Source organism: Mycobacterium ahvazicum (genome assembly GCF_900176255.2).
Classification (GTDB): domain Bacteria; phylum Actinomycetota; class Actinomycetes; order Mycobacteriales; family Mycobacteriaceae; genus Mycobacterium; species Mycobacterium ahvazicum.
In genome coordinates, this window is the sequence record NZ_FXEG02000006.1 from 57,672 (window position 1) to 113,365 (window position 55,694).

At 66.3% G+C, this 55,694-nt stretch carries 52 protein-coding genes, 3 tRNA genes and 3 pseudogenes (2 of these 58 cut by a window edge); 27 read left to right on the forward strand and 31 right to left on the reverse strand.

Annotation, left to right across the window (positions count from 1 at the left end):
- From gyrA to MAAFP003_RS27375, 5 genes are all read left to right on the forward strand, one after another.
- Positions 1-1,100, forward strand: partial view of a DNA gyrase subunit A gene (gene gyrA / locus MAAFP003_RS27355; RefSeq protein ID WP_096290706.1) — the end only. Its footprint begins 1,420 nt before the window's first position; the window shows 1,100 of its 2,520 coding nt (coding positions 1,421-2,520); its start codon lies off the left edge, out of view; it ends in the stop codon at positions 1,098-1,100.
- A gap of 124 nt (positions 1,101-1,224) precedes the next feature.
- Positions 1,225-2,100 (forward strand): DUF3566 domain-containing protein, encoded by an 876-nt coding sequence (locus tag MAAFP003_RS27360; protein WP_096290707.1) that lies wholly within the window; start codon positions 1,225-1,227, stop codon positions 2,098-2,100.
- A gap of 61 nt (positions 2,101-2,161) precedes the next feature.
- Positions 2,162-2,235 (forward strand) — tRNA-Ile (locus tag MAAFP003_RS27365).
- 136 nt (positions 2,236-2,371) lie between these two features.
- Positions 2,372-2,444: transfer RNA gene (locus tag MAAFP003_RS27370), tRNA-Ala, on the forward strand.
- 274 nt (positions 2,445-2,718) lie between these two features.
- Positions 2,719-3,033 carry a CDGP domain-containing protein gene (locus MAAFP003_RS27375; RefSeq protein ID WP_133160895.1) on the forward strand — a complete coding sequence of 105 codons (315 nt, stop codon included), beginning with the start codon at positions 2,719-2,721 and terminating at the stop codon, positions 3,031-3,033.
- Between the two features lie 8 nt (positions 3,034-3,041).
- Here the strand turns inward: MAAFP003_RS27375 and MAAFP003_RS27380 are convergent, their stop codons facing one another.
- Entirely contained in the window at positions 3,042-3,254 is a 213-nt protein-coding gene (locus MAAFP003_RS27380; protein ID WP_096290709.1) for an excalibur calcium-binding domain-containing protein, read from the reverse strand.
- A gap of 432 nt (positions 3,255-3,686) precedes the next feature.
- A complete protein-coding gene (gene cwsA, locus MAAFP003_RS27385; RefSeq protein ID WP_096290710.1) occupies positions 3,687-4,124 on the reverse strand; it encodes a cell wall synthesis protein CwsA in 438 nt (145 codons plus the stop codon).
- A gap of 139 nt (positions 4,125-4,263) precedes the next feature.
- Between cwsA and MAAFP003_RS27390 the strand changes: the two genes are divergently transcribed.
- Positions 4,264-4,812 (forward strand): peptidylprolyl isomerase, encoded by a 549-nt coding sequence (locus MAAFP003_RS27390; protein WP_096290711.1) that lies wholly within the window; start codon positions 4,264-4,266, stop codon positions 4,810-4,812.
- Between the two features lie 11 nt (positions 4,813-4,823).
- Here the strand turns inward: MAAFP003_RS27390 and MAAFP003_RS27395 are convergent, their stop codons facing one another.
- Both MAAFP003_RS27395 and crgA read right to left on the reverse strand, forming a co-directional pair.
- On the reverse strand, positions 4,824-5,258 hold the full coding sequence (locus MAAFP003_RS27395; protein ID WP_096290712.1) for a PH domain-containing protein: 435 nt from the start codon (positions 5,256-5,258) through the stop codon (positions 4,824-4,826).
- Between the two features lie 155 nt (positions 5,259-5,413).
- Positions 5,414-5,695, reverse strand: coding sequence for a cell division protein CrgA (gene crgA / locus MAAFP003_RS27400; protein ID WP_096290713.1), 282 nt, complete (start codon positions 5,693-5,695; stop codon positions 5,414-5,416).
- Positions 5,696-5,813: 118 nt separating this feature from the next.
- Between crgA and MAAFP003_RS27405 the strand changes: the two genes are divergently transcribed.
- Positions 5,814-6,557 (forward strand): DUF881 domain-containing protein, encoded by a 744-nt coding sequence (locus MAAFP003_RS27405; RefSeq protein WP_096290714.1) that lies wholly within the window; start codon positions 5,814-5,816, stop codon positions 6,555-6,557.
- Positions 6,558-6,599: 42 nt separating this feature from the next.
- Entirely contained in the window at positions 6,600-7,298 is a 699-nt protein-coding gene (locus MAAFP003_RS27410) for an aminodeoxychorismate/anthranilate synthase component II (RefSeq protein ID WP_096290715.1), read from the forward strand.
- Here MAAFP003_RS27410 and pknB read toward each other — a convergent pair.
- The 7 genes and pseudogenes from pknB to MAAFP003_RS27445 all read right to left on the reverse strand — a co-directional run bounded on the left by pknB (position 7,276) and on the right by MAAFP003_RS27445 (position 17,192).
- A complete protein-coding gene (gene pknB, locus MAAFP003_RS27415; protein WP_096290716.1) occupies positions 7,276-9,156 on the reverse strand; it encodes a Stk1 family PASTA domain-containing Ser/Thr kinase in 1,881 nt (626 codons plus the stop codon). The genes MAAFP003_RS27410 and pknB overlap by 23 nt on opposite strands.
- Positions 9,153-10,466 carry a serine/threonine-protein kinase gene (locus MAAFP003_RS27420; RefSeq protein ID WP_096290717.1) on the reverse strand — a complete coding sequence of 438 codons (1,314 nt, stop codon included), beginning with the start codon at positions 10,464-10,466 and terminating at the stop codon, positions 9,153-9,155. Before MAAFP003_RS27420 ends, pknB begins: the two co-directional genes overlap by 4 nt.
- A 73-nt stretch (positions 10,467-10,539) precedes the next feature.
- Complete coding sequence (gene pbpA, locus MAAFP003_RS27425) at positions 10,540-12,018, reverse strand: D,D-transpeptidase PbpA (protein ID WP_096290718.1); 1,479 nt, start codon at positions 12,016-12,018, stop codon at positions 10,540-10,542.
- Positions 12,015-13,424, reverse strand: coding sequence for an FtsW/RodA/SpoVE family cell cycle protein (locus MAAFP003_RS27430; RefSeq protein WP_096290719.1), 1,410 nt, complete (start codon positions 13,422-13,424; stop codon positions 12,015-12,017). The genes pbpA and MAAFP003_RS27430 overlap by 4 nt, the downstream gene beginning before the upstream one ends.
- A gap of 177 nt (positions 13,425-13,601) precedes the next feature.
- Positions 13,602-14,946 (reverse strand): annotated as a pseudogene (locus MAAFP003_RS30190) (PP2C family protein-serine/threonine phosphatase); the annotation flags it as partial.
- Positions 14,943-15,410 (reverse strand): FHA domain-containing protein FhaB/FipA, encoded by a 468-nt coding sequence (locus MAAFP003_RS27440; RefSeq protein ID WP_025738168.1) that lies wholly within the window; start codon positions 15,408-15,410, stop codon positions 14,943-14,945. The gene MAAFP003_RS27440 and the pseudogene MAAFP003_RS30190, both read right to left, overlap by 4 nt.
- Before the next feature lie 108 nt (positions 15,411-15,518).
- Positions 15,519-17,192: a DUF3662 and FHA domain-containing protein gene (locus MAAFP003_RS27445; RefSeq protein ID WP_096290721.1), complete on the reverse strand. Its 1,674-nt coding sequence runs from the start codon at positions 17,190-17,192 to the stop codon at positions 15,519-15,521.
- A 254-nt stretch (positions 17,193-17,446) separates the two neighbouring features.
- Between MAAFP003_RS27445 and MAAFP003_RS27450 the strand changes: the two genes are divergently transcribed.
- Positions 17,447-17,532 (forward strand) — tRNA-Leu (locus tag MAAFP003_RS27450).
- 52 nt (positions 17,533-17,584) lie between these two features.
- Here MAAFP003_RS27450 and MAAFP003_RS27455 read toward each other — a convergent pair.
- The gene (locus MAAFP003_RS27455) at positions 17,585-18,784 is read right to left on the reverse strand and encodes an IS481 family transposase (protein ID WP_096290566.1); all 1,200 of its coding nucleotides are present in this window, start codon (positions 18,782-18,784) and stop codon (positions 17,585-17,587) included.
- Between the two features lie 286 nt (positions 18,785-19,070).
- Here MAAFP003_RS27455 and MAAFP003_RS27460 point away from each other — a divergent pair, with 286 nt between their 5' ends.
- Both MAAFP003_RS27460 and MAAFP003_RS27465 read left to right on the forward strand, forming a co-directional pair.
- Positions 19,071-20,135, forward strand: coding sequence for a hypothetical protein (locus tag MAAFP003_RS27460; RefSeq protein WP_096290722.1), 1,065 nt, complete (start codon positions 19,071-19,073; stop codon positions 20,133-20,135).
- A 44-nt stretch (positions 20,136-20,179) separates the two neighbouring features.
- Positions 20,180-21,073, forward strand: a complete 894-nt coding sequence (locus MAAFP003_RS27465; protein WP_096290723.1) for an SCO6745 family protein — start codon at positions 20,180-20,182, stop codon at positions 21,071-21,073.
- Between the two features lie 2 nt (positions 21,074-21,075).
- Here MAAFP003_RS27465 and MAAFP003_RS27470 read toward each other — a convergent pair whose 3' ends face one another.
- The 5 genes from MAAFP003_RS27470 to MAAFP003_RS27490 form a co-directional block, all read right to left on the reverse strand.
- Positions 21,076-22,434 (reverse strand): PPE family protein, SVP subgroup, encoded by a 1,359-nt coding sequence (locus MAAFP003_RS27470; RefSeq protein WP_096290724.1) that lies wholly within the window; start codon positions 22,432-22,434, stop codon positions 21,076-21,078.
- A gap of 345 nt (positions 22,435-22,779) precedes the next feature.
- Positions 22,780-23,124 (reverse strand): GNAT family N-acetyltransferase, encoded by a 345-nt coding sequence (locus MAAFP003_RS27475; RefSeq protein ID WP_096290725.1) that lies wholly within the window; start codon positions 23,122-23,124, stop codon positions 22,780-22,782.
- Positions 23,121-24,101 (reverse strand): pirin family protein, encoded by a 981-nt coding sequence (locus MAAFP003_RS27480; RefSeq protein ID WP_096290726.1) that lies wholly within the window; start codon positions 24,099-24,101, stop codon positions 23,121-23,123. Before MAAFP003_RS27480 ends, MAAFP003_RS27475 begins: the two co-directional genes overlap by 4 nt.
- A 53-nt stretch (positions 24,102-24,154) precedes the next feature.
- Positions 24,155-25,537 (reverse strand): acyl-CoA dehydrogenase family protein, encoded by a 1,383-nt coding sequence (locus MAAFP003_RS27485; RefSeq protein ID WP_096290727.1) that lies wholly within the window; start codon positions 25,535-25,537, stop codon positions 24,155-24,157.
- Between the two features lie 86 nt (positions 25,538-25,623).
- Positions 25,624-26,040 (reverse strand): WhiB family transcriptional regulator, encoded by a 417-nt coding sequence (locus MAAFP003_RS27490; protein WP_096290728.1) that lies wholly within the window; start codon positions 26,038-26,040, stop codon positions 25,624-25,626.
- 146 nt (positions 26,041-26,186) lie between these two features.
- Here MAAFP003_RS27490 and MAAFP003_RS27495 point away from each other — a divergent pair, with 146 nt between their 5' ends.
- The 6 genes from MAAFP003_RS27495 (at position 26,187) to MAAFP003_RS27520 (ending at position 30,349) form a co-directional block, all read left to right on the forward strand.
- Positions 26,187-26,975 (forward strand): helix-turn-helix domain-containing protein, encoded by a 789-nt coding sequence (locus MAAFP003_RS27495; protein ID WP_096290729.1) that lies wholly within the window; start codon positions 26,187-26,189, stop codon positions 26,973-26,975.
- Positions 26,972-27,778: a C40 family peptidase gene (locus MAAFP003_RS27500; protein WP_096290730.1), complete on the forward strand. Its 807-nt coding sequence runs from the start codon at positions 26,972-26,974 to the stop codon at positions 27,776-27,778. Before MAAFP003_RS27495 ends, MAAFP003_RS27500 begins: the two co-directional genes overlap by 4 nt.
- Before the next feature lie 15 nt (positions 27,779-27,793).
- Complete coding sequence (locus tag MAAFP003_RS27505) at positions 27,794-28,156, forward strand: DUF4226 domain-containing protein (protein ID WP_096290731.1); 363 nt, start codon at positions 27,794-27,796, stop codon at positions 28,154-28,156.
- A 127-nt stretch (positions 28,157-28,283) separates the two neighbouring features.
- Positions 28,284-29,678: a DUF4226 domain-containing protein gene (locus tag MAAFP003_RS27510; protein WP_096290732.1), complete on the forward strand. Its 1,395-nt coding sequence runs from the start codon at positions 28,284-28,286 to the stop codon at positions 29,676-29,678.
- A 45-nt stretch (positions 29,679-29,723) separates the two neighbouring features.
- Entirely contained in the window at positions 29,724-30,041 is a 318-nt protein-coding gene (locus MAAFP003_RS27515; RefSeq protein WP_096290733.1) for an ESX-1 secretion-associated protein, read from the forward strand.
- Positions 30,038-30,349: a DUF2694 family protein gene (locus tag MAAFP003_RS27520; protein ID WP_096290734.1), complete on the forward strand. Its 312-nt coding sequence runs from the start codon at positions 30,038-30,040 to the stop codon at positions 30,347-30,349. Before MAAFP003_RS27515 ends, MAAFP003_RS27520 begins: the two co-directional genes overlap by 4 nt.
- Positions 30,350-30,359: 10 nt before the next feature.
- Here MAAFP003_RS27520 and MAAFP003_RS29325 read toward each other — a convergent pair whose 3' ends face one another.
- On the reverse strand, positions 30,360-30,503 hold the full coding sequence (locus MAAFP003_RS29325) for a hypothetical protein (protein WP_165796518.1): 144 nt from the start codon (positions 30,501-30,503) through the stop codon (positions 30,360-30,362).
- An 82-nt stretch (positions 30,504-30,585) separates the two neighbouring features.
- On the opposite strand from MAAFP003_RS29325, the pseudogene MAAFP003_RS30045 reads away from it, so the two are divergent.
- From MAAFP003_RS30045 to MAAFP003_RS27555, 8 genes and pseudogenes are all read left to right on the forward strand, one after another.
- A pseudogene (locus MAAFP003_RS30045) lies at positions 30,586-30,919 on the forward strand (hypothetical protein); the annotation flags it as partial.
- An 11-nt stretch (positions 30,920-30,930) separates the two neighbouring features.
- Positions 30,931-32,298, forward strand: a complete 1,368-nt coding sequence (locus tag MAAFP003_RS27525; RefSeq protein ID WP_341477121.1) for a DUF5631 domain-containing protein — start codon at positions 30,931-30,933, stop codon at positions 32,296-32,298.
- Positions 32,299-32,441: 143 nt separating this feature from the next.
- Positions 32,442-32,738, forward strand: coding sequence for a hypothetical protein (locus MAAFP003_RS27530; protein WP_133160896.1), 297 nt, complete (start codon positions 32,442-32,444; stop codon positions 32,736-32,738).
- A gap of 194 nt (positions 32,739-32,932) precedes the next feature.
- The gene (locus tag MAAFP003_RS27535; RefSeq protein WP_096290737.1) at positions 32,933-33,262 is read left to right on the forward strand and encodes a DUF2710 family protein; all 330 of its coding nucleotides are present in this window, start codon (positions 32,933-32,935) and stop codon (positions 33,260-33,262) included.
- Positions 33,263-33,313: 51 nt separating this feature from the next.
- The gene (eccB, locus tag MAAFP003_RS27540; RefSeq protein ID WP_096291458.1) at positions 33,314-34,810 is read left to right on the forward strand and encodes a type VII secretion protein EccB; all 1,497 of its coding nucleotides are present in this window, start codon (positions 33,314-33,316) and stop codon (positions 34,808-34,810) included.
- 6 nt (positions 34,811-34,816) lie between these two features.
- Positions 34,817-38,896 (forward strand): type VII secretion protein EccCa, encoded by a 4,080-nt coding sequence (gene eccCa, locus MAAFP003_RS27545; RefSeq protein WP_096290738.1) that lies wholly within the window; start codon positions 34,817-34,819, stop codon positions 38,894-38,896.
- A 184-nt stretch (positions 38,897-39,080) separates the two neighbouring features.
- The gene (locus tag MAAFP003_RS27550) at positions 39,081-39,386 is read left to right on the forward strand and encodes a PE family protein (protein WP_243394241.1); all 306 of its coding nucleotides are present in this window, start codon (positions 39,081-39,083) and stop codon (positions 39,384-39,386) included.
- Positions 39,387-39,395: 9 nt separating this feature from the next.
- Entirely contained in the window at positions 39,396-40,604 is a 1,209-nt protein-coding gene (locus MAAFP003_RS27555; RefSeq protein ID WP_096290739.1) for a PPE domain-containing protein, read from the forward strand.
- Positions 40,605-40,902: 298 nt separating this feature from the next.
- On the opposite strand, the gene mbp1 is transcribed toward MAAFP003_RS27555, so the two are convergent.
- The 3 genes from mbp1 to MAAFP003_RS27570 all read right to left on the reverse strand — a co-directional run bounded on the left by mbp1 (position 40,903) and on the right by MAAFP003_RS27570 (position 43,422).
- The gene (mbp1, locus tag MAAFP003_RS27560; RefSeq protein ID WP_096290740.1) at positions 40,903-41,133 is read right to left on the reverse strand and encodes a microaggregate-binding protein 1; all 231 of its coding nucleotides are present in this window, start codon (positions 41,131-41,133) and stop codon (positions 40,903-40,905) included.
- A 168-nt stretch (positions 41,134-41,301) separates the two neighbouring features.
- Positions 41,302-42,075, reverse strand: a complete 774-nt coding sequence (locus MAAFP003_RS27565) for a TIGR03084 family metal-binding protein (RefSeq protein ID WP_096290741.1) — start codon at positions 42,073-42,075, stop codon at positions 41,302-41,304.
- A 9-nt stretch (positions 42,076-42,084) separates the two neighbouring features.
- Positions 42,085-43,422, reverse strand: a complete 1,338-nt coding sequence (locus MAAFP003_RS27570) for an MFS transporter (RefSeq protein ID WP_243394242.1) — start codon at positions 43,420-43,422, stop codon at positions 42,085-42,087.
- Positions 43,423-43,513: 91 nt separating this feature from the next.
- Here MAAFP003_RS27570 and MAAFP003_RS27575 point away from each other — a divergent pair, with 91 nt between their 5' ends.
- Positions 43,514-44,119: a YqgE/AlgH family protein gene (locus tag MAAFP003_RS27575; protein ID WP_423790960.1), complete on the forward strand. Its 606-nt coding sequence runs from the start codon at positions 43,514-43,516 to the stop codon at positions 44,117-44,119.
- Here the strand turns inward: MAAFP003_RS27575 and MAAFP003_RS27580 are convergent.
- The 3 genes and pseudogenes from MAAFP003_RS27580 to MAAFP003_RS27590 all read right to left on the reverse strand — a co-directional run bounded on the left by MAAFP003_RS27580 (position 44,116) and on the right by MAAFP003_RS27590 (position 46,694).
- Positions 44,116-45,120: a bile acid:sodium symporter family protein gene (locus tag MAAFP003_RS27580; protein WP_096290742.1), complete on the reverse strand. Its 1,005-nt coding sequence runs from the start codon at positions 45,118-45,120 to the stop codon at positions 44,116-44,118. The genes MAAFP003_RS27575 and MAAFP003_RS27580 overlap by 4 nt on opposite strands.
- A 25-nt stretch (positions 45,121-45,145) precedes the next feature.
- Entirely contained in the window at positions 45,146-45,487 is a 342-nt protein-coding gene (locus MAAFP003_RS27585) for a hypothetical protein (protein WP_096290743.1), read from the reverse strand.
- 68 nt (positions 45,488-45,555) lie between these two features.
- A pseudogene (locus MAAFP003_RS27590) lies at positions 45,556-46,694 on the reverse strand (LpqN/LpqT family lipoprotein).
- A 187-nt stretch (positions 46,695-46,881) separates the two neighbouring features.
- Between MAAFP003_RS27590 and leuS the strand changes: the two are divergent.
- Positions 46,882-49,800 carry a leucine--tRNA ligase gene (leuS, locus tag MAAFP003_RS27595; protein ID WP_096290744.1) on the forward strand — a complete coding sequence of 973 codons (2,919 nt, stop codon included), beginning with the start codon at positions 46,882-46,884 and terminating at the stop codon, positions 49,798-49,800.
- Between the two features lie 6 nt (positions 49,801-49,806).
- On the opposite strand, the gene MAAFP003_RS27600 is transcribed toward leuS, so the two are convergent.
- From MAAFP003_RS27600 to MAAFP003_RS27630, 7 genes are all read right to left on the reverse strand, one after another.
- Positions 49,807-50,478, reverse strand: coding sequence for an SDR family oxidoreductase (locus MAAFP003_RS27600; RefSeq protein WP_096290745.1), 672 nt, complete (start codon positions 50,476-50,478; stop codon positions 49,807-49,809).
- A gap of 48 nt (positions 50,479-50,526) precedes the next feature.
- The gene (locus tag MAAFP003_RS27605; RefSeq protein WP_096290746.1) at positions 50,527-51,033 is read right to left on the reverse strand and encodes a MarR family winged helix-turn-helix transcriptional regulator; all 507 of its coding nucleotides are present in this window, start codon (positions 51,031-51,033) and stop codon (positions 50,527-50,529) included.
- A gap of 64 nt (positions 51,034-51,097) precedes the next feature.
- Positions 51,098-51,847, reverse strand: coding sequence for an amino acid ABC transporter ATP-binding protein (locus MAAFP003_RS27610; RefSeq protein ID WP_096290747.1), 750 nt, complete (start codon positions 51,845-51,847; stop codon positions 51,098-51,100).
- Positions 51,844-53,652: an ABC transporter substrate-binding protein/permease gene (locus MAAFP003_RS27615; RefSeq protein ID WP_096291462.1), complete on the reverse strand. Its 1,809-nt coding sequence runs from the start codon at positions 53,650-53,652 to the stop codon at positions 51,844-51,846. The genes MAAFP003_RS27610 and MAAFP003_RS27615 overlap by 4 nt, the downstream gene beginning before the upstream one ends.
- 49 nt (positions 53,653-53,701) lie before the next feature.
- Positions 53,702-54,442 (reverse strand): GntR family transcriptional regulator, encoded by a 741-nt coding sequence (locus MAAFP003_RS27620; protein WP_096290748.1) that lies wholly within the window; start codon positions 54,440-54,442, stop codon positions 53,702-53,704.
- Positions 54,443-54,555: 113 nt separating this feature from the next.
- Positions 54,556-55,362, reverse strand: coding sequence for an LLM class F420-dependent oxidoreductase (locus MAAFP003_RS27625; RefSeq protein ID WP_096290749.1), 807 nt, complete (start codon positions 55,360-55,362; stop codon positions 54,556-54,558).
- A gap of 26 nt (positions 55,363-55,388) precedes the next feature.
- A protein-coding gene (locus MAAFP003_RS27630) for an alpha/beta fold hydrolase (RefSeq protein WP_096291463.1) crosses the window boundary here: on the reverse strand, positions 55,389-55,694 show its final stretch. Its footprint extends 609 nt past the window's final position; the window shows 306 of its 915 coding nt (coding positions 610-915); the start codon falls outside the window, past its right edge — the gene reads right to left on this strand; the stop codon is at positions 55,389-55,391.

Consider the following 55,694-nt stretch of genomic DNA (forward strand, 5'->3'; position numbering starts at 1 on the left):
AGCGCCAGCGCGCCATCGTGCGCGACGAGCTCGCCGAGATCGTCGAGAAGCACGGCGACGACCGTCGCACCCGGATCGTGGCGGCCGACGGCGACGTCAACGACGAGGACCTGATCGCCCGCGAGGACGTCGTCGTCACCATCACCGAGACCGGCTACGCCAAGCGCACGAAGACCGACCTGTACCGCAGCCAGAAGCGCGGTGGCAAGGGTGTGCAGGGTGCCGGGCTCAAGCAGGATGACATCGTCGCGCACTTCTTCGTGTCGTCGACGCACGACTGGATCCTGTTCTTCACCACACAGGGGCGGGTGTATCGCGCCAAGGCCTACGAGCTGCCCGAGGCCTCGCGGACCGCGCGCGGTCAGCACGTCGCCAATCTGCTGGCCTTCCAGCCCGAGGAGCGCATCGCGCAGGTCATCCAGATCCGCAGCTACGAGGATGCGCCGTACCTGGTGCTGGCCACCCGTAACGGGCTGGTCAAGAAGTCCAAGCTGACCGACTTCGACTCCAACCGGTCGGGTGGCATCGTCGCCGTCAACCTGCGCGACGGCGACGAACTGGTCGGGGCCGTGCTGTGCTCGGCCGAGGAAGACCTGCTGCTGGTCTCGGCGCTGGGTCAGTCGATCCGCTTCTCGGCCACCGACGAGGCGCTGCGGCCGATGGGCCGCGCCACCTCCGGCGTGCAGGGCATGCGGTTCAACGAGGAAGACTATCTGCTGTCGCTCAACGTGATTCGCGAGGACACCTATCTGCTGGTGGCCACGTCCGGGGGTTACGCCAAGCGCACCGCGATCGAGGAGTACCCGGTGCAGGGGCGTGGCGGCAAGGGAGTCCTGACGGTCCAGTACGACGTCCGGCGTGGCAGGCTGGTGGGGGCGTTGATCGTCGATGACGACAGCGAGTTGTACGCGATCACTTCGGGCGGCGGTGTCATCCGCACCACGGCGCGCCAGGTCCGCAAGGCCGGACGGCAGACCAAGGGCGTGCGGTTGATGAACCTGGGTGAGGACAACACGCTGCTGGCCATCGCCCGCAACGCCGAGGAAAGCGCGGAGGACGACATCGAGGAAGTCGACGGCGCCGGGGAGTCGGAGAGCTAGTTCGGGTCCGGCAGTCCCCTGCCAAAGGACTGCCGCCGGGCGCGGGCAATTAGACTCAGCCCGACCAGAGACAATGCGCGGGCCACCGACCGGGCGGCCCAGGCAGCGGAGGTAAGGAGTCGGGGTGACCTCACCGAGCGAGCCGGGTGCCCCCAAGAAGGGCGACAGCCAAAACGGGGACGTCTCGGGCGAGCGTGCCGGTGCGCACTCGCGCGGGACGCCCGCCCCGGCGGGTCGTGCCCCAGAGGGCGGGGATTCCCCGCCGTGGCAGCGCGGGGCGGCCCGGGCCGCCAATCCTGGGAATCGTCCGGGCGAACCGGCGACGGAGTCGCGGCCGCAGGGCCCGCCGGCGGGTGTCGACGCCCGCGTCAACCGCTTCATCTCCGGCGGCAACGCCGCGGGGCAAGCGCCGTCGCGGCGGGACGACTTCGAAGCGCCGAACCGTGGTGACGGGCCGGCCCACGAGGCGTACGCCAGCGAATTGCCGGACCTGTCCGGCGGTATTCCTCGCGGATCCCAGCGCAGCACGCCGGAGCGCAGTTCGGAGCCATCGCAACCGGCCGGCTCGGGGCGATCGACGAGTACGGAATCGCGAGAGAATCGGGACAACCTGATTCAGGTGTCGCGGCGCCGCGGGGGCCCGGTCCGGGCCAGCATGCAGATCCGCCGGATCGATCCATGGAGCACGTTGAAGGTGTCCCTGATGCTTTCGGTGGCGCTGTTCTTCGTGTGGATGATCGCCGTCGCGTTCCTCTACCTTGTGCTCGGCGGCATGGGCGTGTGGGCCAAACTCAACAGCAACGTCGGTGACTTGCTGAACAACACCAGCGGCAGCAGCGGCGAGCTGGTCTCGAGCGGGACGATCTTCGGCGGCGCCGTGCTGATCGGCTTGGTCAACATCGTGTTGTTGACGGCGATGGCCACGATCGGCGCGTTCGTCTACAACTTGACGACCGACCTGATCGGGGGCGTCGAAGTGACGTTGGCGGACCGGGATTAGTGCGGGTTTTGGGGTGGGGCGACGATTGCGGTAATCTCGTCGCTCGGCCGTACGCGTGTACGGGCCTATAGCTCAGGCGGTTAGAGCGCTTCGCTGATAACGAAGAGGTCGGAGGTTCGAGTCCTCCTAGGCCCACAACCATGTGCCCGTCAAGACGTTGTGTGAGACTTGCATTGCCGCTGGCACTGATTGCCTTGGTGTCGGCGGTGATGTGGTCGCGCCGCGGGGTCGAGGTCTGGCACGTGGCAGTTGATCCCACACCCATTGGCGAGGGGCCTTAGCTCAGTTGGTAGAGCACTGCCTTTGCAAGGCAGGTGTCAGGGGTTCGATTCCCCTAGGCTCCACAAATTCAAATTGTCTTTGGCCGGCAGTCGTGTTCCGCGCGGGTGCCAGAAATTGAAATAGCGTCTGGCTAGCAGCTGAACGACTGTCGTTGCGCTCTGTTGTGGTCGCGGGGTGGGGCCCGGAATTCTGCACGCGGTAGCGAATTGCCGACTCCCCCATGCACGTTGGCCTCTTCTACCGGTACGTGGCCGGGCCGCATTCATTTGCTACGGCCAGGTAAACACACCCGTCCGGCTAAGTCATTAGAACAGTATTAGCTGTATCGTGCGGCTCATGATGAAATCAGCGCGCGTCGCCGGAACCGCGGCGCTGGGAGCGGCACTAACAGTCAGTGGAATTGGAATTGGCATCGCAATGGCTCCGCCCGCGTCGGCGGGCTGCCAGGGCACCCTGATCCCGGGAGAGTCCTACTGCGATAAGCCGATAGGTCCGAACGGGATCTTCGAGCGGTGTCATCAGGCCCCCAGCTACCCGGTCTTCGGCGGTCGGGGCGTGATCGAGGACGTCACGCCGCCGCCCGAGTGCTACCCGGTTGACCCGGCACAGCCGGTGCCGCTGGGGCAGCCGCCGAACCACATCGACGACTAGGGACCCAGTCACCTAGTGCGATTCTCAGGCATCCCGTCGTTGCCCCGGTCTAGCCACTGGCCGTAGGCGGGATCGCCACGCGGGATGTTGTAACGGCCGTCTTTCGCCGCCGCCTTGCAGTTGGCGTACGGCGGGTCTGCCCGCGCGGCCGGTGGGGTCATCAGAGCGGCACCAAGCGCAGCGGCCAGCACGGCCGGAGTGGCCACCAAGCGATTCCCCATCGGCGCACCACCGTCGTCTTCGGCAGTTGTGAGCTTAGGGCGAGAACTACTGCGGCGAAGCGAAATTCGGCAACTCGAATGGCCCGAATTCCGCAGGCGCACAGGCGATCCGGACAACACCGGGCGACACCGCATCGATGCGGTGCCGCCCGGTGCCGGCAAGGCTCTTGCTAGGCCGCCACGGCCGCATTCGGCCCTGTGGTGCCCGCGACTGTGGAACCGCATCCGGCAACGGCCAGGGCGGCGACAGACAGAACCGCGGCGACAACAAGCTTGGTGCGAAGACGAGACATATTAACGACTCCGTTCATATCGGCCCCCTGCGCGAAACGGTAAATCTGACAACGGCGGTTTGCCAGATAGCCCGTCGCAACGGATGGCGAACGGAGACAGTGGAATTGGTGAATAATCGCCGGTGTGGGCGCGCCCAGGCTACGGGCGCGGCTGCACGTCCACACTCGGCGGCCGCGGCGACGGCTCGGGGTTGTCGCGACGGGTTGAGCGTCGCACGATGCTGAATGCGGCCGCGCCACCGGCCAGCACCACGACCGCGACGCCCGCGATCAGCAACGGCCGCTTGCCCCGCCGGCGTTGGGATTTGCGTGCGTCCTGCAGTGCCTGCGGCAGGTTCGAAACCACCTCCTGCGCGGCGGCCAGCTCCTGGGCGAGGGTTTCCTGCGCCGCGGCGATGTCGCGAGCCAGCTGGCCCTCACGGTAGCGGCGGTGCAGCTCCGATGCCGTCGACTGCACGGAGTGGGCCCCCAAACCGATGGCACCGCGTGCGACGTCCACCGGTCCTATCGCCGAGTAAGCCAGGCCCCGGGACAGTCGCTGCCGAGGGGTCAGCTGGGATTCCGCCTTCGCGTTCATCTGCCGCCTTTCCGTGCCGGGTCGTGGAACCTACAGACTGCCACCATGAAAACACCGGCGCTCCTATTGCCGCGTGCCGGCGGGATTTTCGGTGTCCTGCTGCGTCGAGCGACACCCGGTGCGGGCGGGTCTGCGGGGAGTGGCAGACTCTGGTGTCGTGACCAACAGCCCGTATCAGACTGCCACTGCCACACTGCACACCAACCGCGGCGACATCAAGATCGCCCTGTTTGGAAACCACGCCCCCAAGACCGTCGCCAACTTCGTTGGCCTGGCGCAGGGCACCAAGGAGTACTCGACCCAAAACGCGTCGGGCAGTCCTTCCGGTCCGTTCTACGATGGCGCAGTCTTTCACAGAGTGATCCAGGGCTTCATGATCCAGGGCGGCGATCCGACCGGGACCGGCCGCGGCGGCCCGGGCTACCAGTTCGCTGACGAGTTCCACCCCGAGCTGCAGTTCGACAAGCCCTACCTGCTGGCGATGGCCAACGCAGGCCCGGGCACCAACGGCTCGCAGTTCTTCATCACCGTCGGGCAGACTCCGCACCTGAACCGGCGCCATACCATCTTCGGCGAGGTGACCGAGCCCGAGTCGCAGAAGGTGGTCGATGCGATCGCAACGACGGCGACCGACGGCAACGACCGTCCGACCGAACCGGTCGTCATCGAGTCGATCACGATCTCCTAGACCGCTTCTGGCTATGCCGGCCGGGCACCGTTCCGGCCGGCATAGCCGGCGTCGGTAAGTGCATCGAGCACGTCCAGCGGCTCGGTGCCGAGGTCCCAACGGGAGAACAGCACCAGGCTGTCGTCGGCCGTTTCTACTTCGAGGAACCGCACCTTGCGCCCCATGCGGCGGAACTCGGTGATCCGGATGATCTTGATGTCGGAGTGCTGCAATACCTGCGTTCGGAACCATCCCCGAATCACCAAACCGGCAGGGGTAATTGCCAGCTTCGGGCGCGCGCGCCACGTCGCGCCCGCAAACAACAGCAGACCCACCCCGGCAATCCCCACGATGACGCGGCCCGGCGGGTCTGTGACCACGGTCACACTGGCGATAGCCATGAACAACCCGCCGAGGCCACAACCAGCGACTCCCGCCGCGCTCGGCTGCCATCGTGTTTGCTGCATGTCGTGCTTAACCCCTCCCACCACTGCCGATGCAGTTATCCACATCAGCTATCAACAGTGGGGATAAATCACACGCGTGTGATTGGGTGGTCACAAGGTTGCTGGCTCAGCCCTGGATCGGCCCCGAGATGAATTCATCCGACATTTGATCTTGGTTAGTGCCAGCGCATCGTGAGCAACAAACCGGTGATCATGAAAGCGAACGCGATCGCGTAGTTCCACGGGCCGAGATGCGCCATCCAGTTGAGGGCGGTCGGTGCCTGGCTTCCGACGGCCGCCAACTGGAACACCATCAGCCAAACCAAACCGATCAGCATCAGACCCACGAACAGCGTGACGAACCACACGCTGGACGGTCCGACCTTCACTTTCACCGGCGTCCGGCTGACCGCGCTGACGGTGAAGTCGTTCTTTTTGCGGACCTTGGACTTGGGCATGATTACCTCGGGATCACGGTGAGCGGGACGGGGTGCAACGATAGCGGTTGTAGCTACACGCAGGACTTGGCTATGAGATTAACCCACCTGGCCCCCCGACCAGGAAATTGGAGACTCGATGATGCCGACCGGCCGGTCGCCATGGCGCTTCGGTGTTCCGTTGGTTTGCCTGCTGGCCGGACTGCTACTGGCGGCCACCCATGGGGTGTCCGGGGGTGCCGAGATTCGCCGCAGCGACGCACCCCGGCTGGTCGATCTGGTGCGCGAGACCCAGTCCTCGGTGAATCGCCTCAAGGCCGAACGCGACGAACTGGAAAGCAAGATCGAATCGACGCATCTGCGGTCATCCGATGCCGCTCTGGCGGCCATGCTGCGCCGCTCGGCCGAGCTGGCAGCCGAGGCGGATATGACCCCGGTGCACGGGCCCGGCCTAGTGGTGACGCTCGATGACGCCCAGCGCGACGCCAACGGCCGCTTCCCGCGCGATGCCTCCCCCGACGACCTGGTGGTGCACCAGCAAGACATCCAGGCCGTGCTCAACGCGCTGTGGAGCGCCGGTGCGGAAGCGATCCAGATGCAGGATCAGCGGCTCATCGCGTCGTCGGTGCCGCGCTGCGTGGGCAACACGCTGCTGCTCAACGGCCGCACCTACAGCCCGCCCTACACGGTCACCGCGATCGGCAACGCGGCGGCCATGCAGGCGGCCCTGGCCGCCGCTCCCCTGGTGATCCTCTACAAGCAGTACGTCGTGCGGTTCGGGCTCGGCTACCACGAGGACGTCAAGCCCGACGTGCAGATCGCCGGCCACACCGAACCGGTCCGGACGCATTTCGCGCAGCCGGCCGGTCCGGTCGGCTACTGAGGGCCCACTGACCAGTGGTCGGCAGGGCGGTAACCTGACACGATGCGCATCCTGGTTGTCGACAACTACGACAGCTTCGTGTTCAACCTCGTGCAGTACCTGGGGCAACTCGGAGTCGAGGCTGACGTGTGGCGCAACGACGACGCCAGGCTCTCCGACCCCGCGGGTGGCTATGCCGCCATCGCCGCGCAGTTCGACGGTGTGCTGCTCAGCCCCGGGCCCGGCACCCCGGAACGTGCGGGCGCCTCGATCGACCTGGTGCGCGCGTGTGCCGCGGCGGCCACCCCGCTACTCGGCGTCTGCCTCGGGCACCAGGCCATCGGCGTCGCGTTCGGCGCCACCGTCGACCGCGCGCCCGAACTGCTGCACGGCAAGACCAGCAGTGTTCACCACACCAACGCCGGTGTGCTGCAAGGACTTCCGGATCCTTTTACCGCGACCCGCTACCACTCGCTGACGATCCTGCCCGAATCGCTGCCGCCGGTCCTCGAGGTCACGGCCCACACCCGCAGCGGTGTCATCATGGCGGTGCGCCATACCGAGCTGCCGATTCACGGTGTGCAGTTCCATCCGGAGTCGATCCTCACCGAGGGCGGTCACCGGATGCTGGCGAACTGGCTGGCCGATTGCGGATGGTCGCGCGACGACACCCTGATCCGCCGGCTGGAGAACGAGGTTCGGTCCGCGGTGCGGCCGTTTTTCCCGGCCGAACCGGCGGCTACTGACCGAACTTCAGCGTGATGATGCCGTCCCGGTTGACCCCGGCGCCGGCGGGCGGGTTCTGATACACCACCTTGTGGGACTGGGAGCCGCCGGCGTCGACGTCGGCGCCCTTGTCCAGGACCCCGGTCCAGCCCAGCGCGCGTAGCCGCGGTTCGGCATCCGTCCAGAACATGCCGGTCAGGTCGGGCATCAGGAATTGGTTGCCCTTGGACACCTGCAGCTCGATGATCGAGTCCACCGGAACCGTCTGCCCCTTGGGCGGATTGGTCCCGATCACCTCGCCGGCGGGCCGCGGGCTGTCCACCGGTGTCTGGGTGAGCTTGGTGAAGCCGTAGACCGTGAGGTTCTTCTGCGCGATGTCGACCGTCTGGCCCGCGACGTCGGGCACCTGCTTGGTCTCGGGTCCGGAGCCCACGATCACGGTGATCACGTTGGTGATCGCCGACGTCTGGTTGGCCGGCGGGTTGGTGCCGATCACCTTGCCCAGCAAGTCCGGGGTCGACGGCGAGTTCGCCTGTTTGAACTTGGTGAACCCGGCGGCCTTCAGTTTGCTGACCGCGTCGGAGTAACTCATCGAGGACACGTCGGGAACTTCGCGCTGTTCGGGTCCGGTCGAGACGTTGATCGTGATCTCGTCGCCGGCCGCCACCGACGCGTTGGCGCCGGGGTCGGTGCTGATGACATGGTCGGGCGGGATCGACGAGTCGGGCTTCTGCAGCGTGCGGGTCTTGAAGCCGCGATTCTGCAGGGCCGCAACGGCATCGGCGGACACCTGGCCTCGCATGTCGGGCACCTGCACGTCGCGGGTCGAGCCGCCGAACGTGTTGAACCCGATGACGACGACAATCGTGAGCACCGCCAGCACGGCGACCGCGACGACCCAGCGACCGATCGGACCGCCCATCCGATCCGGGTCGGTCTCGGTGAGCCGTTGGCGAGGCAGCGGGTCGCTGCGCGGACCCCCGTGGCCGGGTCCGGTCGAGGCCATCAGCGAGGTCCGCTCGGCGTCGGTGAATACCTTGGGTGCCTCGGGTGTCTCACCGTTGTGCACCCGGACGAGGTCGGCGCGCATCTCCGCCGCGGTCTGATACCGGTTGTCCGGGTTCTTGGCCAACGCCTTGAGCACGACGGCGTCGAGGTCGGGGGAAATGCCGGCGTGCCGTTTCGACGGCGGCACCGGATCTTCCCGAACATGTTGGTAGGCAACCGCAACCGGTGAGTCACCGGTGAAAGGTGGCTCCCCCGTGAGGATTTCGTAAAGCACGCAACCCAGCGAGTAAACATCGGAACGGGCGTCGACGGAATCGCCACGCGCCTGCTCGGGCGAGAGGTACTGCGCGGTACCGATTACGGCCGCGGTCTGAGTGACGCTGTTGCCGCTGTCGGCGATGGCCCGCGCGATGCCGAAGTCCATCACCTTGACCGCGTTGGTCGTGCTGATCATGATGTTCGCCGGCTTGACGTCGCGGTGGATGATGCCGTTCTGGTGGCTGAAGTTCAGGGCCTGGCACGCGTCGGCGATGATCTCGATCGCGCGCCGTGGCGGCAGGGGCCCGTCATTGTGCACGATGTCGCGCAGCGTGACGCCGTCGACGTATTCCATGACGATGTAGGGCAGCGGGCCCGCGGGCGTCTCAGCCTCGCCGGTGTCGTAGACGGCGACGATCGCCGGGTGGTTGAGTGCCGCGGCGTTTTGCGCCTCGCGACGGAAGCGCAAGTAGAAGCTCGGATCGCGGGCCAGATCGGCACGCAGCACCTTCACCGCGACGTCGCGGTGCAGGCGGACGTCGCGGGCTAGGTGAACCTCCGACATACCGCCGAAACCGAGGATGTCGCCCAGTTCGTAACGGTCGGACAGGTGTTGCGGGGTGGTCATTGCGTTGTCTCGTGTCGGGCCGTCGACCGGCTGGGCGTTGAGGGGGTAGCCCAGCTCAGTTCGGGTGGCCTGCTGTGGAATCCAGAATTACTTATCGCGCCGCGATCCGTCCAATCCAGCCGCAAACTCGGGCCGGAACCGCTGGGGGTCTTGCTCGCCGGCGGCGTACCGGTGTCGGTGACCGTCGGGGGCGGAGGCTGTTGCTGGGTGTCGCCACGGGAATTGATGACGATCAGCACCGCGATGATGATGGCGAGCGCGCCCAGCACCCCGGCGGCCCACAGCAGCGCGCGCTGACCCGACGAAAAGGTGCGACGGGCCGGCGGTGGACGACGACTGCTCGTGGCCGGCCGCGACCGGGTGGGCGCACCGCCTCGCGCACTGGGTGCGGCAGTCGTCCGGGTCTGCGGGCTGGACGGTATGGCCGCCGGCGAGGCCCGTCCGGGCGGCGGTGACTGGCTCGGCCGTGGCGGACGGCGCCCGGCGCGGACCGCGGCCACGGCGTCGGCGAAGGGACCGCCGCTGCGATAGCGCATGCCGGGGTTCTTCACCAGCGTGATCTCGATGAGTTCGCGCACGTTTGGCGGAAGCTCGGGCGGCAGCGGCGGCGGAGGCTCCTTGATGTGCTTCATCGCGACCGTCAGGGCGCCGTCACCGGTGAACGGCCTCTTCCCCGAAACCACTTCGTAGCCAACAACTCCCAGGGAATACACGTCACTCGAGGGGGTGGCGTCATGGCCCAGTGCCTGTTCGGGCGCGATGTATTGAGCAGTGCCCATCACCATGCCGGTCTGGGTGACCGGCGCGGCGTCGACGGCCTTGGCGATACCGAAGTCGGTGATCTTCACCTGGCCGGTCGGAGTGATCAGGATGTTGCCGGGTTTGACGTCGCGGTGTACCAGCCCGGCGGCGTGCGCGATCTGCAGCGCACGGCCCGTCTGCTCGAGCATGTCCAGTGCGTGCCGCAGCGACAGCCGGCCGGTGCGCTTGAGCACCGAGTTCAGCGGCTCCCCGTTGACCAGCTCCATCACCAGATAGGCGGTGCGGCCCTCGCCGTCCATCTGGCTTTCCCCGTAGTCGTGCACGGCGGCGATACCCGGGTGATTGAGCATCGCGGTGGTGCGCGCCTCGGCGCGGAACCGCTCGATGAACTCGGGGTCCTGAGAGAACTCCGCCTTGAGGACCTTGACCGCCACGCGCCGGCCCAGCCGGCTGTCGACCGCCTCCCAGACCTGGCCCATGCCGCCGGTCGCGATGAGGCGCTGCAGCCGGTACCTGCCCGACAGCGTCACTCCAACTCGGGGGCTCATGTCTTGCCTCCCGCACGCTCCGGTCCTCGCGCGTTCCGTGCTGCGATCCGCACGTGTGCTCGCCTGCGGAAGGTCATGGCCCCCCCTGCAATGCGGCCTGGATGACAGCCCGTCCGATCGGCGCCGCGAGCGCACCGCCGGTCGCCGAGAGGCGGTCTGCACCGTTTTCCACCAGCACGGCCACGGCAACCTTCGGTGCCTGCGCGGGCGCGAACGCGATGTACCACGCGTGCGGCGGAGTGTTGCGCGGGTCAGCGCCATGCTCTGCGGTACCGGTCTTGGATGCGATCTGCACGCCGGGAATGGCCCCTTTCTGCTGTGCAGCCTTCTCGGCACCGACCATGAGCTCTGTCAGCTTAGCGGCGATCTGCGGCGACACCGCGCGACGCTGCTGATAGGGCGCAGTCGTGCTGATGTTGGCCAAGTCCGGTCCCTTGAGGCTCTCGACCAGGTAAGGCTGCATCGTCACGCCGTCGTTCGCGATGGTCGCGGCGATCTCCGCGTTCTGCAGCGGAGTCAGTGCCACGTCCTTCTGCCCGATGCTAGACATTCCGAGAGCGGCGGCATCCGCGATTATCCCAACCGTCGATTCCGCCACCTGAAGCGGAATGACGCTCGGGCTGCTGTCCAGGCCGAACGAATGCGCCATGCTGCGCAGCGCCTCGGACCCGGTCAGGATGCCCAGCTGGACAAATGCGGTGTTGCACGACTTGGCGAACGCCTCGCTCAACGACACGGTCGGTTGGTCGCCACACGGCGTGCCACCGTAGTTCTCCAGCGTCGCGGTGCTGTTGGGCAGCGGGATCGTCGGCGCCGCCGTCAGCTGCTCGTCATCCTTGGCACCGGCCTGCAGTGCCGCCGCGGTGGTGATCACCTTGAAGGTCGACCCGGGTGGGTAGGTCTCCGCGATCGCCCGGTTGGTGAGCGGGTTGTCCGGATCGTCGCGCAGCCGCTGCCATGCCTGTGCCTGCACCTCGGCGTCGTGCGACGCCAGCAGGTTGGGGTCATACGACGGCGAGGACACCATGGCCAGGATCTTGCCGGTAGACGGCTCCAGGGCCACCACCGCTCCCTTGCACGGCGGGCCGCCGCAACCCTGCTGCATCCCGTCCCAGGCCGCCTGCTGCATCCGCGGGTTGATCGTGGTGTCGACATTGCCGCCGCGGGGATCGCGGCCGGTGAAGAAGTCGGCCAGGCGGCGCCCGAACAGCCGCTCGTCGGAACCGTTGAGCAGCGAGTCCTCGGCCCGCTCCAGGCCGGAGCTGGAATAGCGCAGCGAATAGAAGCCGGTGATCGGCGCGTATACCGCGGGGTTGGGGTAGACCCGCAGGAAACGGTACCGGCTGTCGGTGGCCACCGAGTAGGCCAGCAGCTGGCCGCCCGCGATGATCTGGCCGCGCTGACGCGAGTACTCGTCGAGCAGGACCCGCTGATTGCGTGGGTCGGCCCGCAACCCGTCAGCGGCGAACACCTGCGTCATGGTCGCGTTGAGAAGAAGGAGCACGATCAACGCCATCACGGTCATCGAGATCCGGCGGAGAGAGGTGTTCATACCTTCTGGATCACCTCGGTGCCGGCCGCCGCGATCGGCGACGTGTCGCGCGTGCGGGATCGCAACGGGTGTCGGGCGCTGTGTGAAATCCGCGCCAGGATGGCCAACAGCACGTAGTTGGCCAGCAGCGAGGATCCGCCGTACGACATCCACGGCGTCGTCAGCCCGGTCAGCGGAATGAGCTGTGTGACGCCGCCGACGACGATGAACAGTTGGATCGCCAGCGTCGATGCCAGACCCGCGGCCAACAGCTTGCCGAAGCTGTCGCGGGTCGCGATCGCCGTGCGCATGCCCCGAACGATCACGATGGTGTACAGCATCAAGATGCTGGCCAGCCCGACCAGTCCGAGCTCTTCACCGAAGGCGGCGATGATGAAATCGGTGGATGCGGCCGGCACCGTGTCGGGCTGCCCGTTGCCCAGACCGGTGCCGAAGATGCCCCCGGTAGCAAAGCTGAAAAGTGACTGCACGATCTGGTAGCCGCTGCCGTCGGGGTCAGAGAACGGGTCCCACCACATCTGCACGCGTGTCCGTACGTGCGCGAAAATGAAATACGCCACAACGCTTCCCGCGGCGAACAGCACCAAGCCGATGATCACCCAGCTGAAGCGCTGGGTGGCCAAGTAGACCACCACCAGAAACGACGCGTACAGCAGTAGCGAAGTGCCGAGGTCTTTCTCGAAGACCATCACACCAATCGAGGTCACCCACGCCGCCAATAGCGGCGCGAGGTCCCGCGGGCGCGGCAGGGTCATTCCCATCAGGTGCTTGCCGACGCTGGTGAACAGGCCGCGCTTGGCGACCAGCACCGCGGAGAAGAAGATCAGCAGCAGAATCTTGGAGAACTCGGCAGGCTGAATCGAGAAGCCGGGCAAGCGAATCCAGATCTTGGCGCCGTTCTGCTCGGACAGCGAGGCGGGCAGCAGGGCGGGGATCGCCAAGAAGACCAGACCCGTGAGCCCAAAGATGTAACCGTAGCGCGCGAGCTGCCGGTGGTCTTTGAGGAACGTGACGACAAGCGCGAACGCGGCAACGCTGACCAGTGTCCACAGCATCTGCTGGGTTGCGCTCGGGTGATGACGACCGCTGAGCTCGTTGCCGACCAGGTCGAGCCGGTGGATCATCACCAAGCCAAGTCCGTTGAGCAGCGCCACAATTGGTAGCAGCAGCGGGTCGGTGTAGGGGGCGAAGCGCCTAATGGCCAGGTGCGCGCCGCCGAACAAAGCCAGGAAGGCCAGCCCGTAGCTGACCACACCCCAGCGCAGGCCGCGCTCCTGGTTGGCGTCGACGATCAGCAGCGCGGCGACGGTGATCACCGCGGCGAAGCACAACAGCAGGAACTCAGAGTTGCGCCGAGTCCGCAACGGCGGCGTCACCGTGACCGGCGGTTGGACCTGTGTGGTCATGCAGCCGCCCGGCAGTCGATGCCCGGCTGAGGTGGGGGTGGCGGGAGCGTAGTCACCGCCGGGGGAGCTGTCTCTTATTTACATCTCCGAGCCCACGAGACGCTACGCTCTCTCGGATGCCGTCTTTCGCTTGAAGCACAGGGGGTATCGCCGGCAGCGTCAGATGTGTATAAGGGACGGGCACGGGGGCGCTCGGCGGTGTCGTCCCGCTGGTCGCCGGGCTCGGCGACCCGGGTGGTGACGTCGCGCGCGGCGGCGGGCAGGGCGGCAGGAGGTTGTTGGCCGACAATTCCTTCAGCTGCGATTCGGCCTCATCGAGCGTCCCGGCCGGCAGCCCGGCCAACACTTGCGCGCGTGCGGCGGGGCGCAGATCCTGCAACTGCATGAGCCGGCAGTCGGGATGGCCACCGGATTGACTGAAACTGATGATCGACAGGTCGTTGCGTGCGTTCAGACAGCCCACCAAATACGGTTCGTGCAGGGACATGCCCAGCAGCGAGCCTTGAATCCCCTTCATGATCGAGACCGCGCCGTCGTTTTCGGCGACGTAGTAGTTGCTCCGGATGATGGCCCGCCCGATGGCCAGGCCGGTGAGTGCCAGCAGAACCACCAGCGTCACGACGATCACCATCCGACGCCACGCAAAGCGCGGCCGGGGCGCCGGCTCCTCTTGCGGCACAACGCGTTTGGCAGCCTCTTTGCGGGGACCGATCGCGGAAGCCCGGCCCGCCGAGGTGTTGGGCAGCGTCAGCTGGTCTTCCTCACCGGATACCGCACCGGCAAGAATCGGCTGGGTCTGGCCGTAGTCGTAGTCGACGACATCCGCGACCACCACCGTCACGTTGTCCGGACCGCCGCCACGAAGCGCCAATTCGATGAGGCGGTAAGCACTTTCGGCGACGTCGGGAATCTGCAGCGCCTCGTGGATGGTCTCGTCGCTGACCGGATCGGACAGCCCGTCGGAACATAGCAGGTAGCGGTCACCGGCGCGGGCCTCGCGCATCGTCAAGGTGGGCTCGACCTCGTGGCCGGTCAGCGCGCGCATGATCAGCGATCGCTGCGGGTGGCTGTGCGCCTCTTCCTTGGTGATCCGCCCTTCGTCGACCAAGGTCTGGACGAAGGTGTCGTCCTTGGTGATCTGGGTCAGTTCGCCGTCGCGGAGCATGTAGCCGCGCGAGTCTCCGATGTGCACCAGCCCAAGCCGGTTGCCCGCGAACAGGATTGCGGTCAGCGTGGTGCCCATCCCTTCGAGGTCGGGCTCCATCTCTACCTGTGCGGCGATGGCTGAATTGCCGGCGCGCACCGCCGCATCGAGCTTGGCGAGCAGGTCGCCACCCGGCTCGTCATCGTCCAGGTGAGCCAACGCGGCGATCACCAACTGGGACGCGACCTCGCCGGCCGCGTGGCCGCCCATGCCGTCGGCCAGGGCCAGAAGACGAGCACCGGCATAGACCGAGTCTTCGTTATTGGCGCGTACCAGGCCGCGGTCGCTGCGCGCGGCATATCGCAGGACCAAAGTCACGGGCGCAGCTCGATTGCCGTCTTGCCGATCCGAATCGGCGTTCCGATAGGAACTCGTACCGCAGTGGTCACCTTCGCCCTGTCAAGGTAAGTGCCGTTGGTCGATCCTAGATCCTCGACGTACCATTCGGAGCCGCGCTGAGACAGCCGGGCGTGCCGCGTCGAGGCATAGTCGTCGGTCAGCACCAGCGTCGAGTCGTCCGCGCGTCCGATCAACACCGGCTGCCCGCTGAGCGTGATGCGTGCACCTGCCAACGCTCCTTCGGTCACCACCAGATAGCGGGCGGCATGGCGGCGCTGGCGGGACGGCAGCAACGTGCCGCGCAAGACCAAACCGCGGCGAACCATGACCGCACCGGTTGGTGCGTAGATGTCAGTCTTCAAGATCCGGAGAACGGACCAGATGAATACCCATAACAGCATTAAAAATCCGGCGCGCGTCAGCTGCAGTACCAGTCCCTGCATCTGGCGTCCTTTCCGTCCTGGCGCCGCACCTCATGAAACCAAGCAACGTCACGATACTTGGAGGGCGGTCGACGCGGGGCGAAGCACGGCAGCTTATGCGCGGTGCGTTCAGTGGATCCGAACGATGATCTCCGAGTGGCCCAGGCGGATCACGTCGCCATCGGCCAACTGCCACTCCTGTACCGGCGCGTTGTTCACAGTCGTGCCGTTGGTGGAGTTGAGGTCGGACAGCAGCGCGACCTGTCCGTCCCAGCGGATTTCCAAGTGGCGCCGTGACACACCGGTGTCTGGCAACCGGAACTGGGCGTCTTGTCCGCGACCGACGATGTTCGAGCCGTCGCGCAGCTGGTAGGTGCGGCCGCTGCCGTCGTCGAGCTGCAGCGTGACCGCCGCCCCGGCCGACCCATAACCGCCCTGGCCGTACCCGCCGTAACCGCCGCCGGCCTGCTGGCCATAGTCGGCCGGCTGAGCGTAGTCGGCCTGCTGGCCGTACTCGCCCTGCTGCCCGTACTCGTAGTCGCGGTGGGCGGTTTCGGGATATCCGGCCCCGGCCTGCTGGCCATAGCCACCGGCCGGAACGTTCTCCGCGTACTGCGTAAAGTCCCCGCCGCCGTACTCCTGCTGGCCCCCGTAACCCTGGCCACCCTGCTGGTAGCCCTGGTCGTATCCGCCACCCTGCTCCGGGTAGGACGGTCGCTGCTGTTCGGGTGCGCTTGGGGCGCCTGGGGGGGCATAGCCGCCTTCTTCGGGACGAGCCGGACCACGACCGTAGTCGCTGTAAGCCCCGCCGTAGCCCTGCTGGCCACCGGCGGGCTGTCCGTAGCCGCCGCCCTGGCGGTAGCCCTGGTCGTAACCCTGCCCGCCTTGGTCGTAACCCTGCCCGCCCTGGTCGTAACCCGGGCCGCCATAGCCGCCACCGGCAGGCGGACGCTGCTCGTACGACGGCGGGTAGCCGGCCTGACCCTGGTCGTAGCCGCGACCCTGTTCCGGGTAGCCGCCCTGGCCGGGATAGCCGCCCTGCTGCGGATAACCGCCTTGTTCGGGATAGCCGCCGCGCTGGTCGGGGTAGCCGCCCTGCTCGGGGTACCCGCCGCGCTGCTCTTGGTAGCCGCCCTGTTCGGGGGGGCGAGGCGCCTGGTAACCGCCCTGGGCCGGGTAGCCGCCCGGCTCCTGCGGATATCCGCCGCGAGGGTCGTGCCCGCCCTGGGGTTCCTGCCCGCCGCGCTGGTCGTCTTGCGGACGCCCGTAACGCTCGTCGTAGTACTCGTCGCCGGGACGCCCCTGCCCCTGACCGCGGTAGCTCGAGTTGTCAGTCATTGGTGGTACTCCTGGTTCTGCGCTGAACGCCTGACTTGATTGTGGCCGGGCGGGGTCATTGAACTTCGGGCGGGGCTCGACATCGGGGTTGACAGAACCGCGGGCGCGAAACTGTCCGGTGTGTAGGTTCGGCAATTGCTCGAACCGAACGACGACATCACCATACGTTTCCCACCCCTGTTCATGGATATAGTCGGCCAGGTATCGACCGAATGCGCTCGACGTGAGATCCGGATCGGCGCCCACCTTCTCGAAGTCGTGCACACCGAGGGTAATGACGTATTCGTTAGGCGCCAAAAGGTGATTCCCGCGAAGCGGCTGAAGACCGTCCTCGGCCTCACGGCGCAATAGCGCCTCAACCTCTTGGGGGACGATCGAACCCCCGAACATGCGGGCAAATGCGTCGCCGACAGTCGACTCCAGCTTGCGCTCGATCCGGGCAGCGAGCCCCCGTTGGCTACCCATGCTTCAGCGCTCGCCCGCACTTGTCGCGGTATATCGCCGGCGCAAGGCAAACCACTTGCCCGCGTGTCGCATCACCCATGCATGTTATCGGGACACGGCGAGGCTGCATCACCGTGAGAATTCTGAGAATCACATCCATGCAGGTCAAACCGATACCTCGGCACCACCGCCGGTGCCGACCGGGCTGGGCCGGTCACCGGAGCGGTTAGTGCGAACGGCTACTACAGTGATATGGTCCATCGGTTGTTTTCCCCGGGCGAGTGGCGGAATGGCAGACGCGCTGGCTTCAGGTGCCAGTGTCCTTCGGGACGTGGGGGTTCAAGTCCCCCTTCGCCCACCATGTGATGTCGCGAGACATTGAGGACAGATGTCTCGCGACATAGTGAACACCTTCAGTTGTTGGCTGGGGGTGTTTTTGGTTTTTGGGGTTGGTAGTTGCGGGTGGTGTCGAGGGTGAGTTCGCGGATGAGTTGGCCGCCGGTGGTGGCGATGATGCGGATGTCTAGGTCGGCGATGAGCATGAGGACTGCGGTGTTGGCCCAGCGGTGGCCGATCCCGATGTGGTGCAAGCGGCCGGCGTGGCGCAGGGTGATTTTGCCGTAGCGGTCGACGTGGTCGGTGCGGACTCGCCAGTGGATGCCCGCGGGTGTGCCGGCGGGCCCGGCGTGGGGTCGGGCGCGGTAGGTGTGGTCGGGGGTGTGGCGGTGGCAGGAGCGGTGTGGGCGCACGGTGTTGTAGTAGTCGGTGAAGGCGTCGAGCTGGGCTTGTAGGTCGGCCAGGGTGGCTGCGGGGGGTTGGCGGGTGAGCCATTTTTTGAGGGTTTGGTGGAAGCGTTCGACCTTGCCGCAGGTCTGGGGGTGGTAGGGCCGGGAGTTTTTGAACACGACGCCCAGGGTGGCCAGTTCTGTTTGCAACGCGGTACGCCCGCCGGGGCCGGTGGCGTGTCGGGCGGTGAAGACCATGCCGTTGTCGGTGAGCACGGCGGCGGGCAGGCCGTGGGCGGCGAACGCGTCGCGGAAGCAGTCGCGCACGGCCACCGCGGTGAACGCGGGGCGGGCGGTGCAGATCAGGGCTTTGCGGGAGTGGTCGTCGAGGATGTTGAGGATCTCGATCTGGGCCCCGGGGGCCGCGGTGGTGTCGGGGCCGGCCAGCTGCCAGTGGGTGATGTCGGCTTGCCAGCATTCGTTGGGTTGTTCGGCCTGGAAGCGGATGTAGCTGCTGCGGGGGCGTTTGCGTGGTTGGGCGGTGATGAAGCCGCGGCGGCGCAAGATCTTGTGGATCGTCGATAGTGCGGGAGCGTAGCCGCTCTGGCGGTGCAGGTGAACGGCGATCGTCTGCGGCCCGGCGTCGAGGCCTTGTTCGCTAAGTTGCTTGCGCAGCTGGATAATTCGTTCTTCGATGCTGGCTGAGAGTTGGCGCGGATTAGACGCCGGGCGTCGGGAGCGCGGCTCGAGGCCGGCTGAGCCCTCGGCGCGGTAGCGGGCCAACAGGGTGTAGATCCACGAGCGCGCGACCCGGTACTCGCGGGCGACCTCACTGATTGGGCGGTGCTCAACTTCGACGGCGGCGACGACCAGACGGGCCTTGGACATGAGGACACCTCGCGATCACTGAACTGTCCTCAATGTCGGGAGACATCTGTCCTCGATGTCAATGAATCACAGACCCCTTCGCCCACCAGTCTGTGATTCATTGACATCTGTCCTCGATGTCAATGAATCACAGACCCCTTCGCCCACCAGAGCGGTTGGTTGAAACCGCAGGCGCAAAGGCCACGAACTCCGCGAGGGGTCGTGGCCTTTCCCATTGCCATCCGTCGACCGCGATTAGCGATCGGGTGACTACCCCGTCGGCGGCTCGATCAGTAGAACTTGAGCCATGACCGACACAGTCAAGGTCACGATCGACCGCAGCTCGGTGGCGATGGGAGATGATGTCGAATCCCATCGAGAGTTTTGGCTTTTCCCCGACGAAGCGACCGTCGACGACCTGCTGGCGGAGATCTCGGCCCACTACATCCCGGGGGTTGCCGGGCCCGCCGGATGGTCTGTCAGCGTCAACACCGACGAGCTGAACCGCCGCAGCGACATCGGCCTGATCTACACCCGTGATGACCTGCGCCAGGAGGACCAGATCTGCCGATTGGTGCCCGGGACAACGACATTGGGCCACTTGGTTCGACGCGCCAATTCCGGGGAGCTCGATGTTCGTGCCAGGTATATGACCGGGGACATGGGGCGCCCGCTTGCTCTTAGCGAGGTGACGGCCGGCAGCACCTACACCGGTTCGCAACCGGTGAGGCTGGAATCCGAAGCAGCTGCCGAGGCCAAGCGCGACTGGGTTCTGCTCCGTGAACTGGATCGGCGAGCCGCTGCCGTCACTGGCGCGCGACGGGACTGGATTCGCGACAACATCGTCTGGGCGGCACCGCCGCCGCCTGGCTCCGAAGTCTTCGTCGCCCGCAGTTTTCATTTCCTCACCAGGCTGCACTGCCCCGCCAGCATGAAGGTCGCCGCTGCGCTGCTGGGAATCGACGACGCCGGATACGAGGACTTGGAGAAGCTGGTCGATGTCGACGGCCGGCCCGCGGCGGTGATCATGGCGATGGTGCTCGCCGCTTTCGAGTGGCATACCGCGAACCGCAGCTGGCAGGGCGGCCAACGCGATTATTGCGAGGTGTACTTCGAATTTCTGGCACGATGCGGTTATCAGCTTTCCCCGGTTGAAGAAGTTCTGGCGGGTCGAATTACCTTGCAGGAGCTCACATTCTCCGCGGAGGACACCGCGCGGCTCGAACGCATCCGGGAACTGCGCGCCCGGCAGTATCAGCTGCGCAATGATCGCTACTACGCGAAGACCCTCGGCGACGAGCAGTACAAATCCGCGATCGGCCGAGTACACGCCGACCTGAGCGCGCTGGGCGAGCTTCCCGGACCTACGTAGGGACCGGGGTCGGTCGCGTTCGGACCGGGTGCTTCACTGCAACCATGCGCAGAAAACCAGAGCTGGCGCGGCGCTTCTTCGACCGTTTCGAGCCGGTGCACGCGGTGACGTACTTCGCGCCGGAGGCGCGCGCGGCACTCGACGAGCTGGGATACCGGGGCTTCTGGATGGGCTATTTCGCCGCCCGGTCCGCCCCGCTCGGCATCGCGCCGCCGGAGCTGGTGACCGCGATCTTCCACAACTTCGCTGCCCACCGGGTGGCCAAGGCCTTGCCGGCCGCCTGGCAGATCGCTGGTCCGGATGCCGCGTTGCGCGCCCGGCAGGACTCAGCGGTCGCGGCGCTGCGCCGCTACGGGCTGCAAGAAGACGAAAACGTCAGTGTTGCAGCCGAACTAGCGGGAAAGGCGGCGCGCCAGGCGGGTGTCGACGGGCGGCCGCTGTTCGCCGCGAACCGCGCGCTGCGGTGGCCGGACAATCCGCTTGCCGCCCTGTGGCATGCCGCCACGCTGTTGCGTGAACATCGCGGTGACGGCCACGTGGCGGTATTGACCGCGGCGGGCATCTCGGGCCGGGAATGCAATGTGCTGCATGCGGCGGCCGACCGTGTTCCGCGCGACTACATCGCGCGCACTCGCGATTACGACGAGACCGAATGGCGTCACCACGAGCAGCGGCTCGCCGAGCGTGGGCTGCTGACCGAGGACGGCTCGCTCACCGCGGCCGGCGCCGAACTCAAAGACCACGTCGAATCGAGCACCGATGCGCTCGGACTGTCGGCGCTCGACGCACTGAGCGACGACGAGGTGGAGGCGCTGTTTCAAGCCCTCACGCCCATCACCCGGGCGGTGGTCGAAGGCGGCGACGTCCTTGCTGTAACGCCAATGGCACTGCGCCGCAATGAGTTACACGACGCTAGTGCGCACTTGAGCTCCGCCTAGGGTTAAGGATCCCGCGGCAGCAGGCGCTGCTTCTGCTCGATGAATTCGTCTTGGGTGAGAATTCCGGCGTCGCGCAGGGAGGCCAGCTCGCGCAGCTCGGCGGCGATGCTCGTGATCGGGCCGCCCGCTGGAATCTGGGCTACTTCGATCGGTTCGGCAGGTTTGGAGTCCTTCGGTTTGCGCCCGGCTATCCCGACGCGCTCCTGGGTTCGAGCGCCACCTCCGCCGGTGGTGCCGGCCATGGCGCGCCCGGCCATACTGGCCAGCGCCATCTGACTGAACAGGCTTCCCGCGCTGGAGCCGGTGGCCTGGGCGGCGGCGCCGACGGTCGCGGCGGGCAGTGCCGTCGTCATCGCGCGTAATTCCGGGGCCGCGGCCACCCATGCCGGCGGCACGGACAGCCGTCCGACCGAGGGCGCGTGGCGGAACTGGCCGGAAACCGTGGACGCCGGTTCGGTGATTACCGGAAAGGACGTCGGCGGTGCCGGCGCATTGCCCGGCCACGGCTGTACGCCGGCCCAACCGCTGACGATGTCGTCGGTGTGGACACCGGTCCAATATCCGCCCACGTCGTAGGGCAGAGCCGTCGTCCCCAGCGAGGTGTCGGCCGCGAGTCCCGCCGCCCCGATTTCCGGATCGAGAAACACAGCGCTCAGGTCCGCGAGCAGGCCCAGCAAGTCCCGCCCGCCGAATCCAAAGGCGTCGGCCGGACTGGCGAGGTTGATCAGCGCGTTGGGGACGGCGGAGATGGCTTGCTGGACGTTCTGCTGCGCGTTGCCGACGGACGTACCGGCGGCCTGGGCGACCGCGTCGGCCTGGTAGGCGGTCCCGTCGGCGCTGGTGCTCGACGACGGCGACTCGAACGGGGTCAGCGATGTGGCCGATGCCGACGAGGTCGCGTAGGACTGCATGGCGCCGGCGTCCTGAGCCCACATCTCGCTGTACTGCGCTTCGGTAGTCGCGATCGCACTCGTGTTCTGCCCGAAGAAGTTCGTCTGGACCAGCGCTGCCAACAGAGTGCGATTCGCGGCGACCACCGGCGGGGGTACCGTCTCCGCGAACGCGGCCTCATAGGCGGCGGCGGCCGCAATGGCCTGGTTGCCCGTCTGCTCCGCCTGCTCGCCGGCGGTTCTCAACCAAGCTACATAGGGAGCGGCGGCGGCGGCCATGGTTGCTGCCGCCGGACCCAGCCAAGGTCCGGCCGTCAGCTCAGCAATTGCCGACTGGTAAGAGGTTGCTGTTGAGTACAGCTCCGCGGCCAGGGTCTCCCACGCCGACGCCGCGGCAAGCATCGGTCCGGAGCCAGGTCCGGCGTAGATGCGCGCAGAGTTGATCTCCGGCGGCAGTACCCCGAAGTCCACTTTTCCCTCCGATCGAGCAGTCCCGGCGCGCGCCGTTCGGGTAAACGGCAAACGAACACGACGCCATGGCCTGGCCTGGCCGCCTGAGTCCATCATTTTGCTCACGGTGACTGTGAGTTAGCTGGGAGACCCGGCTACTACTGCCGCCGCTTGGATGTCTAGCTACCGGAGTACCCGATTTACCCAGCTGCCCCGCGATAACACGTTAAGTCACGTGGCATTATCCGCCGAAACCGCATAGGCCGCCAACCGCACCGACCAGAATTTAGCTGCTGCTGGACAGCGTTCGTGCCAGAGGTCCGCGTCCAGTAAAGGCGCCATTAGGCCGTCGTGACTGGCGGCTGGCTAGCTGTTCGGCTGGGTTTGTGCCCAGCCTCGGACCTCGGCGGTCACGGGGTCGGTGACATCGTCGAACTCGGGGTGCTTCTTGAGCACGTTCTCGACCATCGAGCACACCGGCACGATTCGTTTGCCGGCGTCCCGCGCCCCGTTCAGGGCCTCCTCGACGAGGATGGTCGCCAGGCCGCGTCCGCCGAATTCCGGGTCGACGACGGTGTGGTAGAAAACACGCTGCTCGCCGCGGTCGGCGTAATCGGCGTGGCCGACCGTCTTGCCTTCGACGGCGATGGCATACGTCTGATGCCCCTCGGTGACGGTGGTTTCCGCGCCGGTCTTATCGGTCAGCGTCATGTCGCTTCCTCTCCATTCGTTTCGTTCGGTAGTGGTCGTGGCCGTAGCCGGGTGGTCGGCAGCGGTGGGGCCGGCAGTCGCGTGACCGCGCCCCGGTAGCCGTCGACGGCGCCGAAGCGTGCGTCGGCGTCCTGCCATAGCTGGCGGTACCCGACGATCTCGTCGTGGGTGCGCCCGACGAAGTTCCACCACATCAGCAGCTCTTCGGTGAAGGGCGCGCCTCCCAACAGCATTACCCGCGCCGGCTGCTGCCCAACATTGCGCAGGTGCACGGCGGCGCTGCCCGGGCCTTGATAGCCGAGCGCGGCGTCGGCCAGAGTCGTTCCGCCCATCGCCACGGTCCCGGTATCGCAGAGCACGCCGTGCTCGAACGCCGGTTCGACGTCGAGGTGCAGTTCGGCGTTCGGGTCGAGATCGAGCTGGGCTCCGAGCAGCGGGGTGAACGTATGCACCGGAGACCGGCTGCCGGCCAGCTCGCCCAGGAACACCCGCGCTTGCGCGCCCGCCAGCGAGATGGGGTCGGGCACATAGTGCGTGAAGCCGCGTCCGGTGCCCCGGTCGGAATCGGGCAGGGCGACCCACAGCTGCATTCCGTGCAGAACAGCGTCCGACGCGACCGACACCTCGGAATGACAAATTCCCGCACCCGCGGTCATCAGATTCAACTCGCCGGGCCGGACAAAAGCGTGCACTCCGGCACTGTCGCGGTGTTCCACTTCCCCACTGAACAACCAGCTCACCGTCTGTAGTCCCGTGTGTGGATGCGGCGGTACATCCATGCGCGCCCGGACGGGGCCGTAATGGTCGATAAAGCACCAGGCTCCGATCAGCGATCGCTGTCGCTGGGGCAGGGTACGTCGCACCCGGATGGCCCGCGGGCCGCCGAGCGGAACCTCCCGTGGATGCAGCACCTCGGTCCCCGCAACCCCTGAAGCGCTGCAGGCAACTTCGGCCGGCGCGTTCTCGAGATTGCTCACCGTAGGCCCTTCGTTGCGAGCGTGATACGGCGACGCTACTCGCGCTCGCCGGCCTACCTGCCCGGCGGCCGCAGCATCCGCATGGCCACCCGCATGATCGGCTCGGGGACCTGATCCTTCACCGACAACGCGGCGTCGGCGGCGCGCGACCGCAACGGGGCTCCCCGGCCGAACATCCGGTTCAGCGGTCCGCCGGTCGGTTCCAGCACGACGTGCAGCGGCGGGGTGCCCACGGCGGCGCCCAGCGCATTTGAGATGACCATCCGCTGAATCTCGCTGGTGCCCTCAAAGATGGTGTACAGCTTGGCATCTCGATACCACTTCTCGACAGGGTGATCGGTGATGTAGCCCCAGCCTCCCATGGTTTGGACCGCGCGCTCGGTGGCCTTGATGGCGACTTCGCTGGCGGCGAGCTTGGCCATCGAGCCCTCGCCGCGCTCGAAGGGGACTTCGTTGGCGGCCATCCAGGAAGCCCGCCAGGTCAGCAGCCGGGCCGCATCGATCTGGGTGGCCAGGTCGGCCAGCGGAAACGCGATGCCCTGGTTGTCGATGATCGGTCCGCCGAACGCCTCGCGCTTCGTGGCATAGGCCGTCGCGTACTCCAACGCCGCGCGCGCGATGCCGATCGCCTGGGCCGCGACCATCGGACGCGTCTGTTCGAACGTGCCCAGCGTCGCCGAGCCCGAGCGCTGTCCCCCCGCCACGACCTCGCGGGCCTTGGCAAGTTTGTGTTCCAGCTTCTCTTGTCCGCCAAGCAAATTGGCGCCGGGAACGCGAACGGTGTTGAACCGCAACTCCGCCGTGTGCGATGCCCGGCAGCCCAGTTTGTCGAGTTTGCGCACCAGTTCGAGTCCGGGGGTGCCGCCCGGCACCACGAACAGGGCCTGGCCGCGGTGGCCGAGCTCTTCGTCGACGACGGCATTGACGACGTGCACGTTGGCGATACCGCCGTTGCCGATCCACATCTTGTGCCCATCGATGATCCAGTCGTCGCCGTCGCGGTGTGCCCGGGTGCGGAGATTGCGTACATCGCTGCCGCCCTCAGGTTCGGAAATCGCCAGTGCAGCGAGCTTGAGATCGCCTGGGGTACCGAAACATTCGGGTGCCCACTCCAGCATCTGTTCGGGGGATGCAGCCTGACCGATCGCCGAAAGGGCCAGCGCCGGCATTACGATCGCCAACCCGATTCCGGCGCAGCCCCAGAACAACTCCTCCATGAACATCGGCAGGGACAGGCCGGTGCGATCACCGATCAGGTCGCGGTAGAACAGCGGGCTGTAGAAGCCGCGTTGGGCCGCTTCCTCGAGGACCGGCCAGGGAAACTCCTGCCGTTGGTCGTACTCGAGCGCCCCCGGGCGAATCACGGACTCGCAGAATTCGTGCGCCCGCCGGGCCAGGTCGTGCTGCGCGGCCGTCGGTGTCAGGTCGAAAGTCATGATGGGCCTCCGGGTCGACGGTCAGATGTTCCGTCGCGGTCGACTACCCGGTCGACTCGGTGAACAAACGTTCACGGGTGCACCGGTCAGGCTGCTGAACGCGGGCCAACCTGTGCGATCGGCAGGTGAAGGACCACCGCGGGCACCGGGATGGTCTCGTGCTCGCTGCGGGCCAGCAACGCCGCGTTCTCGGGCAGCTGGCGGGAGTTGATCTCGCCGGCGGCAATGCGCCGCAAGACGTCGTGGGCTCGAGCCAGCTGGTCGCGCTTGCGGTACTGGCCCCCGGGAAGCTTGACGCCCGCCCATACGCCGTACTCCTCGCGGTGTGCGATGGCGTACTGCGCACACCGCCGCTGCTGTGCCAACGGGCAGCGCCGCAGACATTGGATACGGGCTTCGGTGGCGGATCGCTCGTAGGCGCGCGCCTTGGCCGCGCCGTCACCGCTGTCGTCATCGGGGTAGCCGAACCACAGTTCCGGATCGGTTGCGCAGGGGTGGCCCATGTCAGTCTCCTCGGCTAGGGGTTGAAACGTATACGAAAGCGTATACACATGCCAACTCAGGGCGCAAGAGAAACGTGATAAAAGCGTATATACATAGCGATAGCGCACCGGCTGTGTAATATCCGGCCTATGGCCGGAGCCAGCGGGTGAGCCGTGAATCGGCAGGTGCGGCCATCCGGGCATTGCGTGAGTCGCGTGACTGGTCCCTAGCGGAGCTCGCGGCCGCGACCGGCGTCAGCATCATGGGATTGAGCTATCTGGAGCGCGGCGCCCGTAAGGCCCATAAAAGCACTGTTCAAAAGGTCGAAAACGGTCTGGGTCTGCCACCTGGCACCTATTCGCGGCTGTTGGTGGCCGCCGATCCCGATGCCGAGTTGGCCCGTTTGATCGCCGCGCAGCCCCCCGAAACGACGTCGCCGCCGCGGGCCGGGTCCGTGGTTGTCGACCGCCACAGCGACACCGAAGTGCTGGAAGGATATGCCGAAGCCCAGCTCGATGCGCTCAAATCTGTCATCAATCGGCTGCCGGCGACGACATCAAACGAATATGAGACGTATATTCTCTCTGTGATCGCGCAGTGCGTGAAGGCCGAGATGCTCGCCGCCAGCTCCTGGCGGGTGGCGGTGAACGCCGGTGCGGATTCGACCGACCGGCTGATGGACCATCTTCGAGCGCTCGAGGAAACGCGCAGCGCGCTGCTCAGACGGATGCCGACCAGTTTGAGCGCCCGGTTCGACCAGGCCTGTGCGCAGTCGTCGCTTCCGGACGCGATCATCGCGGCGCTGCTCGGTGTGAGCAGTGACGAGATGTGGGACATCCGCAACCGCGGGGTGATCCCGGCGGGGATACTCCCCCGCGTCCGTGCTTTCGCCGACGCGGTGCGGTCGACGAGCCAGGACAGCGTTGATCAGGCCAACGGCGAGGGGGACCGATGACCGAAAGCGATATCGAGGCGTTGAGCCGGGCCCACCGATTGTTCGCGGGCAGCACCCGACAGCCGCAGCTGGTTGCGCCTTCCGATGTGGTGCCGGCATCGCCAGTGAACACCCTTGTGGGACAAGATAATTACCAAGTTCGGGCCAACCAGGGCCACCAAGTGCTGCTCGCGGCGGCGCGCACCGACGACGCGGCCGCGGGCGTCATCGCCGCCGCCTACCGCGACCGGGCCCAGGCCCGGGAGCTGACCAAGAACGTCCTCGACGAGGCCCGCGCCGATGCCGCCGTCACCCCGATGACGCCGATGGCCCAGCGGGACGCAATGCGTCGTCGAGCCGCACGCCTGCGCGCCCAGCGGGCACACGTGTTGACCGCCCGGCTACGTGCCCGACGGCATTCGGCGGCGTTGCGGGCACTGCGCTACCGAATGCTGCACCACCGCGGACTGCGGCTGCCTTCGCCGAGCAGCCGCGCCGGAATTGCGGTGCGTGCGGCGCTATCTCGACTGGGCCGCCCGTATGTGTGGGGCGCCACCGGCCCCGATCAGTTCGACTGTTCCGGACTGGTGCAGTGGGCGTACGCGCGGGCGGGAATTCATCTGGACCGCACCACGTATCAGCAGATCAACGACGGAATCCCGGTGCCGCGTTCGCAAGTCAGGCCCGGCGATCTCGTCTTCCCGCACACCGGACACGTGCAGATGGCGATCGGCAACAATCTCGTCGTCGAGGCCCCCTATTCGGGTGCCTCGGTTCGGATCAGCCGGTTGGGCGACTACGTGGCGATTCGTCGGCCGATATGAGATTAGGTTGAGCCTATGTCTGAACAGACTGGCCCTTCGCTAGCCGCCATTCAGGCGCGGCAGTCGGCGATGGCGACCCGGCACGACTCGGTCGCCGAGGCAGACCGCGCGCTGGTGGACGTGCTTGCCAGCGCACACGCCGCGATGCGAGAGAGCATCAGGCGTCTGGATGCGATCAGCGACGAGATCGAGCGCGCCGTTCCGCAGCAGCGGAGCCTGGGCATCGACACGCCCATCGGGGCGAGGGAGTTTCAGAAGTTTCTGGTCGCCAAGCAACGTGAGATCGCGGCCGTCGTGGCGGACGCGCGTGAGCTTGATCGGGCGAAAACTGCTGTGCTGGAACGCCTGCGGGGAGAATACGGCGTATCTGCGGGATAGCCCCAGGGCGTTCATACACAGCCGCATCGCGGTGAATTGTCGACAGCTCAGGGTCTCAGTACTGTCACCCGGCATGGAGGGGACGCGACACCGCCCGCGGTGGGCCGCAGCGGCGTCTGGTTAGGCGATGTCGACGTATGACGAACTGCTTGCCACGGTCAGAGTCGTGCGCGACCGCACCGGCGATCCGAACGCGTGGCAGGCGGGGTTGACCCCAGCGGAGTTGACCGCGGTGATCACCCCCACGACACGTCCAGAACAACTCGACACGATTCTGGCCAAGATCCGCCGACAGCATCCGGTCCTGTTCGGCTCCGCTGCGGAACCGCCCGCTGCAGCGCCGCAGCGGACTGAGGGAGCCACTGCCGAAGCCATCGCGGGCGCCGAAGCCGCTCTGGCACATCAGAATTCGGCCAGCTCTCAGCTGGATTTGCAAGTAATTTCGGCCATCATGAATGCCCACCTGAAGACGGTCGAAGGAGCGGAAGCGCTGGGCGCCTTGCAACGCGAGACCGAGGCCGCGGTGCAAACCCGATCGGACTTGGACACTCCGGCGGGCGCGCGCGACTTTCAGCGCTTCCTGATCGGCAAGCTCAGGGACATCCGCGCGGTGGTGCTGACCGCCAGTCTCGACGACACGTCGAAGTCAGCACTGATGGCGGCGTGGACCTCGCTCTACGACGCCTCGAAGAGCGTGCCGAGCGTTGCGGGCGAGACCCGGCCGGCTTCGGTTGCCTTACCGGCACGGGCAACCGACCCTGTCGACGCCGGAGACGATCCGCTACTGGATTCGCTGCTGGCCGACGATCCTGGCCTGTTGACCGGGGATCCGGGGCCAGGGCCGGTCGAGAATGCGCCGGCGCCCACGATGCCGTCGGCGATGCCGGGCATTCCCAATCTCGGATTGGGCTCGGCACCGGGACCAGGTTCGATGGGTGGTTGGGGGACGCCGGGCGGGATGCCGCTGCCCTGGCGTCAGGAGGGCAGCGAATCCGATCCGGCCGCGGCGGGCCTGGACGACGAAAACCCCGACGCGAACCCGGCCGATCACCAATCGGATGAGCGCGATGAACGCACAGGCGACGAGCACGGTGAGGATGTGTCGACCGCCGAATCACCGGCCGCGGGCCCGACGACGGTGACCCTGCCCGACGGTGACACGGTTACGGCGGCCAGCCCGCAGCTAGCGGCGGCCATCGAGGCCGCGGTGGGCGGTGCGTCGATCCCCGATGCATTCCATCAGCAGGGGATCACCATTCCCGCACCCGGAACCGCGGTCGCCAACCCAATTGATCCGGTGCAGGTCGTTGCGGGAGATGTCGGAATTTTCACCGATCGCCATGCGCTGGCCCTCGGCCATACCAAGGCCCTCCTCGATGGCCAGATTCAGCACATCGCCACCGTAAGCGGCCCGAGCTTCCTAGGCTGGGAGCATCCGCCGGCCGCGACGGAGACCGCTCCAGCCAGGACCGACGCACCGACACCGACCCGGCCGGCGGCCACGCCGACCACTGGACAATAGTGAACTCGCCGGACCGGCCGGCGGCGCAGAATCAGGAGAAAGCGGATGGCAGATCGAATCCATGTGGTGCCCGCGCACTTACGTGAAGCGGCTGCGCATCACCGAGAGACCTCCGACTACTTGCGCACCGTGCCGTCGTCGCACGCTGCTATCCAGGAGAGTCTGGATTCGCTCGGGCCGATCTTCGGTGAGCTTCGCGATGCCGGACGGGAACTGCTCGAACTGCGACGCCAGTGCTACGAGCAACAGGCCGACGACCATGCCGAGATGGCACACAATCTGGCCGTGACGGCACGGACCTGGGATCAGCATGAACAAGATGCGGCCGGCGAACTCGGCCGCATCGTCGACGGCGGTCGATGACCGACGCCAATCCCGCGTTCGACACCGTTCACCCGAGTGGGCACATCCTGGTCCGCTCGTGCCGCGGCGGGTACATGCACAGCGTTGCGCTGAGCGAAGAGGCGATGGATACCGACGCAGCGACGTTGGCGCGGGGCATCCTGTTGACCGCGGATGTGTCCTGGCTGAAGGCGTTGCTGGAGGTCCGGCACGAGATCGTGGCGGCCGGGCACACCCCGTCGGCGGAGGTCCCGACCCCGAACGATCTCGACGCCGCGATCGAGAAGCTGTTGGCGCACAAGCTGCGCCGCCGCGACGGCGCCGACTAACCGTCCGCGTTCAGATCAGCCAGGTTTTGGCGGCGTCGGGATCGGGAGCGATATCGGTTGGTGGCTCGATGGGGTTGGCGCCGAACAACTCTCGTGCGCGGCCGAGCAGGGTGCGCACCTCATCGAGTTGTTGCTGCAGCGCAGAATCGACCATGGCCATACGCTACCGAGCCCCTCACACCCGCACAATTCACCTTTGGTAATGAGCGTTCGGCATATGTCGGTAGTCTGACCCGGTGGCGATCTTCGGTCGAAAGACGGCGCGCCAGCGCCTCCGGAGAGCTACCCGGGAATCATTGTCGATGCCGGCCTTCAGCTCTCCTGTCGATTGCACCCCCTGGGTGATCGGTGGGCTTTGGCCTGCCGAACTGTCGACGGCGACGGACGAAACCGCCACTCTCGCAGAGTATCTCGAGAAAGATCTGCAGCGGATCACCGCTAGCGCCAACAAGCAGTTGGGGATGGTCAAGCGGGCGGGACTCACCGATGTGGGCCGGCGGGCGGCAGAAGCCCGCGTTATCGACGAAGCGCGTGCCCGCGCCGTGCGGCGCGTTGAATCGACGATTCGCCAGCTGGAGTTGATGAAGGCGCAGACGCGCGCGCGACTTCAAACCGCGCAGGTCGCGCGACGTTTCAGCACGGCCGACTTGGAAAAGACGCAAGTCATCCCGGCGGTCCCGGCGGCCGAACCCGATGTCGCCGCCCCGGCGACGGCCGAAACCGAGGTCATCCCAGTGGTCCCGGTGAAGCAGCCCGAAATCAGGTCCCGGACGCTCGATCAGACGCAGGTCATACCGGTCATCCCCGCGGAGCCCGAGTTACCTGTTGAGGAGCCGTCGGTCTCCGCCGATCACGATGATGCTTCGGGTGGCCGGCATCGAGCTCCGTCCGAGGAGCCCACGGTGGACGTCGCGGTTCCGCTGCGGCAGGACGTCTCGGCGGCGGCGGTCGACGCGGAATCCGAGACCGCGCGATTGCAGAAGTTGGTGCCGCCGGCGGAACCTGCCGTCAGCGAGCCCGAGCCCGAGCCGGAGCCCGAGGTAGTCAGCGAGCCCGAACGCGAACCCGAGCCGGAGCCGGAGCCGGAGCCGGAGGCTGTCAGCGAGCCGGAGCCCGAACCGGAACCCGAGGCTGTCAGCGAGCCGGAGCCGGAGGCTGTCAGCGAGCCGGAGCCCGAGGTCGTCGGCCAGCCAGAGCCGGAACCCGAGCCAGAGCTCTTGGTCGTCAGCGAACCCGACCCGGAGCCAGAACCGGAGCTGGAGGCAGAGCCCCAGCCCGTGCCAGCACCTGCGGCTCCCGCCGTCGTCGAATCCGACTCGGAACGATTGCACCGGCTGCTCTCCCATGTCGTCCGCCAAGAACCCGGGCTGAATTGGGCAGTCGGCGACCTCGCGGACGGCACCACGCTGCTGGTCACCGACCTCGCGCACGGCTGGATTCCGCCGGGCATCGCGCTGCCGGTGGGCGTGCGGTTGCTCGCACCCGGCCGCCGCCGGGGCAAAGCCGCCGCTCTGCTCGGCGAGGCGACCCGGACCGCGACCTATACCCCCGGCGATCGCGTCGGCCGAGCGACCGACTTCCCGCCGACGGACTCTTCGGTGCAGGCGCGCGAACTGCCGCCCGTCGAAGATCTGGGATGGGAGCTGGGTCGAGTCACGCACTGGCGCGACGGACTTCCCCGGTTGGTGCACACCTTGGCGAAAGCCGCCACCTCGGGAACCGGTGTCGTGGAAGAGGAAGCCGATCTGCTGCGGGTACATCTCGACACCGCCCGCTACCAGCTGCTGAGCCAGTACCCGGACGTCGTGCCCACACTGTTGCTCAACTGTCTGTTGCTGGCTGCCACCGAAAGCAGTGTCGCCGGTGACGTGACCTCGGCGAACTATCACCTGGCATGGTTCCAGAAGCTCGATGAACCCCCGGTCAGCCAGTGGAGCGCCGAGTCCTGAGCCCGCGTCGCCGCTATCGCGCGGATTCGTCAGGGCACGAGCAAGACAGGTAGTCGACTACGCATGCGCTCGACGCCGGTGGCTCCATAGATTTCGATTGACGGCCGGACCCACCGGGCGCAAACCCCTCTCAGGTGATCGAAATGCTAGCCATCCCGAAAACACCGTCGCTGCATCGTGATACCACTGCGCCCACGCAAGCGCGGCACAGCGCTACCCCGGATCCCGTTCTCGTCACCGAACGCCAGCTGATGTTCGCCACGGCCGCTGCCGTCGCCGGCCCGCACCCCCGCACCGCACCGCGTCCCTGGTTCACCACACTCTGGCAACAACTGGTCCGGGGCGTCAGTGTCGAGCATGAGCCGCGCCGCCACTACCCGCCACGGAGGATGAGCTACTTCGAGCAGGCGGCGACGGCCCGAGAGATGGACCGGCTGTGAACGAACTTCTGATGGTCGTCGAAGGTATCGTGCTGATCGTGATCAGCGTCGGAATCCACCACCTCTCCGCCTGGCTGGAGCGCTGGGATTACGAACGCCACTGCGAGGATTGACGGACGCTCCTTCAATCGTGTCCGCCGAGGCACTCGTCAGATTGTGAATTGACGCTGGTTGGAGGGCTCGATGATACTGACATGGTGGCGGGGTCGGGCGGTCGCAGCGAACAGAGCGACCTAAAAGACAGAGATCTCGTCGAAGCGGTTCTGCGTGAGCTGAGCGAGGCAGCCGACAAGTGGGAAGCCCTTGTCGCGCAAGCCGAGACGGTCACCTACAGCGTGGACTTGGGGGATATTCGCGCCGTGACGAACTCCGACGGCAGGTTGGTCGAGTTGTCGCTGCATCCTGGCGTGATGACCGGTTACGGCCACGCAGAATTGGCGGACAGGCTCAACCTCGCGATCGCGGCGATTCGCGAGGAGGCCGAAGCCGAGAATCGGGCCAGGTACGGCGGCGAACTGCATTGATGTCGGTGTCGATGCAGCGGTCCTGCATCGACCGCCTGAAGGAGAATGACCGTGCCACTTAATCTGTCCAACCGGGATCAGAATTCGGGGCACCTGTTCTACAACCGTCGGCTGCGCGCCGCGATCACCCGGTTCTCGGTCCGGATGAAGCACGACGACCGCAAACAGCAAGCGGCCGTGGCCCTGTCGATCGTGCTCGTTCTGATCGGCGTCGGGTGGATGGCGCTGCTGCATGTCATGAAGCCCTCAGGGCTGGTCGGACAGGCGTCGATCATCGGCGACCGCGACACTGGTGCGGTCTACGCGAAGATCAACGGCCGGCTCTACCCCGCGCTCAACTTGACCTCGGCCCGGCTGGCGGTCGGCAGTGCCGGTGCCCCGACGTGGGTCAGAGCCAGCGAGATCGCCAAGTACCCGACGGGCCCGATCATCGGCATTCCGGGGGCGCCCGACAGCTTGCCGATCACGTCGAGCGCTGAATCGGCGTGGTCGGTCTGCGACGCCGCCGCGGCCCGCGGCAGCGGAACCGCGCCAGTGGTGACCGCCATCGCCGGGCAGCTCTCCCCCATCGGCCGGTCGGAGCCGATGCGCCCGAAGCAGGCCATCCTGGCAACGCACAAGGGCGCAACGTATGTGATCTGGCACGGGCAACGATCCCGCATCGATCCGGCGGACCGGTCGGTGACATTCAACCTCGGTCTCGATCCCGGTGTGACATACCCGATCGAAATCTCTAACGCCCTGTTCGACGCGATGCCGTCGACGGAACCCATTGTGCTGCCCGGCATTCCGGGCCGCGGCACGCCGTCGCGATGGCTACCCGGTTCCATTGTGGGCAGGGTCCTGGAAACCCGCGACGCGAGCGGCTCCGTCAACGGCTTCTATGTGCTGTTGCCCGACGGCGTCCAGAAGATCACCAGCTTCGTCGCCGACCTGTTGCGGACCGCGGATTCGGAAGGCTCGACAACACCCACCCTCGTCGCTCCCGACAAGCTGATTCAGATCCCGGTGGTAGACGTGCTCGATGTCGATTACTACCCCTCGGAGAAACTGGAATTCGTTGATACGTCTGCAAACCCGGCAACGTGCGTGGGCTGGGAGAAGCAATCGGGCGACCCGCAGGCCCGGATCACGGTCTTCAGCGGCCGCGGGCTGCCGGTTTCGATCGGCATGGATTCCCGGGTGGTTCGCCTGGTTCGCGACGATCGCGACCCCAATTCTGCCGAGGCACAACAGACGTTGATGTTGCCGGGTGCGGCGAACTTCGTGACGACAACCAGCGGCGTCGCGACGGCCGACAGCCGCGAGAGCCTGTATTGGATTTCACCGCAAGGTGTTCGGTACGGCATCCAATCCGACCACGCCACCTTGCAGGCGTTGGGGCTGGATCCAAAGCTGGCGGTGCAAGCGCCATGGCCGATCGTGCGCACCTTCGCGCCCGGGCCCGCGATCGGTCGTGACGCCGCGCTGGTGGCGCGCGACGCCGTCTCGGGAGGTGGTGCCGTGGCGCCGATTCCCGATCTCAACGAGCTGGCAGGCGGGGGTTAGACAACGATGTCCAAACGAGGTTTCGTCCGCGGTCGCCGCAAGCCCGCGCCGAATGTTCCGCCGGTGCGCATCGCCGTCGCCGCGCCCCTGGCACTGCCGGAGCGCGAGCCCCGCAACATCCTGCTGATGATCGCGGTTCCCGCGTTGCTCGTCGGAATCATCGGCACGCTGGTGGTGATGTACGCATCCGGGATCCGATCCCTGCAGTCGGGCTTCTTCCCGATGATCGGGCTGGTCGGGTTCGGCACGCTGATGTTCAGCGGGCGTTTGGGACGCGGGCGCCGAATCAGTTGGGGCGAACAAGAAAAGCAACGCCGGGCTTACCTGCGTCAGCTCGACGACGACCGCGACGAAGTGCAACGCGCCGCTCAGGATCAGCGACGCAGCCAGCTGTTCGTGCACGGCGATCCGCAGAAGCTTGACACCGTGATCGGCGGGCCGCGGATGTGGGAACGGCGTCCCGCCGACCCGGACTTCCTCGACGTCCGGCTGGGGATCGGGATTCAGCAAGCCAGCGAATCCGCGGTGTCACTGCAGTGGCCCGACGTTCCGATCGGTGAAGAGCTTGAACCTGTAACCGGTGGCGCACTAAGGGATTTCATTCTCGAGCAGAGCAAGATCCGTGGAATCGGCAAGGTGCTGAGCCTGCGGTCCAAACCCGGTTTCAGCTTCGTCGGCGACGATCCGGGCGAATTGCACAGCCTGGCCCGTTCGATCTTGTGCTCGCTGGCCGTCTACCACAGCTCCAGCGATCTCAAAGTCATGGTGGTCACCCGCCACCCCGAATTGTGGTCGTGGCTGGTGTGGCTGCCGCACAACCAGCATGACGAGATGTTCGACGCCTGCGGACTGCGGCGATTGATCTTCACCTCCCCGACCGAACTGGAAGAGGCGCTTGACGCCGAGCTGCACCGCAAGGGCCGCGGACCGTGGACACCACCGGTCGGCATGAGCCCGACATCCATGCCATCGCCGATCGAGTCCAGCCCAGGTCTGGCGCTGGGACCGCACTGGGTGATTGTCGACGACAATGTCGGCACCCCCGAACAGTGGGAGGGTGTAACCGGGCAGAAGGGCATGGCCGGCATCACGGTGTTGCGGCTGGCTACCCGGGCCGGTCTCGGGGTCGGATTCAGCGACGACAGTGAGCGTTTCGCGCTGCGGGAAGGCAGGCTCATCCACCGCGGCACGTTTTACGCCGTGGCGGACATGCTCGCCGAAAGCACCGCCAACCGGTACGCGCGAGCACTCGCCCGCTGGTCCCCGATGAGCGCCGGAGACTTGTCGGAAACCGACAGCCAAGGCGGCGAATTGTTGCGCGCGCTGGGCATCAGCGACCCCCGCGAACTCGACGTCGATCGACTCTGGGGCGAGAGCCGCGGTCGCGGCGACCACAAATGGGCGATGATGCCCGTAGGTGTCAAGCAAGGCGGTGAGCTGCAACAGATTATTCTGCGCGCCAAAGACTTTGGTGGTTTCGGGTTTCACTCGGTCGTCATCGGGACATCCGGTTCCGGCAAGTCGGAATACTTCCTGTCGCTTTGCACCGGTATCGCGTTGACGCACTCCCCCGAGACGTTCATCGTGATTTTCGTCGACATGAAGTTCGAATCCGCGGCCCAGGATCTACAGGGGTTTCCCCACGTCGCGGGTTCGCTGTCCAACCTGGGCAAGGACGACCGTCATCTGGCCGAGCGAATGCGCAAGGCCGTCAACGGTGAGATCGCCCGGCGGTACCGTCTTTTCAACCAGGCCGGGGCCCGCGACGCCAACGAGTACGAAGAAATGCGCCTCGCCGGTCGTGACTTGGAGCCCGTACCGATTCTGCTGGTGATCATCGACGAATATCTCGAATTGTTCATTCATCATCCGGAATGGATCGATCTGGTCATCCACATCGGGCAAGAGGGCCGCGGCTGTAACGTCTTCTTCACCCTCGGCGGTCAGCGGCTGGATCTGTCGTCGCTCAGTAAGGTCAAGAGCAACATCGCTTTTCGGGTGGCCCTTCGTGCGGAGACCGCGGAGGACTCCCGCGATGTGATCGGTAGCGACGCGGCCTTGCATCTGCCGTCCAAGGAGAACGGCTACGCCCTGCTCAAGGTGGGACCACGCGACCTCGAACAGTTCCGGTGCTTCTATGTGTCCGCCCCGTTCGTGGTACCGAAGCGGGCGGTCAACGTGAACAAGACTGTGGCGATGAGCTTTTCGCAGCCGCGGGCGCTCACCTGGGCCTACCAGCCGCTCAGCGAAGCCGACAGCGAAGCGTTGGCCGTCGCGGACGAGCCTGAGGAGCCCGACGAGTTCCTGTTCCACTCCGACGGGTTCCGGAAGAAGAAGCTGGTCGACGTGATCCGCGAGTCGCTGATGTCGCACAGCGCGCGTCCGCCCCACCAAATATGGCTGCCGCCTTTGGAAGTCAGTGAGACGATGGACGTGCTGGTGGCGAGCTGGCGGCGCAAGCCGTGGTACGTCGACTACGGCGACAATCCCGGTCTGGTGTTCCCGGTGGGCGTCGTCGACATCCCCGAAGACCACGCGCAGCGGGTGCACGCGGTCGACGCCGAGATGGACAACATCATGGTGGTGGCGACCGCCCAGCGCGGCAAATCGACCACGCTGATGTCGCTGATCACCTCGGCCGCATTGATGTATCGGCCTGAGCGGGTGACGTTCTTCTGCATCGGGGCTTCGCTGTACCCCGTCGAAGAGTTACCGCACGTGGCGTCGGTCGTCAGCCAAACAGACAAGGAAGGCGTCTCGAGGACCGTCGCGTCGATCGAGGGCTTGATCCTGGCGCGCGAGGCAGCGTTTAAGCAGTATCAGATCGACATCTCCGAATTCCGGGAACGGCGATTCGGCACCGAGCGGGAGGGCGGCACTGATCCCGCCGACAAGTTCGGCGACGTCTTCCTTGTCGTCGACAATTTCAGCGATCTGTACGACAAGGATGCCGCGATGGGAGACCGCGTGGTGTCGATCGCGCGCCAGGGCCTCTCGTACGGGGTCCATGTCGCGACGACCGCCACGGCCTGGCTGGTAGGACAAAAGCAGGCGCTGGTCAACGTGTCGAATGCGCGCATCCAGCTGCGGCTGAGCAACCCGGACGAAACCCAGATGGGCGAGGGCCTCGAGCGCCGAAGGGCCGCGCGCAACACGCTGGATCGACCCGGGTTCGGCGTCACTCGCGAGGGCCACGAGTTGCTGGTCGGCGTACCGGAGATCGTCTCGGCCACCGGTGAACGGGTGCCGACCCGGCAACTCGGTGCGGTCATTGCCGAGGTAACCGGCGTCGGCAGGCTCGAGAAGCTGGCGCGGTTGCCCGAACAAATTCAACTCGCCCAGATCATCGCGGCGTTCGCCGAGACCGATGTGGCAGCCGACCCGTTCAATATTCCCTTCGCCATCGGCGAAAGTGCTTTGCAGCCAACGTATTTACCGACGCGAACGGTGCCCAGCATGCTGGTGCTGGGCCGGCAGTTGTGCGGCAAGACGACAACGCTGGCTGCCTTCGGTCAAGCGGTCATGAGCAGGTTCAGTCCCGAGCAGGCGCAAATCACCATCATCGATCCCAAGACGTCGCTGATCGGCAAAATCCGGGGGCCGCACGTGCGCGCATACGCCTACACCGCCGACGACATCGACACCGTGATCGAGGAGTTGGCGGCGCTGATGCGCGACCGGCTCCCGCCCTCCGGTCTGAGTCAGGAAGAGTTGCTGAGCCGCAGCACGTGGGAGGGTCCGCACCATTTCCTCCTGATCGACGACGAGCAGGAACTGCGCCCACACGGCGCGATCGGCAAGGCGGGCGCCAGCGCTCCGTTATGGGGGCTGATCGAGCGCAGTCGCGAGATAGGCCTGCACGTGATTGCGTCGCGTTTGCCCGGAAACTGGGCCGGGGTCTCGGTGACGAATCCATTCTTGCAGAAGATGACGAGTTCGCGAGCGCCGACCCTATTCATGGACAACGACCCGGCGACGGTAAAGGTGTTCGCCAGGGTCAGTGCCCAGCAACTACCGCCGGGGCGCGGTCTGCTCGTCACCACCGATGGTGCGATCGAAGGTGTGCTGGTAGGAACGCCGGAATAGGCCGAATCCACAAGATCGGCCGGGGGTGCCGAAAAGGTGAATCGACAGCTGCTGAAGACCCCCATAGAATCGGTGCATTCCGCGATATTTCGACGGACACAACTTGCCTGGTGGGGAGCCAGCCAAAAGGGGGTATACCCCTCTGACGGTTGAAACCGGGCATTCGCACATACGGAGGGTCACAATGAGCGGTCTGTTTGACATGGTGCCGGGCGCCGTTGATTTATCGGCGGCCACAGAAGGAGCACTCAGCCAGGAGATGGCGGCTACCACGTCGGCCGGCTCGGCGGCACTGGTTGGTGTGCTGCCGATGGCACCGGACGCCGATTCCATCGAGTTCGCCGCCGCGCTGAACGCGACAGGTGCGGCCTACTTGGCGACCGCAGCCGAGCACGCCGGGCAACGCGCCGCCTTCTCGGGCGCGCAGGGTCTTGCGTCCGCCACGGGTGTCGGCACCGACATAGCCAACGCGGCCGCGAGCGCGATCTAAGCAGCCAGCATGGCCGACCCCAGGTGGACAGGTCCGCCCGAGATCGTCGCTCAGATCTTCGAGGCGGGTAATCCGGCTTCGGTTCTCGCCAATAACGCGGTGTGGGTCACCGAGACCACGAACAACGGTGTCGCGGCAGGTCTTTCCAGCGCCAACGCGGTGGCCACGGCCGCGCACTGGCAGGGTGTGGGCGCGATCGCCTCGATGATCACCTCGACCGGTCTCAACGCCGGCTTGCAAACGCTGATGGGCTGGACCGCGGAGAAGATCGGCGTCACAACGGCCGCGGTCGATGCCTTCATGCTCGCGCGGTCCACGGTCGTCCCGTCCGTCGTGTCGACGACCAACCGGTTCGAGTGGGTCGTCTTGGCCCATACCAACTGGTTCGGGCAGAACACCATGCCGATGGGCGAGCGGGACGCCGAGTACTACGGGCACCACTGGCCGACCAACTCGGCCATTGGCTGGGCGTACTCCAGCACGCTGGCCACGCTCGTCGCGGCGTTGGCCGTTCCACCACCCCTGGCACCGATGGGCGCCTCGCCGGCCGCGCCTGCGGCGGCCGCATCGGCCGTGGCGCAGGCGGCGGCGCAGAGCGGGATGAATGGCGCGATGCAGGCAGGGAGTCAGGCGACGCAGGGTGCGGGCCAGGCGGCGGCTGCGCCCGCCGAGGGCGGGAGCCAGCTCAGTTCAATGATGCAGCAGCCGCTGCAGATGATCTCCGGACTGACCGGCCAGCTGCAAGAGGTCGTCAAGGCCCCGATGGATGCGTTTCAGGGAATGGCCAGCATGCCGCAAGGACTGATGCAGTCGCTGACGGGCGCGTTTTCCTCGGCTGGCGCGGGCAATGCCGGTGCCGCCGGTGCCGCCGCCCAGCCAGCCATGCTGGCCGGAGCGACTAGTCCGCTTGGCGGCGCGGCCGGCGGTGGCGGCGTGGGCGGTGGCGGCGGCTTCCCGGGTGCCGGCCTGACCAGCTACACCCGCCCCACCAGCAGCTTCGAGCCCGAAGCCGGCGGGCGGCCGACCAGCTTGCGCGCCGGAGTGCTGAATGCGTCCGAGCTACGCCCGCCAACCTCTCCGACCAGCAGCGGCATGGGCGGCTCGCCGATGCCGATGTCTCCGGCCGGCATGCTTGGGCACGGCAAGGAAGGCCAAGCCGACAAGGACGTCACCCGAGCGCGTGTCGTCGTAGGCGGCGGACCACCCGACGAGACCTGACGCTCCAACCAAGTAGCGGAATTCCGCGGGCGCGTCGCTGACCCACGTCCGCCGGATCCGGCGCCGGATAACCCGCCCAGTCCGTTCACGATTGAGTGCGAGGCATCACGCGGTCGACAGGTGCCCGGTTTCGGCAAACTCTTAGCCACATTGGCGACTGCGCGGTTGTCCCAGACGCGATTCGACTTCGCGGGAACCCAGCAATCCGCGTTCGACGCCGGCCTGAGGTCAAGGACGACGGGCTTGCTCGAAAGGCCAAGCCGCGCAAGACAACCTGGTCAGATCGGCTCCGAAGTTGTTACTCGGCGGCCTTCTGCCGTGCTTCGGCGGCCTTCTCCGCCGCGTGTGCGGCCTCCGCCTCGGCTTCCTTCTTAGCGGCGTTACGCTGCGCTTCGGCCTTGTCCTGCTGGGCTTGGCCCTCCTCGCGCAGGCCGTCGTTGTCGGTCACGATGCCGGCAACTTCCTTGGCCTTGCCCTTCACGTCTTCCACGACGCCCTTCACGGCTTCTTCTGGTCCGCTGTCGCCCATGGTTCAATCCCTTCGTCATAAAAGCTTTACTGGCTAATACCCTCCGGGCCGGTGGTCAACCTATGCCTCGCGTCACAACCCGAAAACGCGGACCGACGGTCGTCAACGGAGCGCCGCTTCTAGCAGGCCCGCCAGGAGGCCAGCCACGGCCACGAGGGGACCTATCGCTTATCGACCGGGCCCCGGTGGGCCGGCGAATGCCTGCGCGATCTCCAGCCACCGTTGTGCGTCGGGCCCGTGTGCGGTGATGTCGAGAGTGCTCAGCGGCCGGCGCTGCGTGACCAAGAAGCAGAAGTCCTCGGCCGAACCGGAGACACGTTGGGCCGCATCGGCCGGACCCCAGGACCAGACGTCGCCGCCGGGCGCACGCAGCTCGACCAGGAACGGCTCGGCCGGCGGAGCCAGCTCGTTGACCGCGAACGCGTAATCGCGAGTGCGCACCCCCAGATGGGCGATCGAGCGCAGTCGCGCGGTGGGCACGCGCTTGACGCCGAGCGCGTCGGCGACGTCCAGCCCGTGCGCCCAGGTCTCCATCAACCGTGCGGTGGCCATCGACGCCGGGCTCATCGGCGGCCCGAACCACGGCAGTTTCCGGCTCTCGTCGACGGTGAGCAGCGCGTTGTGCAGCCGGCCCCGGGTGGCTCGCCAATCGCTCAGCAGTTCCGCCGGTGGCGTGGTCGCCAGCTCCTCGGCGCCCGCGTCGACAAAGCCGAGGGGATTCTGCATCGCACCGGCCAGCACCTCGGCGAAACCCGCCTCGTCGGTGACCGACAGCAGCGCGACCCGGTCGGTCCACAACAGGTGCGCGATCTGGTGTGCGACGCTCCAGCCCGGCGACGGCGTCGGCTCGGCCCAGCGCGTGTCGGCCAGCGGCGCCACCAGCGCGTCGAGATCGTCGCTTTCGGCACGCAGATCGGCCACCATCGGCCCGGCATCAGCCATCTTGACCTCCTAGCGACTCGTCGCCGGCTGACCGCGCCGGCCGACGACACTGTGTACGACGAGCCCGGCCAGGTAGATCGCCGAACCGAACAGCACGAACGTCGGTGCGTGCCCGTCGGCGGGAATCAACATCGCGGCCACCGTGATCGAGACGATGAACGACACCCAGAACAGCGCATCCTGCACCGCGAACACGTGGCCGCGCAGCGCGTCGTCGACATCCATCTGCATCGCCGAGTCGGCACAAAGCTTGATCATTTGGCCGGTGATGCCGAGGAAGAAGCTGCACGCCACCATGACCGGCAATGTCAGCCCCACGCCGGCCAGTTGGACCAGCGCGGCCACGGCCAGAGCGCCGTTCGCGGCCGCGTAGCGCCCCCAACGCCGCACCGTCGGTGGGGTCAGCACAGTAGCGATGAACGAACCAAGCCCAGACGCGGCGAAGAACACCAGCGCGATCCCCAGCCCGCCGACCGCGGGGTTTTTCGTGTGATGCGCCAGCAGCAGGATCACCAACGAATTGATCCCGACGACCATTCGGTGCGACGCCAATCCGGACAACGCGGCAGCCACCGTCGGCGTAGACGCCACCGTGCGCGCACCGTGCACCCATCCGGTGATCACCGCGTAGATCACCGATCCGTGGATCGCCCGCTTGGTGTCGTCCGGTCCCAGCACCCGTGGGCCAAACCGCAGGGACAGCAGCAACGCCCCGCACACCGGAATCAGCGCCATGAAGATGATGACGGATGCGCCCCGATCGCTGCCGCCGACAAACCATCGCGGTATCAGCATGAAGTTGGCGCCGAAGAAGGCCGCGATGGCGCCGGAGGCGGTAGCGAGCGAGTTCATCGTCACCACCTGCTCGCGCGGCACCACGTGCGGCAGCGACGCCGACAACCCCGAGGCCACGAACCGGGAAAAGCCGTTGAACAACAACGCACCGAGCAGCAGCGGCATCTCGCCGGCACGCACCGCGAGAATCGTGCCGATCACCAGGATCAGGACCATCCGGCACACATTGGCGCCGACCAGCACCCAGCGTCGGTCCCACCGGTCCATCAGCGCCCCGGCGAACGGTCCCAGTAGCGAATAAGGCAAGAACAGCACCGCGAATGCGAACGCGATCGACAGCGGATCGGCCGCCCGGTCCGGATTGAACAGCAGCGCGCCGGCCACCGTCGCCTGGAAAAGCCCATCACCGAACTGGCTCGCCATGCGCACCTGAATCACCCGCCGGAAATCCGGCATGGCGCGCACCGACTGCCAGAGTTCGACGGGTGCACGCGAAGGCATCCGGGTTTGGAACACAGAACCGACTTCCACGATTGGGCTGGACAAAGACATCGCACGCGACGCCGCAGTATTAACAGTACAAATATTTACGCTCGGCGTTTGTTTGTGCCGAGCGATGCTACGGGAGTGCGATGATGGACTGATGCCCCAGCCGGAAGATCCCGAAGACTACATCGCACCCGCTGCCCAGCGGGTGCGTGCGGGTACTTTGCTGCTGGCCAATACCGATCTGCTCGAACCGACATTTCGGCGCAGCGTCATTTACATCGTCGAGCACAACGACGGTGGCACGCTGGGCGTGGTTCTCAACCGGTCCAGCGAAACCGCGGTCTACAACGTGTTGCCGCAGTGGGCCAAACTCGCCGCCAAGCCGAAGACGATGTTCATCGGTGGGCCGGTGAAGCGCGATGCCGCCCTGTGTCTGGCGGCGCTGAGAATCGGGGCGGACCCGCAGGGGGTGCCGGGTTTGCGACATGTCGCGGGACGGATCGTGATGGTCGACCTGGACGCCGAGCCCGATCTGATCGCCCCGCTGATCGAGGGTGTCCGGATCTACGCCGGATACTCGGGCTGGACCATCGGCCAGCTCGAGGGCGAGATCGAGCGCGATGACTGGATTGTGTTGTCCGCGTTGCCATCTGACGTTCTCGTCGGGGCGAAGGAAGACCTGTGGGGCCAGGTGTTGCGTCGGCAGCCGCTGCCCCTGTCGTTGCTGGCCACCCACCCGATCGACGTCAGCCGAAACTAGCGCTCCTCCCCCACCTCCGACGACGCCGACGTTTGGTCGGCCTCCCGCGCAAGCCTGGCGGCGATCACCGCACACACCACCAGCTGGATCTGGTGGAAGATCATCAGCGGCAACATCGTCAGGCCCACGACGTTGCCGGGGAAAAACACCAGCGCCATCGGCAGCCCGGACGCCAGGCTCTTCTTCGAGCCACAGAACAGCAGCACGATCGCATCGGCGCGGTCCAGTCGCGCGATTCGGCCGGTCAGTGTCGTAGCGATCAGCACGATGGCGAGCAATCCCGTCGCGACCAAGGCAACCAGGATCAAGCGCCACACGTCGACACTGAACCAGATGCCCTCGACCACGCCCATCGAGAAAGCCGTGTACACGACCAGCAGGATGGATCCCCGGTCGACGACCTTGAGCACCGCGGCATAGCGGCGAATCAATCCCGCGATCCAGGGCCGTGCCAGCTGGCCGGCGCCAAACGGCAGCAACAGCTGCACGAAGATGTCGCGCATCGAACCGGCGTCCACGTGGACCGCGCCGCTGGTGTTCATCAGCAACACCACCAGCAGCGGGGTCAGTACGATGCCGAGGATGTTCGACAGCGACGCGCTGACAATCGCGGCCGAAACATGGCCCCGCGCAATCGAAGTGAACGCGATCGACGACTGCACGGTCGACGGGACCAGGCACAGGAACAGCAGGCCGTTGTAGAGGTCCATCGTCAGGACCGAGGGCACCAACGCCCGGGCAGCCAGCCCCAGCAGCGGGAACAGCACGAACGTCGTGGCCAGCACCAGCAGGTGTAAACGCCATTGCCGCACGCCGTGCCAGGCCTGCTGGGGGGACAGTCGGGCGCCGTACAGGAAGAACAGCAGCGCGATCGCTGACTCGGCGGCAAGCGACGCCACCTTGGCGGCATCACCGTGGGCGGGGAAGAGCGAGGCGATCGTGACGGTCGCGGCCAGAGCCAGCAGAAACAGATCGAAGATCGACGACAAGCGCCTCAGCATGCCGGACTATCGTCGGGGGATTTCGTCAGTGGCTGGACTGCGTGCAAAAGGTGCACTCGCCGGCGCAACTGGGTGCGGCCGCCTCCTGGCGCAGTGCGAAGCGCGCGCTCTGCCACGAGCCCGCGGCCAGTGTGCCGAGGGCGCCGGCCACGCAGACGATCAGCACCACGAACGCGGTGTGCGCCGAGGCGGCCAGTGCCACCACACCGCCCGCGGTCAGCATCACCGCGGCCGCCAACTGAGTCGGCGCCATGGCGCGCAATGCCAGTTGCGTGCCGTCGACGGCGTGGTTGTGAGACAGCGACCAAGCTCCGAACCCGGCGGAAGCTACCGCCGCACACATGCACACCACCCCAGCGATCAGCATTGCCTCACAATACGAGGCCGGTCACCGATCCGCGCGCCGGGCTCCACACCCCTTGTGTCGGCGCCGAATTAGCGCGAGCCGAGGTTGCTGAAGTTCGGCAGCGGCGGAAGCCCGGGTACGAGGGACAACAGATTGGGCGCGGGCTGCGGGGAGGGCAGCAGGTTGGGCGCGGCCATCTGCGTGGGAAGCCGGGCCGGCGCACCAACGGGAGCTGGGGCGGGTGCGACGGCGGGAGCCTGGACCGGTGTGCGGGAGCGGCGACGGGTGCTTGTGCGGGAGCGGCGGCGGCCGCCTGCGCCGGAAGCGCCACGGGCGCGGCAGTCGGGGCGGCGGGGGCAGGTGCGGCAGACCCGGGCGCGGCCACCCGGAATCCGTTGATGATCGCGTCGGTGGCGGGCGCGTCACCGACCGCGACGGCCCGGTCGGTGGTCACCGACAGCGACACCAGGTACGTGTCGTGGCCCGAGGTGGCGAGCACGTGACGACGCGAGGTGTTCAGCGTCATATCACCCTCGCGGTAGGTGCCTTCGATCACCGACGACGGGAACCCGTCGAAGTCGGCCATCGAAGCGTTCGTCGACTGCCAGGCCAGCAGCTTCTGGCTATCGACATAGCCGTGCGAGATGGCTTCTCGGGGATCGAAGTTTCCGACCAGCTTGTAGACCACTACCTGCGCGTTTGACGTGTACACGCTGCTGCCCTGCCGGTCGGCTATCACCGCGAACGCGTCGGGCACATTGGGGTCGGGCACCTGGGTCCAGCGCGGGGGCACCGGCAGCGTGATGTCGAGCGCCTTGAAGCCCTGCGGCCTCTGCGGCTCGAGCTTGACGCCCTTGGATTGGAAGTAGTCGCGCAGCGTTCCGGACGACGCCGGCGTGATGGCCGGCTGCGCCGGCGCGACCGCGGCGGCGTTAGGCGTCGCGGCCGGAGCCGCGATGCTGTTGGGAGCCATGGGCGCGGAGGCCAGGCTCGGCGGCGCGAACGGGTTCGCCGCCGGCGGGGTCGGGACGAACCGGTTGCTGTTGGCCGTGCCCGGAGCAGGCGCCGGCGGGTAGTACTGGTTCGCCGGCACCGGCACGATAGGACCCGGGGGAACAGGCACCAGAGGATCGGCCGAAGCCGTCGCACCTGAGAACAGGGCGAACCCGATCACACCGGCGGCGAAACCGCCTGCGACTACGCGCCAGGGGGCGGCGATCTGCGTCATCTCTGTCGGTCCTTCCGAATGGCCGGTCTACCGGCATCCGTCGTATAGAGGCCGACTGTAACCAGAGGTCAAAGGCGCTGGACAGGGCCGAAATAGAGCTGGGATGAACCTCTGATCTGTGCGCAACGCAACCTTTATCAACCTGTGGCCGGCGGGCCCGGCAAGTCGGTCCTTATACGCTGTTCACGTGACCCAACCGCCCACTACCTCGTCGCCGAGCATCCCCGCGGGTGCCCAGACGGAGTCCGACGCGCCGCCATTCCGTTACACGGCGGAGCTGGCCGGCAGTATTGAGGGCACCTGGCAGGACAACTGGACGCGGCTCGGGACATTCAATGTGCCCAACCCGGTGGGGTCGTTGGCGCCGACCGACGGCACCCCGGTGCCCGACGACAAATTGTTCGTGCAGGACATGTTTCCCTATCCGTCCGGGGACGGGCTGCACGTCGGACACCCGTTGGGCTACATCGCCACCGACGTATACGCTCGCTATTTCCGGATGATCGGCCGTAATGTCCTGCACGCCTTGGGGTTTGATGCGTTTGGTCTGCCCGCTGAGCAATACGCGGTGCAAACCGGCACCCATCCGCGCACCAGAACCGAGGCCAACATCGTCAACTTCCGCCGGCAGCTGGGCCGGCTGGGCCTCGGGCACGACAGTCGGCGATCCTTTTCGACCACCGACGTCGAGTTCTACAAGTGGACGCAATGGATCTTCTTGCAGATCTACAACGCGTGGTTCGACACCGCGGCCGCAAAGGCCCGTCCGATCGCCGAGCTGATTGCCGAATTCGATTCCGGTGCCCGTCGTCTCGACGACGGCCGGGACTGGACGACATTGTCGGCGGGGGAGCGTGCCGACGTGATCGACGGCTACCGGCTGGTGTACCGGGCCGACTCGATGGTGAACTGGTGTCCCGGCCTGGGCACGGTGCTGGCCAACGAAGAGGTCACCTCCGACGGCCGCAGCGACCGCGGCAACTTCCCGGTGTTCCGGAAACGGTTGCGGCAGTGGATGATGCGGATCACCGCGTACTCCGACCGCCTGCTCGACGACCTGGAAGTGCTGGACTGGCCCGATCAGGTCAAGTCCATGCAGCGCAACTGGATCGGCCGTTCCACCGGCGCGGAGGCATTGTTCTCGGCGACCATACTCAGTGGCGAGCGCAAGGGCTCCGACGTCGACATCGATGTGTTCACCACGCGGCCTGACACCTTGTTCGGCGCAACCTATCTGGTGCTGGCCCCCGAGCACGACCTGGTGGACGAACTCGTCGCCGCCGCCTGGCCGGACGGCGTGGACCCCAGCTGGACATACGGAGCCGCCACGCCGGCGGCAGCCGTCGCGGCTTACCGGCGCGCGATCGGCGCGAAGTCGGACCTCGAGCGCCAGGAGAGCAAGGAGAAGACCGGCGTCTTCCTGGGCAGCTATGCGACCAATCCGGCCAACGGCAAGCCGGTGCCGGTGTTCATTGCCGACTACGTATTGGTGGGCTACGGCACCGGGGCCATCATGGCGGTGCCGGGCCACGATCAACGGGACTGGGATTTTGCCAGCGCATTCCGTCTGCCGATCGTGGAAGTCATTGCCGGTGGCGATATTTCAGAATCGGCGTATGCGGGCGACGGCAAGCTGGTGAATTCCGGCTACCTCGACGGAATGGATGTCGCGGCGGCCAAGGAAGCCATCACCGCCCGGCTGGAGTCCGAGGGTCGCGGCCGGGCGCGAATCGAATTCAAGTTGCGGGACTGGCTTTTCGCGCGACAGCGGTATTGGGGCGAACCGTTCCCCGTCGTGTACGACGACGAGGGACGCCCGCATGCGCTGAACGAGGCCGCGCTGCCGGTGGAGCTGCCCGACATCCCGGACTATTCTCCGGTGCTGTTCGATCCCGACGACGCCGACAGCGAGCCGTCACCGCCGCTGGGAAACGCCACCGACTGGGTGCATGTCGAGCTGGACTTGGGCGACGGCCTCAAGCCTTACAGTCGTGACACCAATGTGATGCCGCAGTGGGCCGGAAGTTCATGGTACGAGTTGCGCTACACCGATCCGCATAACTCGGAACGGTTCTGCGCCAAGGAGAATGAGGCGTATTGGATGGGTCCGCGGCCGGCCGAGCACGGCGCGCAGGACCCCGGCGGTGTCGACTTGTATGTCGGGGGAGCAGAGCACGCGGTGCTGCACCTGCTTTATGCCAGGTTCTGGCATAAAGTTCTTTACGACCTGGGGCACGTCAGTTCGCGAGAGCCATACCGCCGGCTGGTCAATCAGGGTTACATCCAAGCGTTTGCCTACGCGGATTCGCGCGGCTCGTATGTCGCGGCCGACGAGGTGATCGAGCGGGACAACAAGTTCTTCTACCCCGGGGCCGACGGCGAGATCGAGGTTTTTCAGGAATTCGGCAAAATCGGTAAGAGCCTGAAGAATTCGATCTCACCGGACACCATCTGTGACGAGTACGGTGCGGACACCCTGCGGGTCTATGAGATGTCGATGGGCCCGCTGGAGGCGTCCCGTCCGTGGGCGACCAAGGATGTGATCGGCGCGCACCGCTTCTTGCAGCGGGTCTGGCGGTTGGTGGTCGACGAGAACACCGGCGCATCCCGGGTGGCCGACGAACGACAGCAGCTGAACACCGAGACCCTGCGCGCGCTGCATCGCACCATCGAGGGTGTCGCGGAAGACTATGCGGCCCTGCGGAATAACACCGCCGCGGCCAAGCTGATCGAGTACACCAACCACCTCACCAAAGAGCACCGCGACGCGGTGCCCCGCGCTGCGGTCGAACCGCTGGTGTTGATGCTGGCACCTCTGGCGCCGCACCTGGCCGAGGAGTTGTGGTCGCGGCTGGGGCACACCACGTCGCTGGCGCACGGCCCCTTCCCGGAAGCCGATCCGGCTTACCTGGTGGACGACACCGTCGAGTACCCGGTGCAGGTCAACGGCAAGGTGCGCGGACGGGTGGTGGTGGCCGCAAACGCCGATGACGCCACCCTGAAAGCCGCCGCACTGGGCGATGAAAAGGTCCAGGCATTCTTGGCCGGGGCCACCCCCCGCAAGGTGATCGTGGTCGCCGGCCGGCTGGTCAACCTGGTCGTCTGAAGCCGACTACCGTCGGCCCGGCCGCAGCACCACCTCATGGACGTGGCCGTCGCGTGGCGTGGCCACCGCTTGGGCGACGGCGGCGGCTACGGTTTCGGGCTGCAAGAATCTGTCGGCGTCGTACTGACCGCCCTCGAACGCGACCAGTTCGCGCTGCATCTCGGTGTCGGTACGGCCGGGAAATATCGTGGTGACCCGCAGGTCCGGTTCGTCGAGGCGCAGCGAGTCGGCGAACGCACGCAACGCGAACTTGCTAGCCGAATAGGACGCCATACCCGGTGACACCGCGCGTCCCGCTCCGGAGTTGATGAACACCACCTGACCACGAGCGCTGCGCAGGGCAGGCAACAGCTCCAGCGTAAGAGCCACCGCCCCAAAGACATTCACGCTGAACGTGGCACGCCATTCGTCGACATGCGACTCGGCGACCCGGCCCGGGACGGACACCCCAGCGTTGTGCACCAGCACGTCGAGCGAGTCCACGATTTCGCACGCGGCCGCGATCTCATCGATGTCGGTCAAGTCCAGTGGGAAGGTCGTGGCGCCCAGCCGCTCCGCGACGGCGTCGAGCCGGGTGGAGGGCCGGCCGGCCAGCAGCAGTGTATGCGTCGGGGCCAGCGCGGTGGCGATGGCGGAACCGATACCCCCGCCGGCGCCAGTAATTAGTGCAGTTGGCATGCAGCTCAGTCTACGGACAGCGCCAATACCGTTGTAAACCAGGTACTTTCAGGCCCGCTTGCGTGCCGGAGGCTCTCCGCCGGCGGGACCCGACGTCGGCTCGCCCGAGGCCAGGCGCTCCAGCGGTGCCAGTGCCTTGGTCAGCATGTTCAGATCGGATTCATTGAGCTGGCTGAGCAGCGCGGCCAGGGCCGCGTGCCGATTAGCGAGCGACTCGGCGTGAACGGCCCGGCCGCGCGGCGTGATGTCGACCAGCACGGCCCGCAGGTCGGACGGGTCGCGCGAGCGCTTCACCAATCCGATCTTCTCCAGCCGGCGGATCGCCACCGTCGTGGTGGGCGTCCGTACCCGTTCGTGTGCGGCCAGATCTGTCATCCGGATCGGGCCTTGATCGAGCAAGGTCACCAGGATCGACAGCTGCGCCAAGGTCAAATCGCCCGCCACCACACCGCTGGGGTCGCCGCGGCGCAGTATCGAAAACAGTTTGGACAGCGCGCGGTGCAAGCCTTCCGCAAGCTCGGTCACCTCGGCCGCGGTGGAGTCGCTGTCCGCCATAAGTCGGCAGTCTAACCCGATATGGGTGGCGTACAAGGTAGCTACGGCGACTATTTGTAGCCCGTCAAAGCACTTGGGACAGGAATCGCTGCAGTCTTTCGGTCTTAGCCGCTTCGAATATCTGCTCTGGTGGCCCGGATTCCACCACCTTGCCGTGATCCATGAACACGACGATGTCCGACGCCGACCGGGCGAAACCCATTTCGTGCGTGACCACAATCATCGTCATACCGCCGGCGCCGAGGTCGGCGATGAGCTGCAAGGCTCCCTTGACCATCTCCGGATCCAGCGCGGACGTCGCCTCGTCGAAGAACATCACCTGCGGCCCCATGGCCAGCGCCCGGGCGATCGCAACCCGTTGCTGTTGTCCCCCGGACAGCATGCCGGGGCGGGCACCGGCCTTGTGCTTCAGGCCAACTCGCTCCAGCTGAGTCAGCGCGAGTTCCTTGGCCTCGTCCGCGGACAGCCCGCGTAACTTGCGCGGGCCAAGCGCCACGTTCTTGAGAATGCTCAGATGCGGGAACAGGTTGTAATGCTGGAACACCATGCCGATGCGCTGACGCAGTTCGTCGGGATCGTCGTGCAGCACCGAGTGTCCGTCGAGCAGGATGTCGCCCTTGTCGGGTTCGTAGAGTCGATTCAGCGCGCGCAGCAGCGTCGACTTACCCGAACCCGACGGTCCCACGACGGCCACCGTGGTGCCCGCGGGGGCTTCGAAGGTGACGCCGCGCAGAACCTTGTTCCCGCCGAGAGTCTTGTGAATGTCCCTGGCTTCCAACGAGACTGAGGCGTGGCTTGCGGCAGCGTCGGTCATGTCATTCCCGGGCCGAGGGTGGAGCTGACCATGGCGGCGGACTCTTCTGACTCGTCGCTGGAGCCGCCGCGGCGCAGCCGCGCGTCGATGTAGTTCACCAAATGTGTTAACGGAACGGTCAATAACAGATAGAAGAGGCCCGCGGCCACCAACGGCGACAAGTTGCCGGTCTGCGCATTGAGGTCGCGGCCCACTTGAAACAGTTCGCGCTCCTGGGCTACCAGGCCCAGGAAGTACACCAGCGCCGAGCCCTTCAGCAACGCGATGGCCTGATTGACCAGCGCGGGCAACACCCGCCGGACGCCTTGCGGCACCACGACCAGCCGCATCGCGGCCGGATAGCTGAATCCGAGTGCGCGCGCGGCCTCCAGCTGGCCGGAGTCGACGCTCTGGATTCCCGAGCGCAGAATTTCGCCGATGTAGGCGGCCGCCATCAATCCCAGCGCGGCAATACCCAACGGATACGGGTTGTTGTTCGTCAGCCCACCCACGAGCGGTCCGATCCCCATCCCAATGATCAAGATGATTACGACTTCGGGAAGACCACGGAAGATGTCGGTGTAGATCCGCGCCGGCCAGCGCAGCCACCATGAGTTCGACATGCCCGCCATGGCCAGCACCATGCCGAGCACCAGCCCGATCGCCAGCGCGCTGTTAGTCAGGATCAACGTGTTGGGCAGGCCCGTCATAAGCAAAGCGGGAACGGCTTGTTTGTACAGATCCCAGTCCAAGAACTGGTCGCGCAGTTGCGCCAGTACGGATTTCGGGGCCGGCGGGTGCATCGACTTGTGGTGGTTGCTTGCCGCTATCGCGGCGAAGTCCGGCAGGTGGGGAGTCGGGGCGGCGCGGGATCCGGGTTTCCAGCCCGGTGGCAAAGGGCGCGGAACCCATTCCGAGTAGAGCTTCGACCAAGTGCCGTCGGCGATGACGGCATCCAGCGCGGAGTTGAGTGCGGAGATCAGCGCCGGGTTGTCGTTGGCAACCGGGTACGCGACGAAGTCGCCGGGGCTGAATTCGTTGGCCACGACCATAGCCGGATCGCCGGGGTGCATCACGTTGGCGGCCAGCGCTGCCGGGGCTACCCAGGCATCGATTTGGCGGGGCTTGAGGCTGGCGGACACGGTGGCGAAGCCGGGGTACTTCACCGGTTGCAGGTGCAGGGTGTCGACGACGTAGGACTCCTCGACGGTGCCCTGGACGACGCCGATTCGTTGCCCCGCGGCGAGATCACTGAAGGCTTTGATCGGCGATCCGGGTGGCACGATCAGCGCGTAGTAGCCGAAGTCGTAGCCGTTGGTAAACCCGACGGTGCGCCGCCGGGCAGCGGTGGCTTTCACCGATGACGAGCCGACATCGAAGCGCCGCGACGCTACTTCGGCCAGCAGTGCGGAGAAATCGGTGCTGGCGAAACGGACTTGCAGGCCCAGCTTTTTCGCCATCGCGGCCAACAGCTGATTGTCGAACCCGCTGAACGTGCCGTTGGCGTCAACACAGACCGAGGGCGGGGCATCCGACAAAGTGCCGACGTTGAGAACGCCGGGTGAATTCAGGCCCAGCGAGTTGACGTTGATCTCGCTGAGCGGCTCCACGGAAGCGGTCGTGTGGTCGTCGTCGCGTCCGACGCCGCCGACGGTGGTCAGGTCTTTCGGTAAGGCGGACGCGCTCTCGGGTCCGCCCGGCGCGCACTGGTTTCGGTCGGCGAACGCGGGTCCGGCCAGCACCAGGCCGACCACGATCAAAATTGTCGTGGTTAGTCCGAACAGCTTGGCTCCGCGCTTCGCGCGCGGGCCTTCGCACGAGTTCATCACCGCCACCGTATCGACCGGGCGGCAACTCGTCGCGGCGAGAGTCGATTTAGAGCGCCATCGACGGCTCGGCGCAGACCGCTTCCGTCTCCGCCAGAACGGGAAGCGGCGCGGAAACAACCTGGCGAACGTCGTCGGGTGCCGCGAAAACCCTGCGCCGGAACAGTTCGGCAAGCATGGTCTGCGCCATCAGGTAGGCGCGACCGACGCATGCCGCTCGCGCGGCGTCCGGGTCACGGCGGCGAATCGCGGCCGTTTCGTCCTCGTAGTAGGGCAGCACGTCGTCGCGATTGTTCTGGTAGCTCAACCAGAACGCATGGGGGATGAGGTCTTGCGAGGCACGGATAGTGGCGTGCAGCCGCGGCCCGGCGTATTCGCCGTTGACGGCGCGCCGGTACTCCGCAGTGAGTTCGGAAAAGACCCGGGAATCTTTCGCGATGCGCATCGCGCGCATCAGCGCATCGAGCTCACCCAGGATCCGCGGCGTCGGGTTGCTCGCCGCGCGAGCCGAGGCGATGCCGTTGAGCATGCCGTCAAGCTCGTGATGCTCGAGGACGGTGGCTTCGTCGAATTGCTCGATGAACGCGCCCCGGTGATAGCGGGTCGAAACGACGCCATCGTGCTCGAGCTGGATCAGGGCCTCTTGAATCGGCACGCGACTGACTCCCAAGCCGAGCGCGATCTCGTTGCGGTCAACGCGGTCGCCGCTGCGCAGCTTGCCCGTCAGCACCAGGTTCAGGATGTGGTTGACAACCTGGTCCTTTTCTTTGACCCCATATTTCTTCGGCATGAGTCTCTTTCAAGTCTGTTGCAGTTCCGCACCAGCGATCAGCGGTGGAAAGTTTCTCATGTATTGGCGTATTCGTTAAGGTGTTTGGCGGGTTAATTGGAGGCGAACCCCAATTAACGCGCGTCGCGCCACCGGCACAGAGCCTCGGCCGCGCCGAGGTCGTAGTCGGGACCGTTGACGCCAACCGTCAGCAGCGTCACCCCCAGCGCGGTAAGCCCCTCGGCGTTGGCGATCAACCCGTCGACCCCCTCGCCGCGGCGCACGCCGCTGTTGTCCTCCACACCGGCCGACCGCTCGATCGTGGCTGGGTCGCGCCCGACCGCGGCACAATGCTCTTCCAGCACGGCCGCGGCGGCCGGGTAGGTGTCGACCGTGGTGAAGCCGTGCCAGATGTCGCCGTACTCGGCAACCAGTCGCAGGGTCTTTCGCGGACCCTTGCCACCGATCAGGATCGGGATGTCGCGGGTGGGCGCGGGATTGAGTTTGGCCAGCCGCGACGTGATCCGCGGGAAGGCCGCAGCCAGGTCGTCGAGGCGGCCGCCCGCGGTACCGAATTCGTAGCCGTACTCGTCGTAGTCCTTTTCCTTCCAACCGGATCCGATACCCAGGATCAACCGGCCCTCGGAAATGTGGTCGACGGTGCGGGCCATGTCGGCCAGCAGCTCCGGATTGCGATACGAGTTGCACGTCACCAGCGCGCCGAATTCGATGCGCGACGTCTGCTCGGCCCAGGCCGCCAGCACCGTCCAGCATTCGAAATGCGCACCGTCGGGATCACCGTAGAGCGGAAAGAAGTGATCCCAGGTGAATGCGACGTCGACACCCATGTCCTCGCAGCGCCGCACGGCGTCGCGGATGTGGCGGTATTCGGGCGCGTGCTGAGGCTGCAGTTGTACACCGATGCGAACGGGACGGGTCATACGACCACCGTAGGAGCCGCGGCCTCTCAGCGTGCGTCGAGGACCCCGGTCAACAGTTGGATCAGTGCGCGGGGCTGATCGCTTTGCACGGAATGTCCGGAGTTTTCGACAACGTGAGCTTGACGGAAATGCGTTGCGCGGTTGGCGAGTTCGGCCGCGTCCTCGTCGGTGACGAAGGGCGACGAGCCGCCGCGCACCAGGGTGACGGGCGCGGTCAGCGCGTCGACGTCGTTCCATAGATCACCGAAGTCGGGGACTTTGCGGATGGTGTCGTAGCGCCATGCCCAGTTCCCGTTGTCGAGGCGTCGGGAATTGTGGAACACACCGCGGCG

What these genes read in the sequence shown, in the direction of transcription:
- MAAFP003_RS27375 (WP_133160895.1), top strand. Translation starts at nt 2,719, where the DNA reads ATGATGAAATCAGCGCGCGTCGCCGGAACCGCGGCGCTGGGAGCGGCA.
- MAAFP003_RS27380 (WP_096290709.1), bottom strand. Translation starts at nt 3,254, where the DNA reads ATGGGGAATCGCTTGGTGGCCACTCCGGCCGTGCTGGCCGCTGCGCTT.
- cwsA (WP_096290710.1), bottom strand. Translation starts at nt 4,124, where the DNA reads ATGAACGCGAAGGCGGAATCCCAGCTGACCCCTCGGCAGCGACTGTCC.
- MAAFP003_RS27395 (WP_096290712.1), bottom strand. Translation starts at nt 5,258, where the DNA reads ATGCAGCAAACACGATGGCAGCCGAGCGCGGCGGGAGTCGCTGGTTGT.
- crgA (WP_096290713.1), bottom strand. Translation starts at nt 5,695, where the DNA reads ATGCCCAAGTCCAAGGTCCGCAAAAAGAACGACTTCACCGTCAGCGCG.
- MAAFP003_RS27405 (WP_096290714.1), top strand. Translation starts at nt 5,814, where the DNA reads ATGATGCCGACCGGCCGGTCGCCATGGCGCTTCGGTGTTCCGTTGGTT.
- MAAFP003_RS27410 (WP_096290715.1), top strand. Translation starts at nt 6,600, where the DNA reads ATGCGCATCCTGGTTGTCGACAACTACGACAGCTTCGTGTTCAACCTC.
- pknB (WP_096290716.1), bottom strand. Translation starts at nt 9,156, where the DNA reads ATGACCACCCCGCAACACCTGTCCGACCGTTACGAACTGGGCGACATC.
- MAAFP003_RS27420 (WP_096290717.1), bottom strand. Translation starts at nt 10,466, where the DNA reads ATGAGCCCCCGAGTTGGAGTGACGCTGTCGGGCAGGTACCGGCTGCAG.
- pbpA (WP_096290718.1), bottom strand. Translation starts at nt 12,018, where the DNA reads ATGAACACCTCTCTCCGCCGGATCTCGATGACCGTGATGGCGTTGATC.
- MAAFP003_RS27430 (WP_096290719.1), bottom strand. Translation starts at nt 13,424, where the DNA reads ATGACCACACAGGTCCAACCGCCGGTCACGGTGACGCCGCCGTTGCGG.
- MAAFP003_RS27440 (WP_025738168.1), bottom strand. Translation starts at nt 15,410, where the DNA reads ATGCAGGGACTGGTACTGCAGCTGACGCGCGCCGGATTTTTAATGCTG.
- MAAFP003_RS27445 (WP_096290721.1), bottom strand. Translation starts at nt 17,192, where the DNA reads ATGGGTAGCCAACGGGGGCTCGCTGCCCGGATCGAGCGCAAGCTGGAG.
- MAAFP003_RS27455 (WP_096290566.1), bottom strand. Translation starts at nt 18,784, where the DNA reads ATGTCCAAGGCCCGTCTGGTCGTCGCCGCCGTCGAAGTTGAGCACCGC.
- MAAFP003_RS27460 (WP_096290722.1), top strand. Translation starts at nt 19,071, where the DNA reads ATGACCGACACAGTCAAGGTCACGATCGACCGCAGCTCGGTGGCGATG.
- MAAFP003_RS27465 (WP_096290723.1), top strand. Translation starts at nt 20,180, where the DNA reads ATGCGCAGAAAACCAGAGCTGGCGCGGCGCTTCTTCGACCGTTTCGAG.
- MAAFP003_RS27475 (WP_096290725.1), bottom strand. Translation starts at nt 23,124, where the DNA reads ATGACGCTGACCGATAAGACCGGCGCGGAAACCACCGTCACCGAGGGG.
- MAAFP003_RS27485 (WP_096290727.1), bottom strand. Translation starts at nt 25,537, where the DNA reads ATGACTTTCGACCTGACACCGACGGCCGCGCAGCACGACCTGGCCCGG.
- MAAFP003_RS27490 (WP_096290728.1), bottom strand. Translation starts at nt 26,040, where the DNA reads ATGGGCCACCCCTGCGCAACCGATCCGGAACTGTGGTTCGGCTACCCC.
- MAAFP003_RS27500 (WP_096290730.1), top strand. Translation starts at nt 26,972, where the DNA reads ATGACCGAAAGCGATATCGAGGCGTTGAGCCGGGCCCACCGATTGTTC.
- MAAFP003_RS27505 (WP_096290731.1), top strand. Translation starts at nt 27,794, where the DNA reads ATGTCTGAACAGACTGGCCCTTCGCTAGCCGCCATTCAGGCGCGGCAG.
- MAAFP003_RS27510 (WP_096290732.1), top strand. Translation starts at nt 28,284, where the DNA reads ATGTCGACGTATGACGAACTGCTTGCCACGGTCAGAGTCGTGCGCGAC.
- MAAFP003_RS27515 (WP_096290733.1), top strand. Translation starts at nt 29,724, where the DNA reads ATGGCAGATCGAATCCATGTGGTGCCCGCGCACTTACGTGAAGCGGCT.
- MAAFP003_RS27520 (WP_096290734.1), top strand. Translation starts at nt 30,038, where the DNA reads ATGACCGACGCCAATCCCGCGTTCGACACCGTTCACCCGAGTGGGCAC.
- MAAFP003_RS29325 (WP_165796518.1), bottom strand. Translation starts at nt 30,503, where the DNA reads ATGGTCGATTCTGCGCTGCAGCAACAACTCGATGAGGTGCGCACCCTG.
- MAAFP003_RS27525 (WP_341477121.1), top strand. Translation starts at nt 30,931, where the DNA reads ATGAAGGCGCAGACGCGCGCGCGACTTCAAACCGCGCAGGTCGCGCGA.
- MAAFP003_RS27530 (WP_133160896.1), top strand. Translation starts at nt 32,442, where the DNA reads ATGCTAGCCATCCCGAAAACACCGTCGCTGCATCGTGATACCACTGCG.
- MAAFP003_RS27535 (WP_096290737.1), top strand. Translation starts at nt 32,933, where the DNA reads ATGGTGGCGGGGTCGGGCGGTCGCAGCGAACAGAGCGACCTAAAAGAC.
- eccCa (WP_096290738.1), top strand. Translation starts at nt 34,817, where the DNA reads ATGTCCAAACGAGGTTTCGTCCGCGGTCGCCGCAAGCCCGCGCCGAAT.
- MAAFP003_RS27550 (WP_243394241.1), top strand. Translation starts at nt 39,081, where the DNA reads ATGAGCGGTCTGTTTGACATGGTGCCGGGCGCCGTTGATTTATCGGCG.
- MAAFP003_RS27555 (WP_096290739.1), top strand. Translation starts at nt 39,396, where the DNA reads ATGGCCGACCCCAGGTGGACAGGTCCGCCCGAGATCGTCGCTCAGATC.
- mbp1 (WP_096290740.1), bottom strand. Translation starts at nt 41,133, where the DNA reads ATGGGCGACAGCGGACCAGAAGAAGCCGTGAAGGGCGTCGTGGAAGAC.
- MAAFP003_RS27565 (WP_096290741.1), bottom strand. Translation starts at nt 42,075, where the DNA reads ATGGCTGATGCCGGGCCGATGGTGGCCGATCTGCGTGCCGAAAGCGAC.
- MAAFP003_RS27570 (WP_243394242.1), bottom strand. Translation starts at nt 43,422, where the DNA reads ATGTCTTTGTCCAGCCCAATCGTGGAAGTCGGTTCTGTGTTCCAAACC.
- MAAFP003_RS27575 (WP_423790960.1), top strand. Translation starts at nt 43,514, where the DNA reads ATGCCCCAGCCGGAAGATCCCGAAGACTACATCGCACCCGCTGCCCAG.
- MAAFP003_RS27580 (WP_096290742.1), bottom strand. Translation starts at nt 45,120, where the DNA reads ATGCTGAGGCGCTTGTCGTCGATCTTCGATCTGTTTCTGCTGGCTCTG.
- MAAFP003_RS27585 (WP_096290743.1), bottom strand. Translation starts at nt 45,487, where the DNA reads ATGCTGATCGCTGGGGTGGTGTGCATGTGTGCGGCGGTAGCTTCCGCC.
- MAAFP003_RS27600 (WP_096290745.1), bottom strand. Translation starts at nt 50,478, where the DNA reads ATGCCAACTGCACTAATTACTGGCGCCGGCGGGGGTATCGGTTCCGCC.
- MAAFP003_RS27605 (WP_096290746.1), bottom strand. Translation starts at nt 51,033, where the DNA reads ATGGCGGACAGCGACTCCACCGCGGCCGAGGTGACCGAGCTTGCGGAA.
- MAAFP003_RS27610 (WP_096290747.1), bottom strand. Translation starts at nt 51,847, where the DNA reads ATGACCGACGCTGCCGCAAGCCACGCCTCAGTCTCGTTGGAAGCCAGG.
- MAAFP003_RS27615 (WP_096291462.1), bottom strand. Translation starts at nt 53,652, where the DNA reads ATGAACTCGTGCGAAGGCCCGCGCGCGAAGCGCGGAGCCAAGCTGTTC.
- MAAFP003_RS27620 (WP_096290748.1), bottom strand. Translation starts at nt 54,442, where the DNA reads ATGCCGAAGAAATATGGGGTCAAAGAAAAGGACCAGGTTGTCAACCAC.
- MAAFP003_RS27625 (WP_096290749.1), bottom strand. Translation starts at nt 55,362, where the DNA reads ATGACCCGTCCCGTTCGCATCGGTGTACAACTGCAGCCTCAGCACGCG.